This is a genomic window from Vibrio hannami (assembly GCF_029589055.1).
In the GTDB taxonomy this organism is placed as follows: domain Bacteria; phylum Pseudomonadota; class Gammaproteobacteria; order Enterobacterales; family Vibrionaceae; genus Vibrio; species Vibrio hannami.
In genome coordinates this window covers 460,823-518,493 of the sequence record NZ_JARQZP010000007.1, presented here as the reverse complement: position 1 = coordinate 518,493, position 57,671 = coordinate 460,823, and the positions used below count along the sequence as shown (strand labels likewise).

The window sequence follows — 57,671 nt, the reverse complement described above, 5'->3', positions numbered from 1 at the left end:
GCTATATCATTCAACCAGCCTTCAATAACCTTCCAATCTGGAAGTTTAATTCTAAGCAGGCTCAGGCAGGCTTCCATTCGCTCTATATGCAAAGGCCAGTTTTGTATCTTACCATCCACTGTCAGCATGGTGGTAAAGCAACCATCGCCATACTGAAATGAGCGGTCTTTTACCGATATCGAATCTTTCGGCTTTCCATTAACCAAAATCATCATTTGCTTTCCTCGAGCGTTTTACCATTTTGGCAAAGGAAGCTAGGTAATTGTTCCGTAAAACGCCACAAGTACATCCATGTAGGCTCCGACTTTTCTTCCCTGAAAAGTAGGTTTACTCCACAACCACCCAGCTCCCTTAGATACCTTGTAAGTTCTTGGGCTACATAAACCTAATAAAGGATTACCGTGTGTACCCGATGGAATGAACATGCCTGAACAATGAGACATCATCAACACGCATAAATAACATTAGCGGTTCATGGAATCGGGTACATTCGGTGATTCTTTCTGCTCTGAATTACCAGCGTTCAAAACAAAAGCGGCTTAATGCTACGCGCATCAAGCCGCTTGAAAATAATTTTATTAGACTTAGATTCTAAATCCAATCTTTATCATTAAATCTTCTTAAAGATTAGAGAACCGTTAGTACCGCCGAAGCCAAATGAGTTACACAGAGCGTACTCCATGTTTTCCACTTTACGAGCAGTATTTGGAACCAGATCCATATCACAGTCATCATCTGGGTTATCCAGGTTGATTGTTGGCGGAACCATCTGATCAACAAGAGACATAACAGTGATGATAGCTTCAGCAGAACCTGCCGCACCCAGTAGGTGACCAGTCATCGACTTAGTAGAAGAAACCAGTACCTGCTTAGCACCCTCTTCACCAAGTGCACGCTTGATACCTTTCAGTTCAGCGACATCACCCGCAGGCGTTGAAGTACCGTGCGCATTAACGTAACCAATTTGCTCACCGGTTACGCCTGCATCACGCATAGCGGCTTCCATTGCAAGCGCACCACCTGAACCATCTGAGCTTGGAGAAGTCATGTGGTAAGCATCACCACTCATACCAAAGCCAACTAGCTCACAGTAGATTTTCGCGCCACGTGCTTTCGCGTGCTCGTACTCTTCAAGAACCATCACACCCGCACCATCACCAAGAACGAAACCATCACGGTCTTTATCCCAAGGACGAGAAGCCTTTTGTGGCTCATCATTGCGGGTAGACAGCGCTTTAGCCGCACCAAATCCAGCCATACCCAGTGGAGTGGATGCTTTTTCTGCACCACCAGCCACCATAGCTTCTGCATCACCGTATGCAATCATGCGAGCTGCATGGCCGATATTGTGAAGACCAGTCGTACATGCTGTAGAAATAGCAATGTTTGGACCACGTAAGCCTTTCATAATTGATAAGTTACCAGCAATCATATTTACAATGGTTGATGGTACAAAGAATGGGCTAACCTTACGAGGACCTTTGGTCGTTAACGCTGTATGACCGTTTTCAATCAGCTCAAGACCACCAATACCAGAACCAATCGCCACACCAACACGTGCTGCATTTTCTTCTGTTACTTCCAGGCCGGAATCATTTAGTGCCTGAACACCAGCCGCAATGCCGTACTGGATAAATAGATCCATTTTACGAGCATCTTTTTTAGACATGTACTCTTCGCTGTTAAAGTCTTTTACCAGACCAGCAAAACGAGTTGTGAATTCTGACGTATCAAAATGTTCGATATTAACGATACCACTTTGACCTGCTAGCAGGGCTTTCCATGAAGATTCTACTGTGTTGCCTACCGGCGACAACATACCCATGCCAGTGACAACGACGCGACGCTTGGACACGATATTATTCTCCGGGATTGATTTAAGTTGAGAGGATTTAAAGATATTAGGTAAAACTCAGGCGGTCAAGGGTGACCGCCTGGAAGAGAATAATATTACTGAGCGCTGTTTACGTAGTCGATTGCAGCTTGAACAGTAGTGATTTTCTCAGCTTCTTCATCAGGAATCTCAGTGTCGAATTCCTCTTCTAGAGCCATTACTAGCTCAACTGTGTCTAGAGAATCAGCGCCTAGATCGTCAACAAAAGAAGCTTCGTTCTTAACTTCAGCTTCGTCTACACCTAGTTGTTCAACAATGATTTTTTTTACGCGTTCTTCGATGTTGCTCATTTTTTCTTTTCCTTTACAGATTCGCTCTATGCGATAGTTTTCCGTAGTTTATTCAAACTTTTCAAAGTTGCAAGAGAGACCATGCTGGTCAAACCACAATTTTTACGAATTTAACCGAAATTAGATACATTTTTGACTTAAATCATGTGCAAATTTCACACAAAAACTTAAACCATGTACATACCACCATTCACGTGAAGTGTTTCACCAGTGATATAAGCAGCATCCGGAGATGCCAAAAATGCCACTGCTGAAGCAATTTCACGAGGATCGCCTAAACGACCTGCAGGCACTTGAGATAGTGTAGCAGCACGTTGCTCATCGTTCAGCGCTTTTGTCATGTCAGTTTCAATAAAACCAGGTGCAACAGTATTCACTGTAACACCGCGTGAAGCGACTTCACGTGCCATTGACTTAGTAAATCCAATTACACCCGCTTTAGCAGCAGCGTAGTTGGTCTGACCAGCATTGCCCATAGTACCAACAACTGAACCAACATTAATGATACGTCCGTTACGTTTTTTCATCATTCCACGCAATACAGCCTTAGAAAGACGGAAAATAGCCGTAAGGTTAGTATCCATGATATCTGTCCATTCGTCATCTTTCATACGCATCAACAGGTTATCACGGGTGATACCGGCATTGTTTACCAGAATGTCGATAGCACCAAATTCTTCGTTAATTGCTTTCAGCACAGATTCAATAGATTCTGGCTGAGTCACATTAAGAGCCATACCCTTGCCGTTTTCGCCAAGGTATTCGCTGATAGCCGCTGCGCCATTTTCGCTTGTCGCAGTACCAATTACTGTGGCACCGCGTTCAACCAAAAGTTCCGCGATTGAGCGGCCAATTCCACGGCTAGCGCCTGTAACTAGCGCAATTTTGCCTTCTAGAGTCATTTTTATTACCTCAACGATTATTTTGCTGCGTCTAACGTCGCAACATCGTTTACCGCAGCAGCAGTAAGCGTTTTAACAATACGCTTAGTCAAACCAGTAAGTACTTTACCAGGACCAAGTTCAAGCAGCTTTTCTACACCATCTTCGCTCATCTTCTGAACGCCTTCTGTCCAGCGAACCGGGCTGTATAGCTGGCGAACAAGCGCGTCTTTGATCTTCGCAGGATCCGTTTCAGCAATAACGTCAACATTATTGATCACTGGGATTGCAGGCGTATTAAATTCAATAGCTTGCAGAGCTGCTTCTAGTTTTTCTGCCGCAGGTTTCATAAGCGCACAGTGAGAAGGAACAGACACAGGAAGAGGAAGTGCACGTTTCGCACCCGCTTCTTTACATAATGCGCCAGCGCGTTCTACAGCCGCTTTGTTACCAGCAATAACCACCTGACCAGGTGAGTTAAAGTTAACTGGTGATACTACTTCGCCTTGAGCCGCTTCTTCACATGCTTTTGCAATAGCATCATCCGCAAGACCAATGATCGCATACATCGCACCAACGCCAGCAGGTACTGCTTCTTGCATTGCCTGACCACGAAGCTCTACCAGCTTGATCGCTTCTTTAAAGTCGATAACACCCGCGCACACTAGCGCAGAGTACTCACCAAGGCTATGACCAGCCAGATATTCAGGCTGCTCAAGACCAAGCTCCTGCCATACACGCCAGATAGCTACAGAAGATGCTAGCAGCGCAGGCTGAGTGCGAAATGTCTGGTTTAAATCTTCTGCAGGACCATTCTGGATTAACGCCCATAGGTCATAGCCTAGTGCTTCAGATGCTTCTGCAAATGTATTTTTTACAACTTCGTACTGTTCGCCAAGCTCAGACAGCATTCCTACTGCTTGTGAACCCTGGCCCGGAAATACGATAGCAAACTTGCTCATAGTTATTTTTCCTTTAAGCAACTCAACATAAAATATGTATTAAGAAAAAGGATGGTTGAAACCACCCTTTAATTTTGAATCAAATTAAAACTTTACTAGTGCAGAGCCCCAGGTAAACCCTCCACCGAACGCTTCCAGCAGAAGTGTCTGACCTCGCTTGATTCGGCCATCTCGTACAGCTTCATCCAGAGCCGTTGGTACTGTCGCGGCCGACGTATTACCATGACGATCAAGGGTAACAACCACCTGCTCCATTGGCATTGCCAGCTTCTTAGCGGTAGCAGAGATAATACGCATGTTCGCCTGATGCGGAACTAGCCAGTCTAGCTCTGACTTATCCATGCCATTTTCTTTCAAAGTCTCTGTTACCAGACGTGACAACTGAGTCACTGCGACTTTAAATACCTCGTTACCTGCCATGTGTAACCAGCTATTAATATCGTCGTTATGTTCCCATTCACTGTCGATCTCTTCACGACGGTTAGGGTATTTCAGGCTCAGCAGATCGCCAAAGCGACCATCTGCATTAATTGTGGTAGACAAAATACCTGGTTCTTCACTTGCACCAACAACAACCGCACCCGCAGCATCACCAAACAGGATGATGGTCGAGCGATCGCTTGGGTCACAAGATTTTGAAAGTGCATCAGAACCTATCACAAGAACGTTTTTGCAATGGCCTGTTTTAATATACTGATCCGCAACAGACAGTGCATATACAAATCCTGAGCACGCTGCCGCCATATCAAATGCAGGACAGTGCTTGATACCAAGATTTGCCTGAACCTGACAGGCTGCAGATGGGAAGGCATGCGAACCACTTGTGGTTGCAACAAGAATCATATCGATATCGTTCTTATCGATTCCCGCCATATCAATAGCGTTGCGAGCTGCTTCTGTTGCCATATCCGCAACAGTTTCATTTTCTGCTGAGATTCGACGCTCTTTTATACCTGTTCGGGTAACGATCCACTCATCGCTTGTATCTACCATTTTCTCCAAATCTGCGTTAGAACGCACCTGAGACGGCAGGTAGCTGCCTGTACCTAGAATTTTACTAAACATGAAGACTAATAGTGCCTCTCGAGTAAGACCGCTTCTAAACGATCACTTATTTGGCTGGGTACCTGTCTTTTGACCTCGTGTACCGCCTCACCTATTGCATTGATAATAGCAGGTATATCAGCGCTTCCGTGACTTTTTATCACGATGCCGCGCAATCCTAACAAACTTGCACCATTATACTGGTCGGGGTTCAGCGTTTTTAGCTCATTAAACAGTTCAGAGAACAGTTTTCTTGCGATCCAGCCTTTTATGTTAGACGCCATCATGTGCTCTTTCAGCTTGGCAATAAATAGATGCGCAACACCTTCGCAGGTTTTAAGACAAACATTGCCAACAAAGCCATCACACACAACCACATCCGCAGCATCGTGAAGAAGCTGATCACCTTCAATGTAGCCAATGAAGTTAACCGATTTAGTTTTGCTGAGCATTTCTGCGCAGCGCTTAACTAAATCATTCCCTTTTATATCTTCTTCACCGATATTTAAGATGGCGACGCGAGGAGGCCGATTCAAGTGTTCTTTGGCTAAAGCACTGCCCATCACGGCAAATTGGAACAAAGTATCCGCATCTACCGACACGTTCGCGCCGAGATCCAGTAGCCAGGTTTTGTTTCTCTGTGCTGTAGGTAGGGCTGAAACCAAAGCTGGTCTTTCTATACCAGGCAACAGTTTTAACCGGAATCGGGATAACGCCATCAATGCGCCGGTATTGCCACCACTGAGACAAGCATCGGCTTCGCCGTCAGAAACAGCGTCAATAGCAATACGCATGGAACTTCCTGCACTATTTCTAAGTGCAAGGGATGGTTTTTCAGAATTTGAAATGACACGATCAGCATGTCGGATTGACAGGCGTTCGCTGGGTAAAGTCTTTAGGTGTGCTAACTGTGTTGTGATCTCACCCTGATCACCAACAAGAATCACTTTTAGCTCTGGGAAATGCGACAATGCCTGCACGGCGGCAGGCACTGTGACGCGAGGACCGAAATCCCCGCCCATTGCATCAAGTGCAACGGTAATATTTTGCAAAAGGCAACCTTACTTGTTGATTACCTTTTTACCACTGGTAGTAACCGTCAGCAGTCACGTTGTGACGCAGGTGAGTTTCACCTGAAGTTGCGTCTACAGAAAGTGCAGCTGAAGTTAGTGCATCGTGTGAACGACGCATACCACGCATTGAGCGTGACTTTTTACTCTTTTGTACGGCCATGGACCCTACTCCTATGTTATTCTTAAAGGCTTATCGCTTTAAGTTTTTTAAAACTTCAAACGGATTCGGCTTCTCTTCCACAATTTCTTCCGGAAGGTCACCAAACACCAAGTTGCTCGAATCAACGCTACAATCCGCTTCATCGTGCATTGCTACTTGAGGTAATCCAAGAATGAACTCGTCTTCAACTAATTGTATGAGATCAACTTCACCGTACTCGTTCAGATCTACCAAATCGTACTCTTCCGGTGCGTCCTGCTCACTTTTCTCACTGTAATAAGGAGTATAAGTAAACTGAACTTCGCACTCATGTGCGAAAACCTCGTTACAACGCTGACACTCTAAATCGACTTCGACGTTAGCTTTACCAGAGATAACGACTAATCGCTGTTCATCAAGCTCAAATGACAATGAGACTTCTGCGTCGCGTTTTACGCCTTCGACCGATTCAGCTACACGCTTCAACAGGCTAACTTGAATAATACCATTATAATCAAGTCGCTTCTGAGCTGCTTTCGCCGGATCAACCGTTCGCGGTATTTTTACCTTTTGCATAGGGCGCGAATATTAGCCTTCAATTCGCTTCGAGTCAAAGGAAAAGGCAAAAAACTTACGCTTTTTTTCCTCTCGAAGTATTATGGTTACCAAGATACCTAAAGCAGAATTTTTCTATGCCAAATCTAAACCTTATTCTTGCCTCAACCTCCCCTTTTAGAAAGTCCATTTTGGAGAAACTAGGCGTTAGTTTTACTGTCGCTCAGCCAGACTTTGATGAAAGTCCATTCAACAAAGAAAAACCAGAACAATTGGTTAAAAGACTAGCGCTAGGCAAAGCAAAAAGCTGCTTTTCCAGTTCTCCGGCAGTGATTATCGGTTCAGATCAGGTTTGTGTTATTGATGGCGAAATTGTTGGCAAACCTCATACAAAAGAAAAGGCTATTGAACAGCTTTCAAAAGCAAGCGGTAAGCAAATTCACTTTTATACTGGAGTTGCTGTTTACAACACCCAAACTGGCAGCGAGCAGGTTGAACTCGATACCTTTACTGTCCATTTCAGAAATCTGACTCATCGGCAGATTGAAAGCTATATAAATAAAGAACAGCCATTAAACTGTGCCGGCAGTTTTAAAAGTGAAGGGCTGGGAATAGCGCTGTTCAACAAGTTAGAAGGGAAAGATCCGAACACACTGATCGGCCTTCCCCTGATCACTTTGATTGATATGCTAGCTAAAGAAGGGATTGAGGTTCTCTAACCGGCCCCCTACCAACTAAGCTTTGCGTAAACCTGAAAGAACCTTTTCCAACTGATTACCCATCGGTGCAGAGATATCCATCTCTTTCTCTGTACCCGGATGAGTAAACTTGATATTCGCGGCATGCAGGAAAAGTCTGTTTAGGCCGAATTTCCCCGTATAAGCATCGAAACGGCGATCACCATATCGGTCATCCCAGGCAATCGGGTGACCAGTATATTGAGTATGCACCCGGATCTGGTGTGTTCTTCCGGTAATCGGACTCGCCTGAATGAGCGTAGCGTCCTTGAACTTCTCAAGTATCTTGAATCGGGTTTCCGATGCTTTACCGTTTGGGTTTACACGAACAATACTGTTCACCTCATTTTTAAGCAGTGGCGCATTGACAGTACGGCAGCTGTTTTTCCACTCGCCCATTACCAAAGCGAAATAATACTTCTGCACCGTTTTTTCTCTGAACTGTGCCTGCAAATGTCGTAGTGCAGAACGTTTTTTGGCGACCAGCAAAATACCCGAAGTATCTCTGTCTATACGATGCACCAACTCCAAAATCTTGCCTGTGGACGCAGAGCACGCAATGCTTCAATAGCACCAAATGACAAACCACTCCCACCGTGTACCGCTGTACCGGAAGGTTTATTAAGGATCAACATGTGGTCATCTTCATAGATGATGCAATGCTCAAGCTCAGCCACTTTGTTTAGCTTAGTATTTGGCACATCAGCCTGTGCAGTTTCTTCCACTTTTACCGGTGGTACCCTTACCAGATCACCCGCCTTAAGCTTATACTCTGCCTTGATGCGTTTTTTATTTACCCGCACCTCTCCTTTACGAATAATTCTGTAAATCAGGCTTTTGGGAACATTTTTAAGCTGATTACGCAAAAAATTATCAATACGCTGCCCAGCCATATCTTCGTCTATTTCTACAAACTGGACTTTGGTTTTTATCTCATTCATTCGCTCTGGCTCAGAAAATCTGTGTGTTCCGGGGTTGTCATGGTGTTTTTCACCAAGCGCGACATTCTAAAAAATATCCGACCGAAAGGGAAACTTAAGTTGTAATTTCCTAATTCAGGCCTACCTGTGAATAAAGTTAGGGATTCAAATTGGACAAAAATAAACCAAATGCAATATTTCCCATATTTTTCAATACAATAAAAACAAGAAAAATCGGTCTGGTTCAATTTTTTATCCTGTTTATAACAAAGCAGATTGCCGTGTTTTCTTCACGCTGCTATAGTTCACGTTTGTAATGGACGGATTGGTTATATTTTACACTTTTTCCGACAATCCAGAGCATAAAAATAATGCAATATGAGTAGACTACTTCATTTTTCGACTGCAGCAGCGGCGTAAGACATTCGGGATGAGGTGTACTTGTCGTTCTACTCATCGTTCACTGATGTTGAGTTATATACCACCCAAGACGTGGATCAGGTATCAAGACTGTAATGTATATCTGATGACTGGAGTGTCCCCGAGCATCCCTTCCAGCCGAGAGGTTGCATCCGTAAACCATGGGATCTGGCACCATCAGTATCGAAGCAAAGCGACAAGTCAGCTGATATAAAAGAAGACAACGAGAATTTCTACAATGAAAAGAATGTTAATTAACGCAACTCAGAAAGAAGAGTTGCGTGTCGCTTTGGTTGACGGCCAGCGACTTTTCGATCTTGATATCGAAAGTCCAGGTCATGAATCAAAGAAGGCCAATATCTATAAAGGCCGCATCACCCGCATCGAACCAAGTCTGGAAGCCGCATTTGTTGATTACGGCGCTGAAAGACACGGTTTCCTTCCTCTAAAAGAAATTGCCCGCGATTACTTCCCTGAAGGTTACACCTATCAAGGCCGCCCTAGCATCAAAGAAGTGCTAACGGAAGGCCAGGAAGTTATTGTACAGGTTGAGAAAGAAGAGCGTGGCAGCAAAGGCGCTGCTCTAACTACTTTCATCTCACTTGCTGGTAGTTATCTTGTTCTTATGCCAAACAATCCTCGTGCTGGCGGTATTTCTCGCCGAATCGAAGGTGATGAGCGTACACAACTTAAAGCAGCACTTAGCACTCTTGACCTGCCGCAAGGCATGGGGCTGATTGTTCGTACTGCTGGTGTAGGTAAAAGTGCTGAAGAACTGGAGTGGGATTTAAACGTACTTCTGAATCATTGGAATGCGATTAAAGAGGCGTCTGATGCGAACCCTGCTCCTTTCCTAATTCATCAGGAAAGTAATGTTATCGTACGTGCGATTCGAGATTACTTGCGTCGCGATATTGGTGAAATCCTTATCGATAGCAACACTATTTTCGAACGTGCACGCCAACACATCCAACTTGTTCGCCCTGACTTCTTAAATCGAGTTAAGAAATACGAAGGTGAAGTGCCACTATTCAGCCACTACCAGATTGAAAGCCAGATTGAATCTGCTTTCCAGCGTGAAGTTCGCTTACCATCTGGTGGCTCGATTGTAATTGACCCAACAGAAGCACTGACTTCTATCGACATCAACTCCGCTCGTGCAACAAAGGGCGGTGATATCGAAGAAACGGCTCTGAATACTAACCTTGAAGCCGCTGACGAAATTGCACGTCAACTACGTCTACGTGACCTTGGTGGCCTTGTTGTAATCGACTTTATCGATATGACACCAGTACGCCACCAGCGTGAAGTTGAGAACCGTCTGCGTGAAGCCGTTCGTATGGACCGCGCTCGCGTTCAGATTGGCCGAATTTCACGTTTCGGACTTCTTGAAATGTCTCGCCAGCGTCTGAGCCCTTCTCTGGCAGAAGCTAGCCACCATATCTGTCCTCGCTGTTCAGGTACTGGTGTTGTGCGTGACAATGAATCTCTGGCACTTTCTGTACTTCGTCTAATTGAAGAAGAAGCACTAAAAGAGAACAGCGCTCAGATACTAGCAATTGTACCTGTTGCTATTGCTTCGTACCTGCTTAACGAGAAACGTCGCTCCATCAATCACATCGAGAAACATCAGGATGTGAAGATCATTATCGTTCCAAATTCAGACATGGAAACTCCTCACTTTGAAGTGATCCGTGTGCGTGAAGGTGAACAACAAGATCTGCTTTCTTACCTGCTTCCTAAGAAACTAGAAGCAATGAAAGAAGCTGAAGAAAAAGATCCATCTGAAGCTGAAATTAAGCCTAAGAAGATTGAAGAGCCTGCACTTAAAGGCTTTGCTGCACCAGCTCAGTCTGCTCCTACTCCTGCTCCAGCACCACAACCAGCTGCTGCACCTGAGAAGAAAGTAGAAGAAACTGAGAACAAGCCAGGTGTTATCACTCGCCTGTTCAAAGCTCTGGGTAGCTTCCTGTTTGGTTCTTCTGACGCTGAAGCGAAGAAGAAAGAAGAGGAAGAAAAACAGAAGCAAGAACAAGAGAAGAAAGATCGCAATAACAATCGAAACCGCCGTGACAGAAATAACCGTCGTCGCAGCGGAAACCGTGATAATCGCGATCCGAACAAGCGTAAACGCCGCCCTGCAAAGGCTGATGAAGCTCAGCAAGAAAAAGCGACTGAAGGTCGTAAAGAGCAACAGAACCGCAAACCTAAGCAGGATAGAAAAGCGAAACCTTCAAAGGTTGCTGAAGAAGGCAAAAAGCTGGCAGCAGATGCTGGTACTGAGAAAGGTGCTGAAGAGAAAACTGCTCAGGTTAAACAACGTCGCCAACGCCGTCAGCTTAAGAAGCAGGTTCGCGTTAAAGATCAGGTTGCAGCAGCAGAGCAAGCAGCAACAACCGAAGCTACGGTTGAAGCTAAAGTTGCAAAAGCTGAAGCAGACAAGCCTAAGCAAAAAGCACCTCAGCAAGGTGAAGAACGTGAAGAAGGCAAACAACGCCGTAATCGCCGTTCTCCTCGTCACCTGAGAGCAAATGGTCAGCGTCGCCGTCGTGGACGTGACCGCAGACCTAACCCATTCCGCCTACGTAAAGGTGGGGTTGCTTCTCCAGAGATGGCAATGGGTAAAGTTATGCCTAGGTACGACCTTCCTAAGCCACCGAAGCGTAAAGAACGTCGTAATAAGAACGAGAAAGTTGAACTGCCTGTACTTGGCGGATTCGCTTGCCCTGAAATGGCAATGGGTAAAGTGATTATCAGTCGCCCTGTTGTTGAGCAAGCTCCGGTAGTTAAACCTGCTGTTAAAGATAATCCGGTACAAGCTGAAGTAGTTGAAACCCCAGTGGTAGAAACTCCAGTAGTGGCAGAGCAGCCTGCTGTACAGGAAACCGCTCCTGTTATGGCTGAGGCTCCTGTTGTTGAGCAAACTGAAGAAGTTACTGAAGCTCAGGCAGTATCCGAAATACCAGCGAAAGCAGAAACTATCGAGAAGAAGGCATTTACTGCACAAGTATCTTCTCCAATGGCGAAAGCACCTGGTCCACAGGAAATCAAAGAGATTGAAGTGATAGCTGCTCCGTTCCGTGAAGAACGCTACCAGCCGAAAGGCGCAGGTAGTCAGGTAGCAACCAATCAGGCATCGTCAGGAATGACAAAACCTGAAGGTTATTAAGCTACTGGCTTTGATTTAAAAATAGAAGAGGCTGCCGAATGGCAGCCTCTTTTTTATATAGTCATTCAAGAATCAAAATGGTCATGGTTCCACAAACCGCTCGAGACATCCCTGTACGCTTAAACAAGGGCGTCCATACCCTTGTATGTTTGTTCCACCACAACCATTCCGATTATGTCGAGACCTAGCGTACAGCAACAATTACCCCGCCTGTAAAGTCCCATACAAAGTTTGATATAAGCCCGGTTCATTAACGAGTTCATGGTGCTGACCAGTCTGAATCACTTTCCCGTCTTCAAGCACATAGATTAGATCTGCCTGTTTTACTGCAGAAAGCCTGTGAGCAACAATCAGTGTTGTTCGCCCTTCTAAGAACTCTGTAAGCGCAGAATGCAAAGCGGCTTCTGTTGAGGTATCCAGAGCCGATGTTGCCTCATCAAGAATAACCAACTCTGGGTTTGCCAATACCATTCTGGCAATAGCAAGCCTTTGCCTCTGACCTCCTGATAGACGTATACCCTGTCTGCCTAGTTCGGTTTCAAGCCCAGAAGGCTGTTCTTCAACAAATGCTTTTAACTGCGCTACTTCCAGAGCATGCCATAGGCGATCATCTGCTATTTCGTCACCAAGCGTAAGGTTCTGCCTTAAACTGTCGTTAAAGATCATCGGTTGTTGCAATACAACCGCCATCTGTTTTCTTAACGCTTCGTAACTCACCTGCTCTATCGGATAACCATTAATTAAGATATCACCACTGTTTTTCTGATAGATGCCAAGCAAAATCTGAATCAGTGTAGACTTCCCTCCCCCAGACGCGCCAACCAGAGCAACCCTTTTGCCTTTTGGAATGTCCAGATTCAAGTTTTCCAACACCTGCTTTTCATCATCATAAGAAAAAGAGACATTACGAAACTCAACATCAATAGCCTGATCCTGATTAAAAGGATTTACCTGAGCAACTGGTCTGAATTCTTCCTCTAAAGCCAGAATATTGTTCAGCCTTGTCATAGCAGCAGACGCACTAAACCAGGCATATTGAATACTCAGTAGTTCCTGAATTGGACCAAGCATAAACCAGAGATAACCAAAAACAGCGATGATCTGCCCTACAGTCAAATCACCCCATAACACCATCACCATGGCTACGGCGCGAAAAATTTCAAAGCCAACGAGGAACAAAGAAAACGATAGGCGATTGGCAGCATCCGATTGCCACGCATAACTGTCGGCATCATTTCTTATAAGATCCGCATCGTGTTTTAAACGCTTGAGATATTCCTGTTCCCGGTTAGAAGCTCTTAATTGATATAGCCCATCCAGCGTTTCAACCAAACGTTGCTGAAAACGCTCAAAAGACTGATTTTCATGTTTTTTGAGCGCCTTTACTCGCTGACCCATTTTACGAGACAGATAAATAATTACCGGGTTCAGAAGAATGATAAACAGAGCAAGACGCCAATCAAGCCAGAATAGAACCAGAGCAACTCCAACGGTGCTGAGTAAGCTAACAACAAACTTGCTAAGTGTAGAACCAATAAAGCTATCAATAGTTTCGATATCGGTAACCAGATGCGAAGTTAGCCCACCGCTTCCTCGCTCTTCATACTGGCGCATGCTGATGCGACCAAGCTTATCCAGCAGTTGCTTGCGCAGATAACAAGTCAGAGTCTTAGACACCAGCGTGAATTGTCTTGTCTGCAAGATATTCAGAGCCTGACTCGCCAGCCTCATAAAGATAACAAGAAACAGAACCAGACCAATGTACCCCTGATTAGTATGCAGACTCTCGGGTAAAAGCTTACCTAGAAGTTCTAAGCCACCAGCGGGCTGCCCTAGTAGGACTTCATCGACGATCACCGGCATTAACAGCGGAATAGGCACTGCAATCACGGCTGCGAATATCGCAATTAGGTTTGCAAAGATAAGTTTGTTTTTGTGTTTTTTGGCTTCAGTTAACAGCCAACTTCTATTTATTCTTATTTGATTGTTGTTCACATATATCTCACATAAATAAACGCCATAACCTAATAGTAGGCTATGGCGATAAAGTTAGTATGTACCTGAATTATTTAAGGTACCTCTAAGCGACCTAGAATTGGTAATCCAATGATACACCCCAGTTTCTTCCAGGCTGGCTGTAGAAGTCTTTGTTGTCGTCTGCATCCAACCCTCTCACGTCCTGATAAGTCCAGTATTTCTTATCAAACGCGTTAAACAAACCTGCTGATATAGTAAGGTCTGTTACTGGTTTGTAGTACGCCGTAATATCCATTACGCCATAACCAGCACTATCGATCTGTTCTTCGTCAGACCAAGCATCTTTTTTAGCTGCTAGTTTCAATGAAGCTAGTGTTCCGAAGCCTTTCTCAACATTGTCATAGCCCAATCCGATAATAGAAGAAAGAGGTGCTACAGAGTCAAGAGATTTGCCTGTGGCTTGATCTTCACTATCAAGATAGGTAATAGAAAGTCGGGTATATAAACCTTTTGGAGCGTACGACACTGCTTTATCCAATCGCACGGTTGTACTGAACTCCACGCCTGATATATCAACTTCATCCCGGTTTACGATGGTAAATGCATCACGGTCAGGGTCAGGGTCAGGGTCAGGGTCACCATTATCGACATCTTCTGAGTCAATAAAATCACGATATTGAGTAACAAAACCAATGAGTTCTAGATTTGTTGCATCGCCTTGATGGCGGAATCCAATCTCGTAGGACGTACTGGTTTCTGCTTTTAAATCAGGATTTGGGATGTAATCCGCACCAGTATCATACTCGTAATATAGCTGTTCTACAGTAGGCGCTTTGAAACCCTGGCTAATCTGGGCAAAAGTACTTAGCTCACTGTTCAGGTGATAAACCGCACCCACTTTACCTGTCCAGGCATCGTTACTATTTTTGCTGCGAGTCGTTGTGAAACCATCGTCCGAAGACGGATCTGCTTCGAACGAATCGTAGCGAATCCCCGCATTTAACACTAGAGTGTCCTCGAGCAAGAAAGCATTGTCTTGCAAGAATACACCCCATTGCGTCACCTTAGCATCAGGTATAGTTGTCGCACCCGGCTGACTGGTTCCGTTATCATGGTAAATATCTACGTTATCCAGCGAAAAATCTGTGCCTATGTAAGTCAATCCGTAGGTAAGCTCATGACTTGCACTATCAGTAAAGATGACTTTGTTAAACTGACTATCGAACTGAATAGACTCATCTTTCGCCTGGCGTAAGCGAGTTCGGTCGCCGTTGTATCCAACCATTCCCATATAGTCGGTCACAGTTGCAAAGTTTTCATTAGAGGTTTCTGTTGTCTGGAAGTTCAGAGCAACAAACATCTCATCAAAGGCAACATTTGGCTTAGTTAGCTCATAATTAAGGCCATAGCGGGTTCTTACCGTATTATCGGTGCTACGAGAGTTATCATAACCAACCACTGGCATTCCCATGTATTGAGACGTGTAGTTGCTACTTCTTGAATCTTCATCGTAAGTATAGTCATAACGCTCAAACACAAAACCAATTCGGTTTGTGTCATTCAGACGATAATAAACCTTGCCTAGAACGTTATTCAGGTCTTTATCTGCTGGGTTCTCTAATCCACGGTCACTGCCATCAATATCAGCCCCGTCACCATAGGTTTCCAGCTCATGGCCTTGTGCATAAGTACCAATAAGAATGGTTTCCAGGTCACCTCGACGCATCGCCCAGGTTAGCGTATTTTTAAACTGATCATCAGCTGAAAAGTAGCTCGATTTGATACCGAATCTAGACTCCTCACCATCCGTCACTAAAAAGTCCGAAGGATCTTTAGTTTTCATAGAAACCACACCACCCATAGCGTCTGAGCCGTATAGGGTCGAAGATGGCCCTTTGTTGATCTCGATACCCGCTAATGTGTCGACTTCTATTGCATTGGGATAGATAGCCTGAACACTACCTCCTCCTGGATTAAATGGTGCTGTTTGTTGAACCCCATCAACTACCGTTTTCACACGGCCTTCATCCATACCTCGAATATTGAAGCCAGATACACCAAATCGGCCTGAAGTTGTTGCTTCTACACCGGGGGTGTATTGAACTGCATCGTAAAGATCTTTAGAAAGTGTTTTATCCAGATCTTCGGAAGAAACTGATTCAATAGAAGCAGACACATCAGATTTGTTCTGCTCTGTTCTGGTTGCGGAAACCACAACTTCATCAAATGTATAGGATTCTTCCGCTTGAGCCACTGCTGGCAGCATTAATGATGCAGTCAATGCAGTACTCACTGCCGCCGCTAATTTTGTTGTCTTAAACATTATTATTCCATATTTTGGGCGCACGAAGCCTATAGCGGACAGCAAACCTGCCCACTAACTAAGTGCGTTAAGTTGAGTTTTTAGTTAGGAGGCCTGTTTATTGATACTTTTATGGCCTTCATTCAGGTGAACAAATTCAACCATGTCGCTGCCCGATACTTCAAACGCTTTGCCAAACCCTTTAACAAAACGCCCTTGCTCAGGAACAAGTCGATATAGATTGAAATCACCGAGGTTGCTCAAATTACTGACAATCTCACCAAACCGAGTTTCAAGAGCCTGAATAGCGTTTAACCATGGCTCTGAACCACGTTCGATGTGGACTGCCTGAGCATCAAAGCTCAATCTCTTCCGTGCATAGATGCTTTTTGCATCTTGTTCATCTTCAATCATCATGATTGAGATGCTTTTATTATTGTGTAAATTTTGACCGTGCTGAGCGATGTCGCTCACCAGGATATAGTACCCATCCGGCAGGTATACAAACGGACTATAGCTAACGTGTGGTACTCCTGAAGGAGTGATTGTCGCCAGTTGCAGCGTTTTCTGAGTTTCTCTGAACTCTGCCACTTCCGGACCAACTCGGTTTTGAAGTCTCTCTTGTTTTGTATCCATTAACTCAACGTCCCTTTTAACTGATTAAAGTGCTCCACTTGTTCCGGAAATAACTGGCGTTTTTTATCCCTGCCCAGGTATACCTTGAATATACAGCCACCATTTTTGTCATAAAAACCAATATAGTAACTTTCAGCTCCCATGAATGGCTTACTTACAAAAGCAATCTTTTCCACTAAGTCTAGCTTCAAGTGTCCATGAAGCTGACCTTCTTTCCCACCCATAAGGTTGTAATAACCTCTTGCGTTCTTTCCTTTAGGGAACGGAGCTTTGGCTTCGAAAATAGATCCAAAGGAGTGAATAATTGTAGTCACCTTTCCCCAACCTGGTAGTTGAGTCAGAATCGACTCAGCATGCTCTCCTGCTACACGCTTAACCATCTTCTCCGGTAGCGCTAAAGTCACCTCACCCTCACTCATCTCAAGTTGTTTTGCCATTTCCGACAAAGCCTGATGCGGATCATTGGCTACAAAATTCTCAACCAGTTTTGATGTTTCCTCAAAAGAGCGACTTAAATACATTCCTTTTATCTCCTCACGCTGCACGCGTATTTTCTTTATTATCTTCAATTATTTTTATCATTATCTGAGCAAGATTGACTGACCAAAACTGTCCCGCCAGTGTCAGATTTACGTAATCAGAATTTAGCTCGACCAAGCCATTCTTTTGCCATGCTTTAAACAACGGTATAGCCAGTTCGAAAAGGTCATAGCCCAAAGCCTCCAGAAGATACCTTCTGGATATCAATCCCTTATCGAAGCTCCATTTGATAGCTGCACTACTCTCTTTAGATTCAGAACTCTTAAACACCATGCCAACAGGAAACTCCTGCTTTTTAACCGATTCAATGTACGTATCTAGTTTTCGGTGGTGCATCATTTGCAAACCTCCTACATTACCCCCGGCACCCGAACCTAGTGGTAGTACTTCTGCTGTGGTCTTAGCAAGAGAGTTATAAATACTTCGCTCTCGGTTACCTGAGGCCCAATGATTCACACTTAATCGACGCTGGAAGTGTTCTGCCATGAATTTTACGCCCATTTCATACATGGACGCCTTCATTTGGGTATCTGCCGGCATCGGTAATCTACCTTGCTGAACCATCGCTTCCATCGGCAGACCTTTCATCTCAATGAGCTGGTACAGGTCGACACCGTCCGCACCGGATTCTAGATAGCATTGGAGATCATCACGCCATACCTCAAGCGTTTGGTGCGGTAACCCATATAGCAGATCCAATACAATTGGCGCAGCGTTGTAACTGGTGAAGCGAGATAGCCTCTCCTGAACGTACTCACGATCATCGAGACGTTTTGCCGCTCGACGCACTTTGGTATCAAAACTTTGCACCCCAAAGGAAAAGCGATTAAACCCTCCTTCTAATGCACCTTCGAATTTTTCATCATCAAAACGGTTTAATCTGCCTTCAAGTGTTATTTCACAATCAGGAGTTAACGGGAATGACTCCCTAAGTTTTTTCCCTAATATTTTTAGTTGTTTTGCAGAGAGATCTGTCGGCGTACCTCCACCAATATAAACAGCCTGGAACGGAGCTGCCTGGGACCAGTCAAATCTAGACTTCCACTCGATTTCAGCCAAAAGAGCAGAAAAATACTCGTCAATTAGTGAGCTGCTAGAAGCATTCTGGAAAAAGTTGCAATACGTGCATCTAACACGACAAAAGGGGATATGCACATAGAGACAACGCGAACCTGATACTACTTCATTCTCAGTCAAAGCAGAGCACAATACACTCTGGGTACTTTCCGGTGAGACTGGCTTAGTCCATCCACCAGCATGAGCTGAAATTTTACGTTCAAAAGCATAACGAATTGGGTCAGGCGTCGCTTTCCCCACCACCAATTCATCACTCATATTTATGTTCAATTGATTTATCATAATTGTTAACCATTAACCAACAACCCTTACGTACCAATGGATACAGAGTTTACGCAGTTATTACAATTATTGTCAATTGATATTTATTATCATTTGCATTCTCATTAAGTTATGTGCTAAATTCCGAATCATTCCGAACAGTATAAAGATTAATTTCAGCTGGTTTTCTACGAGGTTTACGCATTGAATTTTCCCAGATACATTGTTTTTTCAGCGATATCAATTGCGCTACATGCAATGGTAGTGTCTGCAATGCCAGTACAAAATCCCATCACTATTAGCACTCAAAGACCTGGCGCTTCAGTGAACATCCAGTTCATTTCCAGGCCAGAAATTGAGCCGATATCTAAAGAAATAAAAACAGATAAACCAAAACTTAAGAAAACCATTGAACCACAGCCTAAAAATCAGGAAGTTCCTCAAAAAAAAACAGAACCTACTCGGAAAATAGTTGAGAAAACGAATAAAAAACCTATTCAAAAAAAGGTGGTAAATAAATCACAACCCGTAAGTAAGCCACCTAACAGAGCAGTTAAGAAGAATGTAGAGAAATCAGATCCACAACAAGTAGTAGAAAAGCGTGAGCTTATAAAATTAGTTAAGGACCCTGAGCAAAAAAGCGTAGAAAAAGTATCTGAGTCTACTCTGGTACAGGCACAATCCAGCCAGCCAAAACTGATTAAAAAGCCCAGCTTTACTACAAAACCTTCTCCTATTCGCTATCCGAGAGTAGCCCGAAAGCGTGGGGTTGAAGGAAAAGTTGTTATAGAAATTTGGCTAGATGAATCTGGCCTGCAAACCAGACAAATCATTCACACTTCATCCGGTCATGAACTGCTGGATAAAACCGCTTTAGCTGCAGTAGCTAAGTGGAAATTCAAATCACATCAAGAAGGTGGTCACACAGTAAGCCACCGAGTACGAATACCTGTAAATTTTAAACTGGATTAAAACATGCAAACTTTTTCGGTTATCCACTCTCAGTTAGGCATGATGACCTGGCCACTTACTGCTATGTCACTTTTGGCGATGCTGATCATTTTGGAACGTTGCTTCTATCTGCTCATTAATTCCCGGATCAATAGTCGTAAGTTGATAAATCACCTTAATAGTATCGACCTCAATAACAAACTGGCATTTGATGAACTGCTCAAGCAGCAAAGTAGTCAGAAAAACACGTTGGCACAAGGCGTTATCATGCTGCTCAATCACCGACATTTCGAAAAAGCCCTGAGAGAAGATACTGTGAGCATCTGGCTAGAAAAAAACGCCAACAATACAGCTCCGGGCTTAAATTCCTAACTATTATTGGTGTGATTAGCCCATTAGTTGGGCTTTTAGGTACAGTTCTTGGACTTATTGAGATGTTTAAAGATCTGGCACATACCTCTGGTTCGATTGCCCCATCCGATCTTGCCAGCGGACTTGGCCTTGCAATGTCGACCACAGCTGCGGGATTGTTCATCGCTTTGCCAGCTATTTCAGGATCTCATCTATTACAAATCTGGGCAGATCGCTCTATCGGGAAAATTGAGCATGCGCTAAACCACTGCAACTTATATCTTGAAGGCATCACCCTCGACAGCAAACCGTCGAAGGTTATATGTGCTCGAACATCAAGCGGAGTATGCGAAATTAATGCCGGGGAAACGGCATGATTCGCTCGCGACGCACTCCCCACACATCGGCAAGTTCAGTGATTCCGGATCTAACTCCTCTGCTTGACCTGGTATTTATCGTGATGGTGTTCCTATTACTAACCACCAATATCAGCGTCCACACCATGGACATTAACATACCTCAAACTGAAGACGGAGATGTGCTCTCTTCTCCGGAAAAGGCAGTCATAAGTGTTGCGATTCTGGCAGATAAACCTAGATGGGCGATAGATGGCGACTCATTCAATAACTGGGAAGCCTTCTCCTCAAATCTTATCCAAAGGGTAAAAGCTAACCCGAAAAAAACGTTGGTTATTGCTGCAGATAAAAAAGCGGATGTGGAGTCTATGCTTAAACTCCTCGCTTTTTTGCAGAGTAACAATATCAGCGCAACTAATATCATAATGGAAGACAGTACTTCATGAAAAAAATAACATTCATATTGCCTCTTTTACTCGCAACCTTATCGGTTCAGGCTAAAGAACGAATTATTAGCGCAGGTTCTAGTGTTACTGAACTAATCTACGCTTTGGGAGCAAATGATCAGTTGGTTGCCGTAGATAGTACAAGTAAAGCTTTGGTCACGCAGGATGAACTACCGCTTGTTGGGTATCACCGGCAACTGTCACCAGAGGGGTTACTGGCTCTTCAGCCTTCAGTGATAATCGGTTCAGATGAGATGGGCCCAGAGGCCACACTTTCCGTTCTTAAAGAGAGCAAGATTGACGTAGTTGTAACCTCATCAGGCGATAAAATTGAAGACCTGTATGCCCGAATTGATAAAGTAGCAAAAGTGACTGGCACTGAACAGAAAGCAGAATCCATTAAGGCTAAGGCTAGAAAACAGATCGAATATCTTCAGGAGCAAAAGCTTTCTGATTCCCCCAATGTGATGTTTCTCTTGATGACCAGTGGCCGACCGCTTAGTGTAGCAGGCGCAGATACTTCAATAGACAAGATCATTCAACTGGCGGGAGGTGAAAACCCGGCTAGCAGTAGCTTCAGTTCATACAAAAGCATCTCTGTAGAATCTATTATCGAAATGAAGCCTGAATACCTGTTGGTTTCACAACGAACATGGGATGCTATGGGAGGCGCGCAAGGAATTGTTAAAAAATACCCTCTTCTAATGGCAACGCCAGCAGGTCATAATGGCAACATTGTCCCTATTCCTGGCACAGCACTGATTGGCGGATTTGGACTGGAGAGCATCAAACTTTCAGGCGAACTAAATCAACGATTCTCAAAAGAATTCAGCACAAATTGATCAAATAAGTAATAAAAATAATGGATTCAAAACCTGTTAAACCAAAATCTCTCGGGCGTGTATCAGTGAAGTTTCTGATACCTTTCGGCCTGACCATGCTGTATTTGGCCATAGTCACATCAGTGGCTATTGGGCCTATGGATATCTCTCTGTCTGATAGCTTTACCGCTATTATTCCTGGCGCTATTTACCCTGATAACGGTCTAGCTCCTCATGTTGAGCTGATCATCCAACAAGTGCGCCTTCCACGTACTCTTTTAGCAGTTGCAATAGGCGCTACACTGGCTTTGTGTGGCGCAGTGATGCAGGGGCTGTTCAGAAACCCATTAGCAGACCCGGGCATTATTGGTGTTTCGGCAGGTGCTTCCTTGGGTGCCGCCTTAGCCATTGTTCTTTTTGGCAGTCTGGCTCAGGAGTATCCTGCTCTTCTTCTGTTTGGAACCGTGCCGCTTTTTGCATTTTTGGGCGGAACCATGACCACTATTATGGTTTACAGACTTGGTACCACCACAAGCGGTACCTCTGTCTCTATGATGCTTCTGGCTGGTGTAGCTATCAGTGCTTTGGCAGGAGCAGGCTTGGGGTTGATGAACTATTTTGCCGATGATCAGGCCTTGAGGGATCTTTCCCTCTGGACAATGGGCTCATTGGCCGGTAGCAACTGGACAGGCATTCTTATGTCATTCATCTGTCTTGGTGTGCTATTTATCCTGTTCTATCGGGACGCAGATAAGCTAAATGCTCTTTTACTAGGGGAGCCTGAAGCAAAGCATATGGGTATTAATGTTCAGGCTCTGAAACGCCGATTGATCTTGTTGACAGCAGCGGGCGTAGGAATCACGGTTTCTCTGGCAGGCATTATAGGATTTATCGGATTAATCGTTCCGCATCTGGGAAGGATGATAAGCGGACCAAACCACAAAACTCTGCTTCCACTTTCTATGATAATCGGCGCACTACTACTGCTGGTAGCGGATATGATTGCCCGAACAGTCGTCGCACCGTTAGATATGCCGGTAGGTATTGTTACCGCACTGATTGGTTCTCCATTCTTTATCTGGTTACTGATAAAACAGAGGGGGAAACTATAATGCAAGTACCTAGTATCTCGCTTAGAAACCTGAATCTGACCCTTGGACAAAAAGTTATCCTCGATGATGTATCCGTTGAGTTTAACTCCGGTGAACTGACTGTTCTTCTTGGCCCAAATGGCGCAGGTAAAAGTAGCCTGCTAAAAATGATCACCAAAGAGTGGAAAGTGAATGGTGAGGTAGACTATTTCGGACAGCCATCCGAACACTGGCAACCTTCCGATATCGCTAAACATCTCGGAGTGTTGCCACAATCAAGCTCGCTTACGTTTAATTTCACCGTTAGGGAAGTTGTCGAACTTGGGGGGCTAACCCTGAACGCCTCGCAGTCACAGATAAGTACCATTGCTGATAAGTATATGGAAGCTAACGACATAACCCACCTCGCTGACCGTGCCTATCCAACGCTATCGGGTGGTGAAAAGCAAAGGGTTCACCTGTCCCGGGTCCTAACTCAGATAGAACAAAGTGGCGAGCAAAAGATCCTATTACTTGATGAACCAACATCTGCTTTGGATCTCTCTCACCAACACAGAACGCTCGCATTAGCAAAGAAGCTTACCGAGTCTGGAGCTTCTGTTATTGCAGTAATCCACGACCTGAACCTGGCGGCTCAATATGCGGACCGGGTATTGATTTTGAATAATGGCAAACTGGTCGCGGATGGCTCTCCATGGGAGACTCTGACGGAAACGATCATCGACAGCGTTTACCACTGGCCAGTAAAAATCATAAGCCACCCGACTGAGTCTCATCCTGTAATTTTGAGCTAATTTATAGCGGGAGATAATATTATTTCTCGCTTTTATTTAATTCTCAGCTCGAATAAAACGGCTTAATATTGAACTCAATCACACTTTTCTGTAGCATGCGCGTCGTTACTGAGCTTCCGATCACACTTGTTTTTAAAGCACTCTGTTAGCCCCCTTTTTAGCTTTATGAACACAGAGGTTGGAATACCTTTTATTTAAGCTAAATAATGAGCCGAAATGTTTGAATTTCCGAAGTTTTCCAATCATTCTGCCAAGAATGACATCTTATCTGGCCTGACAGTTGCGCTAGCACTGGTTCCAGAAGCCGTTGCCTTTGCATTCGTTGCAGGCGTAGACCCTATGGTTGGCCTATATGCTGCCTTTATCGTTGGCCTTGTAACCTCCATCTTTGGTGGTCGACCGGGTATGATCTCTGGTGCAACTGGTGCAATGGCTGTTGTAATGGTTAGCCTTGTAATGGAGCACGGTGTCCAGTATCTATTCGCGGCGGTTATGCTGGCGGGTATTTTCCAGGTGAGTGCCGGAATATTCAAACTGGGTAAATTTATCCGTATGGTTCCACACCCGGTTATGATCGGTTTCGTAAACGGCTTAGCTATTGTTATTTTCCTTGCTCAGTTAGGACAATTTAAAGCTCCGGATATCAACGGTGTACTTACCTGGCTACCAACAGGCCAGATGCTTGTGATGGGCGGATTAATCCTACTAACGATGGCAATCATCCACTTCCTTCCTAAGTTCACCACTGCTGTACCTTCATCGCTGGTTGCGATTGTATCAGTAACACTTCTGGTACAGCTTCTTGGACTGGATACCCGTACTGTAGTTGATTTCCTTCGTACTATGTCTGGTGACGAAGCAGCAACACTGGCAGGTAACCTGCCGACTTTTGCTTTCCCAGCTGTACCTTTCAATCTTGAAACCCTACAGATTATTCTACCTTATGCAGTTATTCTAGCAGCGGTTGGTCTTATCGAATCACTACTGACACTGACAGTTGTAGATGAAATGACAAATACTCGCGGTCAAGCTAACCGTGAATGTGTTGGTCAGGGCTTTGCAAACCTAAGCTGTTCTGTATTCGGCGCTATGGGTGGTTGTGCGATGATTGGTCAGTCTATGATCAACGTAAACTCAGGTGGTCGCGGACGCCTTTCTGGCATCGTTGCTGCTATCGCCCTACTTTGCTTTATCCTGTTCGCATCAAGCCTTATCGAGATGATTCCGCTGGCAGCACTTGTTGGTGTTATGTTTATGGTTGTTATCGGCACCTTCGAATGGGCAACCTTTAAACTGGCACGCCGTGTACCTAAACAAGACTTCTTCGTTATCGTACTTGTAACAGTCGTAACGGTAATGACTGACCTCGCGGTAGCGGTTGTGGTTGGTGTTATTGCATCTGCACTTATGTTTGCATGGCAGCACGCAAAGCACATCTATGCGAGCAGCCAGTTGAATGCTGAAGGTTCGAAAGTATATAAGATTAACGGCCCAATCTTCTTCGGTTCGGCAGCTAACTTCCTTGAGCTATTTGATGCGCCAAACGATCCAGAAGACGTAATCGTAGATTTCGCCAATTCACGCGTAGCAGACCACTCTGCGATTGAAGCAATTGAAACATTGGCTGAACGTTACACAGCTCAGGGCAAGACACTTCATCTTCGCCACCTGAGCCCGGATTGCCGTACATTGCTTGAGAAAGCTGGCAGCCTGGTAGAGATTAACGTGAAAGAAGACCCAAGCTATAAAGTTGCTACCGATGTTTTAGCGGGTTAAACCAACTCGAAACAAAAACATTCCAGCTTAATGAGTTAAAGGCTGCTTCGGATATTCTCCGTAGCAGCCTTTTTAATTTAAGTTTGATCTCACACTTTCAATAACTCCTGGAAAAAAGTTATTATCTCAACCAGATAACGTCGCTAGTTGGTAATTTCGTATGTCTCAAACACCAGTCGTCTCCGATCAAGAGCAAGCTATTCTTAACGCTAAGCGTTATATCGTTGTACATGCACTACAAGCAGGAGTCGACGGAAAGCTCCTTACCAATACTCAGCTGCATGAGATGTACGGTATTGTGGCGGGCACCATTCAGAGGGCACTGACTTCTTTAAAAAACAGTGGCGCGCTGATTACCCGTTCAAAAGGCCATATGGGCCGAGTAATTACCGATATGGATACGGGTTTGTGCTGGAGTATGGCGAAACTAAAGCCAGTACAGCTACTGATGCCAAGTAGCGGCTCGATAGAAATCGACATACTGATAAAAAACATCACCAGTAAACTCAGCCAGCTAAATATTCCTTACTTTATTTCAAATGAGCCAGGTGGCGAAAACCGTATTGCGCAAGTTATAGATGGTAAGTTTGATATCGCTTTGGTTTCTCAGGGTGCATACGAAAATATGCAAAACGAGCTGACCGAGGGACAGGTTAAGATCCTGGAGCCCAACACCTATTACTCCCTGAATCGGCTGGTGATTGTCTCGCGAACTTCAGAAGATGCAGACAAGTGGAAAAATATAGCTATCGATCATAACTCTTCTGACCACACAAGAATTACCGAAGCTGAATTTCCGATGGATAAGGGATACCAGTATACCGAAACAGATTTCCGTCAGATCCCGGCCAGAGTGCTGCGTAAAGAAGTGGATGCAGGGTTGTGGCACATCACTTCTAGCCCAGTTCCGCTTACGCTTTCTGGTTTAAAAGCCTCTCAATTTACTAATGACTCTGCTATAGCGTTACATCAAAGTTTGTCGGCAGCCGCTTTTGTAATTAACCCACATCGACCTGAGTTGGCTTCACTGTTAAAAGAACTGGATGACAAAGAGATTATCAACCAACAAAAAAAGCTTTCGCCGGGGAAGATCCTTACACGAAAGCTTTTGACTGATTTTGGCTAGCAACGTTTACTCTTCCACAAGCTCTGTTGCCTGAACCTCTAGTTGAGGCTTTTCGACATGTACAGGTCTATGTTTGCATACCAAATCATAATAGGCATCGATCTGGTTGAGCTTCTCTTCTTCTTGCCAGCCAAGAAGCTCCTGCATTTCCTGAGCGATCAGCCCAACCTTGTCCAGGCCGCCCTTATTGTCCCAGAAGAACTCAGAGGTACGTCTCACTAGCACATCCTTCAGTGAGCAGGCCGCTTCTTCTTTAACACAATAGTGAATCTCTGCTGCAGTAAGACCACGCTTGGACAGCACCGTACGAAGGCGTTTATCGTTTATCCAGTATTCAGCAACTTTAAACGCGTTGTAGCCATATCTTGATGCCCAGACCAAGGCGATCTTTGTTGGGATGCCTTTGGTTTCAAGCCCTGAAACCACCATATTCTTAGAGTAAGTTTTTTTACTCGTTAATGATTTATCAGGCTCAGACTGCGCACCTGAGATCCCGATTTTACTCGCGCTATAAGGCGCTAGATCGGGAGCCAGATATTTGTACTGATCATGCTTAACCACAGCATCCAGTAACTGCTTAGCCATTACCCGATTACTGGTCAGCTTACCTCCGATGATCGAGAAGATACCCGAATCACTTTGCATAATCTGGTGCTCTCGAGGTGTTTTGCTGTTGTTAAGGTCATCTTTAGGCGCGATAAGCGGACGTAAGCCAGCCCATGAACCAATAACGTGATCTTCCGTAAGCTTGGCTTCCGGCATCAGATGATTTGCTACATTAAGCAGATAACGGATGTCTTCTTTTTCAGGATGAACATCATTCAGATCACCTTCATAGGTCGTATCCGTTGTCCCGATAAATACGCGATCATCCTGAGTAGAAGGAATCGGCCATACCACCCTTCCATCATCCGGCGAACGCATAAAGATCGCTGAATGCAGAGGGAAGTCCTTCTTGCGCAGGACAATGTGAACCCCTTTGGTTGGCCTTAGCACCTTCGAGTCAGGCTTTTCAAAGCGCAGGACGTTATCACTCCATGGCCCGGTTGAGTTTACTACGTAATGGCCCTTAATCACTTGCTCTAGGCCAGTTAGTGTATCTCTGACCTGAACACCATCGCACTTATTATCGCTGTACGTTAAACCTGTCACCTCACAGTGATTAAGCACCTGAGCGCCATGCTCTGCAGCGCTTTTTACCGTATCGATAGTAACTCGGGCGTCATCCGTCGAAACGTCATAGAACATCGCCGCACCGAGCAAACCATCAGCTCTGAACTGAGGCTGCCTTTGAAGCACCTGTTCTTTACTAAGCATTTTGTGACGACGCTTGTTCCAGTTGCCAGATACAAAGTCGTAGAAAGTCAGCCCAAGATTCAGCAACCATTTTTTATCAGGCGTATTGTCATAAAACATATACAAGAATGGCTGCACCTTAGTCAGGTGAGGAGCAAGCCGCAAGGCAAGCTCCCTCTCTCTAACCGACTCCGCTACCAAACCAAACTGATAAGTTTCAAGATAACGCAAACCACCATGAATCAGCTTAGACGAACGACTTGACGTACCAGACGCAAAATCTTCCTTCTCAACCAGAATCACTTTAAGACCCCGAAGGACGGCATCACGGGCAATCGCGGCACCCGTAATACCTCCGCCTACGACAACGAGATCAAACGTCACACCTTCTAGTTGCTGTAAACTTGCTCTTCTCATTACTCTTTACTCCATTCCCGTGAGCGTTCAACGGCCTTCTTCCAGGTTTTATACTGCTGATCGCGAACCGTTTCGTCTGCTTGTGGCGAAAAGACTTTCTTATTTCTGCCAATTGCAAAGGCTTCTTTTTCCGACTTCCACAAACCGACACCTAGTCCAGCCATTAATGCAGCACCAAGGCTAGTTGCTTCTACGTTGCGCGGACGAATAACATCAACACCTAGCTGGTCTGCCTGGAACTGTACCAACAGATCGTTCTTCGAGGCACCACCATCGACAGCAATACTCTTGATGTCATAACCTGAGATTTCCTGCATCGCAGTAACAAAATCACGAACCGAATAAACGATACCCTCTAGAGTTGCACGAACGATATGACCACGAGTGGTGCCCGGAGAAACACCTAAGATAGTGCCGCGAGCGTAAGAATCCCAATATGGTGCCGATAAGCCCGTCAGTGCGGGAACAAAATAGACACCGCCGTTATTATCAACTTTGCCAGCAACTGCTTCTGATTCTGCCGAAGAATCAATGATCTGGAGGCCATCTCGCAGCCACTGAACCGCAGAGCCTGTACAACCTGCATACCCTTCGAGTGCGTAATGGGTCTTACCTTCTTTACGCCATGCAATTTGGCAGACAATGCCGCTTCCGGTATCAATCTTCGGCTCTGTACCGATCAACATATCGAGGAAAGTACCCGTACCATGAGTACACTTGATCATGCCTGGCTCAACACATTCCTGAGAGAACAGAGCAGCATGTTGGTCCGCTATTAAGCCTGAAATTGGTACGCTTCCCCCCATTACCTGCTCATCTGTCAGACCGATATTCGCTGAATCATCAACCACAGTAGGGAATAAAGATAGCGGTAGACCTAAAGCACTCAACCACTCTTCGTACCATTCATCATTAACCAAATCATAAGAACCGGTTACGGACGCGTTAGAAGCACTAATAACATGTTCTTTTCCACCAGTAAGACAGTAAACCAACCAGGAATCGATGGTGCCAAAGGCAAGCTCGCCTGCTTCAGCGCGCTCTTTCATCAATGGAACATTACCCATCATCCACTCTAAGCTCAGGCTAGAGTACACAGGAGCCAGGGCCCAACCCGTGCGGCTATATACCTTCTCACCCCATTCAGCAGAAAGCTCTTCTGCACGAGCGGCGGTTCGAGTGTCCTGCCAGACAATAGCTTTGGTTATAGGTTGACCGCTATTCCTGTCCCACACCACGCTTGTTGCACGCTGATTAGTTATGCCAACACAAGAAATATCGTTCATTCGGATAGACAAGCTATCCAATGCCTGTGTGATCATCTTCTGGGTCACATCCCAAATTTCGTTTGCGTCTTGTTCTACACGATCCGGAGCAGGATGATAGTTTGGAAACTCACTATAAGCCTGAGCAAGAATATGGCTGCGTTGGTTGTAAATAAGTGCTCTTATACCTGTCGTGCCTGCATCAATAACTAAAATATATTTGTCCATAATATTTGTCCCTTATGTGATGGTTATTGAACAGCAACTGAAAGAAAGATAAGTGCTGAGGTAACAGGCCAGATAGCGCTGGCAGGCGGGTCGATATGCGTATCTGCCCGAATAAGCCAGAAGCGTGCAAACAGCTGACCGGTAACCGCGGCGATAAGCCCTGCTAAAGCTCCAATAATTACTAGTGTAGTTTCACTCTCAACCACGCCCATAAACAGTGATACAGCAACTGCGCTTACAAGAGTGATATGGTGAGTCGCTGGAACCAGTACATTCATAGCCAGGAATAACAATGACACAGCAGAGATTGCAAAACCTACCAGGATTACTCCGGGCGCTTCTGGGTATGCTTTTAACAGCTCAAGTGCAGCCCAAGAAGACATAGCGCCAACAAAGATGCCTAACCATGCTGTCATGGCAAATGTATCCTGATAAGCAAGCCACGAATGCTGCTCACACGTCTTAAATCTATCCAGTCCTTTTTTACCTTCACAATGCTGACCTACAATACCGCATTCGCTATACATTAACCGTGCGACAACCGCCGAAATAACAACGGTTAATGCAACTGAATCTGTATTGGCGCCAATTCCATCAATAGATGCGATAACTGACTGAACTACATAACCAAATACACCAAAACCTGCACCAACAAGTAACACACTAGGGCGACTTAAACTTACTAAGGGGGTAACAATATCACGGCCACTTTCTAACCAGCCTTTCTTGGCAGCATAAGCGGCAGCAGCAACACCTGCGGCAAAGGAAATATGCGGACCAAAAAATGGTCCAAGTCCGATTAGATTCAGGAAGCTGGCGTCGCCGCCTCCTACTAGTACTGCAATACCAACTAATATTGCGATTCCGGTAAATACAAATGCAACCAGTCCTCCAAAGGTTGCTCCAAGGAAGCCACCGGCAGCAGCTCCGAATATTCCCATGACACTGATATTGAAGAAATTCTCCATCGTGTTGTCCTCTTTCACGTTATTGGAAATGGCCAACGTCAACCTTTTTTTATTTTATTGGTTATAGCCATAAAAAGTGGTTTCCGAACAGCTCGAGGGTACAGGCTGTCGGAAACCTAAGTTAGATCTAATCCAGACCTAGTTTTCCTGGGTTTAGAATTGAGTTAGGGTCCAGCGCCGCTTTTAGCTTTCTAAGAATTAAATGCGCCTCACCGATAGAACGTCGACTGTATGGAGAGCGAGCTAAACCACCACCATGATGATGAGAAAGTTCAGCACCATGCTTGATACAGACTTCCATCGTGGTGCTCCATATTTTCTTAAGTGTTTCAACTGAAGCTTCATTGCTTTCCTCCTGTCCTAACAGGATGACGTACATTGAAGTACCCTGATTGTAGATATGTGAGAAGTGAGAAATCACCTCATCCGCTAATGGGTCTAACGCCTGCTTCAAGTCTTCCCATAGTGGATGGATAGAATCCCAGTTGTGAGCAATTTCAATGGTTTCCCCAAATCCACCTTTTGATGCCAGCAGATTCTCAACCGTAGAGAAATCGTATCTTCTGTCCATCCAGCCAAGAACGCCTTCTGGACCTATTGCCTGACCTCCATGTTTAGTTGCTATTTGATTAAGAACTCCCTGTTCTGCATCCACCATTGCTGGTAAGCCACGGCTACCCAAAAACAGTACCGGAGTCTCGAATGATTTATCCTGCATTGCATGACGCGCTTCTTCGGTATCGTAAAAACGTACGAGACAAGGCTTAAGGTTTGATGCCGCGATTTCACGCATTAAAGCCAGGCCATCTTTTACCGTAGGAATGGCGTAGGTCATAAACGCTTCTGCTTCCTGAATCGGGAAGATCTTAAGTGTTACTGAAGTGATAACACCCAGTGTGCCTTCAGAGCCTAGGAAGATTTGTCTTAAGTCCGGCCCCATTGCGGCGCGAGGGTTTGCCTTTAACGTCATTTTCTCACCAGTAGCAAGAATCACGTCGTAACCCACAACTAAATCTTCAATACCGCCGTACATTGATGAAAACTGACCAGTTGCCAGTGTTGCCAGCCAACCACCAACCGTAGAGCGGTAAAGTGACTGAGGAGAATGCCCCATTGTCCAGCCTTGTTTTTTCAACAGCTCTTCTAGGTCACCACCATTAAAGCTACAGGTTGCCGTTACGGTCATGTTTGCTTCGTTGACAGAATAGCTACTTGGAATTTCGGAAATATCCAACACAATACCGCCTTTAGTAGGCAAGGGCTGTCCTGTCACTGAAGAAGCAAGTGCGCGAACAGTTACCGGCACTTTCTCCTGGTTTGCCAGATCCAGAACCTTACAAATATCGTCATCATTTTCTGCTCTGACTACGATATCTGCCTTATTTGGATGCTCTCCAATCAAATTAAGCTTTGTCATCAAAGGCCAGGTATCGTGGCTACTTGCCTCCAGGTCCTTCTGTAAAGTAGAAACCTTTTGTTCACCAAGCGCTTCACGTAGCGCTGCTGCTGTTAGTTGATAGTTACTCATAATTCCCTCTTAACTGAATTTTTGATCGCGCCAATTAATAGTAAAAACTGTCTTTTCTCGGTTAATACTCCGTTTTTGGAGTAATCAATATTTTGACTATTGATCTAATATGACGTATTGTCAAAGTAAGATTTTCAAAACGAGAACTAACGCATACATCTGGTTAAAATGTGTACTCCTTTTAGCTAGTGATCATGCTTTAAGAGGGATGGAAGATGCTTACTGAATTGAATGAGGTCTATCGGGATTCAGTACCTGCACAAGAGGCGGTTGGAATCATTAAACGGTGTGTGCATCGTGGATTCTGCAATGCAACCTGTCCGACCTTTATAGAGACAAGTGATCAAAATAATGGCCCCAGAGGAAGGATTTACATCATCCGATCGTTTTTAGAAGGCAAGGTACTGAGTGCCGAAGAAAAACAACATCTGGACTTATGTCTTGCATGCCGAAGCTGCCAAACAACTTGCCCAGCCAGTATTGAATTCGGACGTTTGGTCAATATAGCCAGAGAGATGATCGAAGCAGAAACAACGCGCTCATGGAAAGAGCGGCTACTTCGTTGGTCTATTCGACAGACAATCCCATACCCGGAACGCATCAGCAGAGTTGTCGCGGTTGGGCGCCTGCTATCACCAGTATTACCAGAGCCGCTGGCTAAGAAGATCCCGCAAAAGGAGAAGAGCCGAATAGAGCCTGATACGGACTTAAGAATAAACGCTGCCATTTCCAGCCGGCGAACCGTGCTCATCCTTAAAGGATGCGCTCAGCCTTCGGTTACACCAAACACCAATATAGCAGCGCGCAACGTACTAGCCAGACTCGGTATCTATACACAGGAAATCCCTGGCTGTTGTGGTTCGGTAAATGTAAATCTTGGTGATACAGAAGGTGCAAAAGCTAAGATGAAAAGCAATATTGATAATTGGTGGCCTATGGTGGAAAACGGTATCGAAGCCATTACCTCTTTGTCTTCAAGCTGTGAGTTAATGTTAAGCGAGTATGTGCGATATCTGGCAAACGAACCGGAATATGCAGATAAAGCAGTTAAGTTAAGCGAGATGGTGAAAAATATTGGTGAGATTCTTATAAACGAAGATCTATCACCGTTCGTATCTCAAGCTCCAAAAAGCAAAATAGCTCTTCACACCCCCTGCTCTTTACGTCACGGACTGGAAAAACACGAACTTCCGGAGAAAATACTCAATCAACTCGGGGTAACCATTGCCCAAAGCGAAGATAATCATATTTGTTGTGGTTCAGGCGGAACTTACTCACTTCTCCAGTCAGAAATGAGCCAGAAGTTGCTGCGTAACAAGATTACTGCTCTCAACCTGAACTCTCCCACTCTTATAGCGACATCCAATGCGAGCTGCCAGGCGCACATTTCATCAGAATCAAAGCAGCCAGTTAAGCACTGGATCGAGGTTGTCGATGATATACTCTCAGCTATAAAGCCAGCTTAGTCACATTAATGCCGTAATTTCCGAAGTAGGTGTTCACTCGCTTCTTCGATTAAGTCCAGAACCAATTCAAAACCTTCGTCTCCACCGTAATAAGGATCAGGGATCTCTTCGTAATCAGGATGGTACCGACCAAGAAACAGTTTTACTTTGTGCACATGGTCTGTCGGACACATTGCTCTAAGCTTATCTAGATTGTCTCGATCAGCAGCTAGAATAAGATCAAAGTACTCGAAATCCGCTTCTTTGACTTGCCGGGCTCTCATACCTTCAAAAGAGTAACCTCGTTTCTCTGCCGCCATTCGAGCACGCGGATCGGGGGCATCACCAACATGAAAATCAATAGTACCGGCAGAATCAACTTCCACAGGGATTTTTAATCTTTCAGAGGTTGCCCTTAGTACTGCCTCACCTGTAGGTGAGCGACAAATGTTTCCCATGCAGACTATTAGAATCTTAGCTTTGATCTGATCGGTCATAAGGTTATTACCAAGCATTGAATACTTAGCTTTAATAATAGGTAGACAAGGATTGTTGGGCAAGGTTACGGGTTATTCATCAACATAGCTGCTCATGTCTTTGCGAAACTCGGTTGGCGATACTTTTTTCACCTTTTTAAAGTAACGATTAAAGCTACTAATATTCGAAAAACCCACTTCGTAGGCAATTTGAGTCACAGAACGTTCACTCTCAATGAGTAAACGCGCCGCTTCGTGAACACGTTTATCGCTAAGGTATTCCAGAAACGTTTTACCTGTCGCTTTTTTAAATGCTCTGCAGAAACCGTTCTCGCTTAAGTTGGTGATATTTGCAATTTCACCAAGGTGAACTGGCTGCGCAAAGTTGGCGTCTAACCAATCGATAGCCGCATTTAGCTTGTGAGTTTCAAGGTTAACATCGGTGTAACTATTATTTGGGCTGATCAACTCAATACGCTCTAACTGGCTGATTTCATAGAGAAGATTTAAAAGATTAATAACAGACTTTACGCCATTGGAGTTGCATGTTTCTTCTATTAGCTTTTTGAGCCTGCCTTCTTCATCGACAATTTTCACCCCGTACTTAGACTTCTCAAGCATTTGGCTAATTGTTTTAAACTCAGGTAGCTGGAAAAATTGCTCACCAAAACAGTTGTTGTTGAACTGAATAACCAGAGATCGAGTCCCTTCCGAGTTAGGGTCACACACAAACGAGTGAGGCATGTTTTCGCCTAGCACAAAAATATCGCCCTCTTTGTACTCACTTAGGTGGTCACCAAGGATTAACTTACCACTACTTTTTGATATTAAGACTATTTCATTTTCCACGTGGAAATGATACGGGTGATTAAAACTATCCCCTTCAAACAGGTAAGCAGTAAAAGATCCAGAAGCATAAAGAATGTTTTCACGTATGGCTTTCATAGGCTGTCGTTACGAAAATAGTAGCGTAAATTATTCCAGTTTCGGGTAAGTCCGAACCAGTCTCGGTTATCTTTTTTTCAATGTACAGGTCACTCAGAATAAACTTAGAATTTGATCACGGGCCTTGTTCTCATTTTTCACACAAACCCCATAAATCAACCTTTTTGCAACATTCACATAACACACCAATGTTTCAAATCGCTTGATATATAAACAATAAATATGGTGAATATTATATTTCCACTAAAAAATCGGTAAAAATGTGATCAAGTCCTAATTCTCCATTTTTGGATAATATTAGACCTATCAGCGATAAAATGCGCACAGTTAACTTGAAAGTAACACTCTATTATCAATAGCAACTGGCCCTACACCAGTCCATAAGCGGATCAGATTCAATATGGAAAAGTTATTGAGCTGCTGATGCAACAAAAAAACAATCAAGGAATTGAGGTTTGAAATGAACTGTATCAAGAAACTCTTCACGACCACGATGTTACTGACTGCCGGCACATTTTCTGCCAGCACAATCGCTGACCAAATGAAAATCGGCTACACCACAATGGACCTAGCCAACCCATACTTTATTGCTGTAACTAACGGAGTTAAAGACAAAGCAAAAAGCATGGACGTTAAAGTCACGATCCACGATGCGAAATCTGACCCAGCAAGCCAGATAGCAGCTATCGAAAACTTTGTTGCTCAGGGAATGGACGCTATTGTCGTAAGCCCTATCGATGCAATGGCGGTAGAATCCAGTGTTCAACTAGCACACGACAACAACATCCCTATTATCAACGCGCATCAGGCAATGGAAGGTGCAGACGCGAAGATTGGTCTGATTGAGTTTGAATACGGATATGCAGTAGGCAAACTTGCTGGTGAATACATCACTAAACACATGGGCGGGAAAGCTGATGTCGCTATCCTGGGCCAACCAGAAGTATCTGCACTGGTTGAACGCACAAGCGGTATTAAACAAGGTGTATTAGATTTTGCACCGAACGCAAAAATCGCTGCAGAGCAAGCAGGTTACACTCCAGAAATGGGGGCACGCGCTGCTGAAACTGTTATGCAATCCAAACCATCTGTGCGTGTATTTGTTGGTATGAATGACGCGGGCATCTTAGGTGTGTTTGAAGCACTGAAAGGCATGGGCGTTAACGAAAGCGAGTTCGCTCTGTTCGGCCTGGATGCGACCGAAGCGGCTCAAGAGAAGATTGCTGGTAACACTATGTACAAAGGTACTGTCGACATCGCTCCATATGTAACGGGTGAGATGATTGTTGACGTTGCACTAAAAGTCGCCAAAGAAGGACCTATCGAAGAGATGGTCAAGATTGAGATGTTCCCTCTGTTAGCTTCAGAGTAAGCCCAAGCAGGAGGAGAACCTCCCCTCTCCTCCTGATTTTCAATCTGGATACGTAAGGATAGGTCTATGTCCATCTTGAGTTTAAAGTCTGTTGTCAAAGAGTACCCCGGTGTTCGGGCGCTAGCAGGAGTTAGCTTTGACCTGGAACCTGGAGAAGTCCATGCCATTATGGGTGAAAATGGTGCTGGAAAATCTACTCTGATAAAAACCATCACAGGTGCGATAAAGCCAACAAAAGGCGAAGTAATCTTTGAAGGTAACACCCTGCCTAGTGGTAATCCGAGAGCGGTTATCGATTTGGGTATCTCGGCAATTTATCAGGAGCTAAGTCTGTTCTCTGAGCTTACTGTCGCTGAAAATATTTTTTACGGAAACGAAATGTACAAGGGCATGTTCCTGGATAAAACCACCATGAACCAAAAAGCCCGTGAACTTTTAGACAGTTTAGGTACCGATATTGAACCTGATGTGCAGGTCAAAACACTAAGTATCGGCTTCCAGCAACTTGTCGAACTTGCTAAAGCTGTTTCTAAACAATGCCGCCTTCTTATTATGGATGAGCCTACTGCACCTCTGACAAATCAGGAAGTGAAGTTTATGTACGAAGCCGTTCGCCGATTACAGGCGCAAGGCGTTACCATCATCTACGTTTCTCACCGTTTAAACGAAGTATTCGATCTTTGTGACCGCGTGACCATTCTTCGAGACGGACACTATATTGAAACTCGCAACATTAGCGACGTAACTGAAGACGAGCTAATTCGCTCTATGGTTGGTCGTACCATTACCAACGAATACCCACAACGTAGCCATGACCTTGGCAACCCTTGCTTAAAGGTTAAAGAGTTAAAATCTGAGAAAGTACACGGCGCCAGCTTTGAACTGCGCAAGGGCGAAATCCTGGGCTTAGCCGGATTAGTTGGGGCAGGACGAACTGAAATCGCACGTTTAATTTTCGGTGCAGACCCTATCTCATCTGGTGAAGTAGTTCTGAATGAACAGACACTAAAAATTAATACACCACACGATGCTATTGCAGCGGGTATTGGTTTGCTGCCAGAAGACAGAAAAACCCAGGGTGCTCTGTTGAGAATGTCGATTAGTGATAACGTCAGTTACTCCTGCCTGAGCCGCTTTGCTGTGAAAGGCATTATCCAACCTGCGCTCGAAAGAAAATCAACTCAGGAATTTGTCAAAAAACTTAATGTTAAAACGCCATCCATTGACCAATTAGTCGGCAACCTTTCGGGTGGTAATCAGCAGAAAGTTGTGCTCGCTAAGTGGCTTCTAAATGACTGCTCTGTACTGATTTTCGATGAACCAACCCGTGGTATCGACGTAGGTGCAAAAGCCGAAATCTATGACCTGATGCGCCAAATCACTGAGCGAGGCGCTTCCATCATCATGATTAGCTCTGAGATGCCAGAACTTCTCGGTATGTCTGATCGGGTGCTCGTCGTTCATGAAGGGCACATTGTCAAAGAGCTGCAGCCTGAAGAATACAGTCAGGAAACTGTTCTTAAGTACGCTTCCGGATTTTAATTAAGGGATATGACCATGGAAAATACTCAAAGACCGGGAATGATGAACAGCCCGGACAAAAAACAGCTGATTAATTTGCTGTCTCAATATTGGATTTTTATAGCTTTGCTGGTACTGATTTTTGCGTTCAGCATGCTTTCCGAAAGCTTCTTAACGCAGGTCAACATTCTGAACATCCTGCGTCAGGTATCTATTATTGGTATCTGTGCGGTAGGGATGACCATGATAATCCTGACCGGAGGGATCGACCTTTCAGTTGGCTCTATGATTGGTGTTGCCGGAATGGCATGTGCCCTGATGCTTAAAGCCGGGTTCCCACCAGCATTGGCTGTTGGTCTGACTCTGACCCTTGGTCTGTGTTTTGGTTACTTTACGGGAATGCTGATTAACAAAATCCATATCCCACCACTAATTGCGACGCTGGGTCTAATGACAGGACTTCGTGGTGTTGCTTACATCTTGAATGATGGCTTACCAATTTACGGACTTCCTGATTCGATTAAATTCATTGGTCAGGGTTGGGTTTTCGGTATTCCTTTCCCAGTAATCCTAATGATAGCTGTCTTCATCTTCGGATATATTCTGCTCAACAAGACCGCATTTGGTCGCCATCTTTACGGTACAGGCGGTAATGAAGAGGCATCTCGTCTTTCTGGTGTAAACGTGGAAAACCTGAAAACTAAAGTCTACCTTCTGGGCTTTTTCCTATCGACCTTTGCAGGCATCGTTCTGATGGCTCGTGTGAACAGTGGCCAACCTCGTGGTGGTACTGGATACGAGATGGACATTATCACAGCGGTTGTTCTTGGTGGTGTTTCTATCATGGGTGGTTCGGGTCGTCTCACAGGTGTTATCGCAGGTGTAATGATCATGGGTGTTCTTTCCAACGGCATGATACTTCTGAATATAGACGAATACGTTCAGTGGGTCGTTAAAGGAGCAGTGCTTCTAACCGCTGTTGGTCTGGATCAGCTAACCAGTAAGAAATCGAGCTAACACGCTAACAAAAAAATATTAGTAAACCAATCAAGCTAGCGCCCGTCTCCCCAGAGATTCGGGAGGGGTGCTCGCATGCCTAATTCATTGTGGAGCATATTATGATAGCGCAGGAAATCACCAACTACGGCGTTGCAGCAGACTATATTTCAACGTTGATTCCACCAGCAAAGCCTGGCAAGAAAACCAGAATTGCATACTTCTCAGTTGCCATTGAAATTCATTTTGACTGGGAACTAGCACAAAAAGTAAACCGCGAAGTCGCTCAGCAGGTAAAAGAACTACTTCCCGAAGATCAATACGAACTCATTTGTGCCGATGAACCGTTCCAGGATCATCAAAAATTAAAAGCATTTCTCGATGACGCAGCACATGGCGGTGTAGACGGAATTGTACTTTGCCATGTAGCGTATACCACTGGAGAGATAGCCTCTCAACTTGGTACATGGTTAGCGAAACACAAAACGCCAATCTTCAGCTACGGTATGCCAGAGCCTATGGGCGCTGGGCAGAACCTGTCCGCGAACCGCCTTTGTTCACAAAACTTTGTACTTGGGATTCTGAGTGGCCTTGGTGTTCGATATCAGTGGCTGTTTTCTCCGCAAGGGGATGAGAAGTTTGCTTCTGAATTACAACGATTCGCTCGCGTAAGTCGTGCAATTAGCAACATCAAAGGTCGAAAAGCACTAATCGCCGGAGCAAGCCGTGTACCGGGTTTCTACGATTGTGAAGTACACGAACTATCAGTGCTTGAGAAGTTTGAACTGGGTTTCGACAGAGTCAACCTCATTGATATCACTTCAAAAATGGGCGAGTTCGCACAGGAAGATATAGAAAAAATTAAAGGTCTGATTCTTGATGATCCTGACTGTACTTTCAATAACGTCCCTCTTCCACAAGTTGAAGATACCATCCGTCTTTCGCTGGCTCTGATGAAAGTGGCACGAGACGGCGACTATATCGGTGTTAGCTTCAAAAACTGGCCAGAATTATTCGATCATTTCAACGTTGCTGGTGATGGCGCGATGGCACTAATGAACGATCAGGGAATTGTTGTTTCAGACGAGGCTGACACTGGTGCATTAATCACTATGGTTATTTTTAACGAACTGAGAGATTCGGCAAGTATTCCAATGCTTTCGGACGTATCTTACATGTCTGCTGATGGTTCTCGCTTGGGAGTATGGCACAACGGTTCTGCCGCCACCAGGTTAAGAAAAGAAGGCGCTGGTTTTGAAAGTCGTAAACACGGGATATTGGAAAACTACGATACGGAAACTGCCTGGGGGATGCTGTTTGAATTCTTAGTACAGCCTGGTCCAGTCACTGTCGCTAAATATCAAGCTCCATACATTGATAAGGTTCTTGCCTTTGAAGGTGAGCTTGTTGAGTCTGATATGAAATTCCGCGGTACGTACGGCGAAATAATCCCGGCTGGAGAGTACACTGCCGAGCAGATCGTTGGCACCATTCTGGATAAAGGTTTGGACCACCATTGGATTGTTGGTCGAGGCCATTTCCTTCGCGACGTTGAACTATTCAACTACTGGTTAGGCATTGAAGATATCGAAGTGTGCAATGCTGGTTCTCAGATGGGCGTAGGCCGGAGATAGCCCATGAAAAGTATCGCATGCATAGGGATGGCGGTAGCGGATCTAATCGTTGGCCCCGTAGAGGGGTTCAACTTCACGACCGACGTCACTCTGGTTGACAACGTTAATATAAAAGCGGGGGGCGATGCGGCAAATGTTGCATTAAACCTTGCTGCCCTCGAAACACCTGTGAGCCTGCACACCAAGCTGGGTAAAGATCTTTTCGGACAATGGCTGATTGAGCATTATCATGGCTATGGCATCGATACTCGCTCTATCCACCTCACTACGGAAGAGAGCACAGGCACGGCTATCGCTCTTGTGGATAACAATGGTGAACGAGTATTTCTCTACCGTGGTGGAACAGTCGATACACTGAGTATTGATGACATTCATATTGATAATGTTCTTGCACACGACATGCTCCATTCCAGCGGGTTCTACCTTCTCCCTTCGTTGGAAAAACAAGGTTTACCACAGCTATTTAAGATCGCATATGAACAGGGGTTAGTAACAAGCCTTGATGTTGGCTGGGACTCAACAGGTCAGTGGCTGAAAACTATCCGCCCTATTCTTCCCTACCTAACCTACTTTTTACCAACACTGAATGAAGCCAGAGAAATAACCGGCAAAGACCGAATTGAGGACTGTGCAAATTTCCTTCTCTCGCAGGGCGTTAACAATGTCGTTATCAAAGCTGGAGCCGAAGGGGCGTATGTGCACGACGGCAAACGAGGCTTCATGGTACCTGGAAACAAAGTGTCCAATGTGGTCGATACCACTGGTGCTGGTGATGGGTTTGTCAGCGGGTTCTTAGCCGCTATATCGCGAGGATTAGACATAAAAACAGCAGTTCAAACTGGTAACAACGCCGGAGCAGCGGTTGTCCAGCAGTACGGTTCAACCGGAGCATTAAATAATTATCAACAGATCTGTATTGAGGAAAAGGAATATGAAAGAGCTATCTGAGCTTTTAACTGAGTACTACAAAGTGGTCAATGCCTTGTTGGCTTCAACTTTAATGACATCTGGGACGGACAAGCGATTTGCGCCGTGGCTGAAAAACAAAATAAGCCCGTCATGCTTATGGCTTATACCGCCGTTATCGACGCATTGGGTGTCGACATGGTTTATGCCATGGTTCAAGGGTTGAGAGCCCGCTATTCAACGCCAATCTATCTTCATCTGGACCACTGCGATGATATCGAAGTTTGTATGCAGGCTGTAGATGCTGGTTTTGACTCCGTAATGTACGACGGTTCAGCACTGAGCCTGGAAGCCAATATCGAAGGCAGTAAAAAAGTCGCAGACTATGCTCATGCGAAAGGCGTATTGGTTGAAGTCGAAATCGGGAAAATTCGTGGTCGTGGTTTCGATGAAAATGAGGACTATCTGGCAGCTGTTAACGATGTTGTTGAGCTTGCAAATCAATCTGGAGCAGATCTGGTCGCTGTTGGTGTTGGTACCGCGCACGGTTTCTATGAAGGTGAGCCAGAAATCAGCTTTGATCGCCTGTCAGAGATTTATGACGCAACCGATTCTCCATTGGTTCTACATGGTGGCACTGGTATCAGTGCTGAAGATATTCAAAGAAGTACCACTATGGGTATCACCAAGATAAACGTTGGAACCGCAATTCATACCTCCTACATGCAAACACTGGGTAGAGAGATTCAGGCTGACGGCATGAACGCTTACCCACCGATTACAATGCAACGTGTTCTACCAGAAATAGAGAAAGAAGTTGAGAAGTACCTGAATACCGTTCAGGCGTAGATAACAGATGTTGATTGCCAGCTATTGGCAAAAGGAGATTTTTCATGTCCGCGGAAAAAAGCAGTTACATGGGACAATCAGGCGTTTGGCTAAAAAACGCAGACTCTCGTCTATTTGTTCAGGAGTTTGGAGGAATGACTCCGGAGTTTTCAGCTAAAGCGAGCTTTGGCGGTGAATCTCACTGGGTAAACACTCACTGGAACCCTCACTTTCGCACTCCTTTTTCTGGTCTATTAAATAGTGATAGTGAAGAAGAGGGTCAATACTGGGGAATCGAGCTTATGCGCCAGGCTGCTGGTTGCTTCCCTTGTGGTCCTACTTTCGGTCCTGGCAATGAAGAACTGTTACCTCACGGCGATCTGGCTAGTGGTTTCTGGTCACTGGATTATCTGGACTCTGACCACAACCTGGTTCAGTGGTCACTTGACGGAAGTTATGAATCTTTAAGATACAAAAAATGGGATATGTTAAGTCAGTCAGGTTCCGCTCATATCATGATTTTGGAAGCTGAAAATACCCAATCCCACCCCGTAGACATCAACCTTGCCTGGCATACCACATTAGGTGCTCCTTTCCTTGAAAGAGGCTGCCAGATTGTCACTAACTGCAATCAATTTATCACTCCCCCACTGGGAACTGAGTTTGATGATACCTGCTCAATCGAACCTGGTTCTGAGTTCTGTTCGTTGGAGCAAGCGCCAGGAAGAAATGGAGAAGTTCAAGACCGTTCAACAATGCCAGGATACAACGGTCATTCTGAGTTTATTACAGGCGTTAGCAACGAATACGACTACTTATGGAGCGCATGTGTAAACCCGCATCTGAATTTGGCTTATCTAACCCTGATTCCATTGGATGCCCTGCCAAAGCAAGCAAATGCCGGATTTATGAATTATTGGATGCACAGTGGCGGCAGAAATTTTGCCCCGTGGGCAGATTATCAAGGAGGCGTTGATCGTAACTATGCATTAGGGATGGAGACTTCAATCGGTGCTTCGTGCCTTGGCTTAGACCACAGTAGAAAAAACCGAACACTTATGGGTAAACCTTCCGTGATCGAGCTGCAACCAGGTCAAAAGGTGATGTTCCCATGCATAAATTCATTATTTGAAATCCAAATTATCGACTCTGCTAATGAATATACCGAACAGCAGATCCGACAAGAGGTTAAACAGCAGATACACCAGCTAGACCTTGAATTTAAAGCGTTTTTGGACGCAACGAATCTTAGCTAAATACTCCAAGCTAAACAAATTAGCTAAATAATAAGACCCTCATCAGGAGCGTATAAAATGGAAAACTATACCCTACAAGACAAAACTCATGCCTTTCTCGAAGCGTCTCCACAGAAGTTTTATGTAGACGGTAAATGGAAAACATCCGATGACGTTATCAATGTCGTTGACCCGGCGACATCTCAGGCATTTGCCACTGTATCTCTTGCCCAGGCATCAGATATGGAAGAAGCCGTTGGTAGCGCAGAAGCGGCATTCAAAGGTTGGGGAAAAACCGAACCTACAGTAAGAGCAGGGTTGATTCGCAAATTGGCTAAGCTTATCCGCAGAGATCTTCATGTTCTGGCTGAGCTGGAATCTATGGATGTCGGTAAGCCTATAGGCGAAGCGACCGGCTTTGATATTCCGTTTGCCGCAGAGTGTTTCGACTACTTCGCCAATGTTGCTGAAGATACTGAATATGAAATTGATCTAGGGCTGGAAGTTACCGACAGTCAGACAGTAAAAATCCCTTACGGTGTTGCGGCTTTTGTTTTCCCGTGGAACTTCCCATTCTGTCTCTGTGCATGGGGTATTGCTCCTGCACTGGCAGCAGGTAACACCATTGTGGTTAAGCCTGCTTCTGAAACGCCACTCTCTACGCTATATCTGGCTAAGCTGATGGAAGAAGCCGGATTCCCATCAGGTGTGGTTAATATCCTTCCGGGGACAGGCAGCACTGCGGGTGAAGCCCTGATCAACGATACCCGCCTGAAACTGATGTCGTTTACAGGTTCCACTGCGGTAGGCCGTCATATTGGTGAAGTGTGTGGTCGTAATCTGGTTCCTGCCAAGCTTGAACTCGGTGGTAAAGGTGCGGCTATCGTATGCAGCGATGCAGATGTTGATGCTGCGGTTGAAGGTCTATCCGGAGCTGTTCTGTTTAACGCGGGTCAGGTGTGTTGCACCGCTTCCCGCTGGTATGTACATGAATCCGTTTATGATGAGTTTGTTGCTAAGGCAAAAGCGCACTTTGAATCGATTCAGTTAGGTCGTGGACTGGATGAAGCTTCCCAGATGGGGCCTATGTGTACCCATAAGCAGATGTCAAAAGTACTGGAATGTATTGCGGAAGCGCAGGCAGATGGGGCAGAAGTCGTATGTGGTGGTAAGCGCGCTCTGGAAGGTGACCTGAAAGAGGGCTATTACTTCGAGCCAACCCTTCTGGCTGGTGATGACAGTAATCGTTGGGCTCAGGAAGAAATTTTCGGCCCGGTAGCATTCTTGCTGAAATTCAGCGACGAAGATGAAGTGGTAGAACGAGCTAACCGCAATCTGTACGGCCTCGCTAACAGTGTCTGGACTAAGGATATTCCTAAGGCTAAAGCGATTGCTCGTGAGCTTGTCGGCGGTAATAGCTGGATTAACGCTCACAACGTCTTCGAGTATGGCCTGCATTATGGTGCTTGCAACAAGAGTGGTTGTGGCGGTGGTGTAAACAGCCGTGCAACGTTTGAAGGTTACCTACGCCATCAGTCAATAGCTTCTGTTAGATAAGGCGCCTTTATGATTATCGATCTTTTAAAGCAGCAAGGCGTCGTAAAAGAAGATCGAGCAACAGCAACCCCGCTTACGGGCGGGGTCAGTTGTGAGATATTTCTGGTAGAAGACGGCGAAAAAAAATATGTCGCCAAGCGTGCCCTGGCTAAGCTAAATGTAAAAGAAGACTGGTACGCTAATACCAGTCGTAATATCTACGAACAACGTTATCTGAGATATGTTGGAGAACAGTTCCCTGTATGGGTGCCGGACATCCTTCAAAGCTTTGAGGACCAAAACCTCTTTATCATGGAGTTCTTCCCTGAACGCTTCAAAGACTGGAAAAAGGCACTGATAAAGCAAGAGATAAATCCAGCAGTAGCCCAAGAAATAGGTCTGGCTCTTGGCTCTATTCATAAAATGAGCTGGGGCGATTCAGAGGCAAAAAAATGGTTCGACTCGGATCAAAACTTCCATGAGTTAAGGGTATCACCCTACTTTGAATTTATGCGGGATATTCATCCCGAACTCAAAGAGAGAATAGATCGCCTCTCTTCCAAATTAATGACCAATAAGCAATGTCTAGTTCATGGTGACTTTAGCCCTAAAAACATTCTGGTTTCAGGAAAAGAAATAAAGATTGTCGACTGTGAAGTCGCCTGGTACGGCGATCCTGTCTTTGATATCGGCTTTATGTTGCATCACCTGTTTATTAAATCTATTCACTTCAACAACCCGGAATATTTGGGGCTGGCAAACAGCTTTATGCTCGGCTATCGCAACTCGCTTGGTGAAGATCTTTACCAGCAGATAGAGCAGTCTCACGTGTGTGAAATGACACTAATGCTAATGTTGGCAAGAATCGATGGTAAGTCACCAGTGGAATACCTGAGTAGCGAAGAAAAAGAGCAGATTCGTGAACAGGTCAAGACGTTGTTGCAAAAAGAATTTACAACCTATTCAAGTTTGCTAGAAGGAGTAAGAGGCAATGAAAATTAAAGCAATCGATGCCTATCAAATATTCGACTCAAGAGGTAAACCGACCATAGAGGTTCTGGTTTGTCTTGAGAATGGTATTGAAGGTGTAGGCATGGTTCCATCCGGAGCATCTACCGGCCAGTTTGAGGCACTGGAACTGAGAGATGGCGACCCTGACAAGTTCCTGGGAAAATCTGTATATAAAGCGATAAGTAATATAAAAACCGAACTGGCGGATTTGCTAATTGGTCGCTCAGTCAGCTCCCAAGAAGAGATAGACAAACAGATGTGTGAGCTGGACGGTACAGAGAACAAATCTCGCCTAGGTGCCAACGCAATACTTGGGGTGTCTTTAGCCGTAGCAGATGCCAGAGCTAAGTTACTCGGCCTTCCTCTATACCGTAGCTTATGCGATAACAGTGGTAACTTGCTGCCTTTACCAGAGATTCAACTTGTCGGCGGTGGCGCACATGCCCAATGGCGTACCGATATTCAGGATTTTTTACTTATCATCAACGGTGCAAAAACCTACGAAGAGACGCTAGAGGCAACATATAACGTTTACCATGCAGGTGAGAAAATTCTGAAAGAGCGTGGATTACTTGCCGGCGCTGCAGATGAAGGAGGATTCTGGCCCACATTTGATAATCACACATCAATCTTCGAGTTTGTTGTTGAAGCGATTGAAGCCGCTGGATATAAGCCTGGTGCAGAGGTTTCTATCTCATTGGATATCGCAGCCAGCGACCTTTACAAAGATGGGCGTTACCACCTTCCTTTAGACGGTAAAAGCTATAGCTCGGAAGAGTTTCTTGAGCTGATGCTTAAGTGGTGCCGAGATTACCCCGTACTTTCCATTGAAGACCCATTTGCGGATACCGATTTTGAAGTATGGCAGAAGTTTATGCTCGAGGTTGGAGACAAGGTGCAGGTTATTGGTGATGATCTCTTTACCACCAATATCAAGCGCATTCGTCAGGGCATTGACCAAAAACTGGCTAACAGTGTACTGATTAAGCTTAATCAGATTGGTACTGTGTCAGAAACTATTGAAGCGATTCGTTTAACTCAGGAAGCTGGCTGGTTGCCAGTTGTTTCAGCGCGTTCTGGTGAAACCGAAGATGCCTTTATCAGTCACCTTGCGGTGGCAACCAATGCCGGGCAGCTGAAAGTGGGATCGTTTACCCGAAGCGAAAGGTTAGTTAAGTGGAACGAGGTAATAAGAATCCAGCATAAACTCGGTAGTGATGCTGAGTTTATTGGCGGCGAAATTTATCAGCGTTTAAGTAAGTAACTCCCTATATAGACCTGGTAATTGAACCAGGTCTACCCCTTTTCTACGCAAAAACATTAAGCCCGACGTAAGAGTTTTTGCACACCTTCAATCTTTTGGTTAAGCAGATCTCCAAGTTTCGTAAGATAGTCTTCCATATCCTCAAGAAACTCATCCATATCTTTTTTGAACCCATCCTCTAATACCGCATTTAAGGATAGCTCACAGAATGTCCTTTCAAATTCACCCTGCTCATCATATTTTGATGTGCCGTTAAGAGTGACAGATAACGCTCGATTCGCTTTAGTTCTGACTTTTAACTGAACATTGTCAACATAGCCAAAATCTTTCAGGTTGGGGAAATTCTTTTTCACACATGACAGAGAGTCTGGATAAAGGAACTCCATAAAGTGTCTCCCTATCGCTTCATCTTTATCATACCCGGTCAATTCAAGCCAGGCAGGACTAACATCAATGATCTGACCATTGATGTCCAATGATTGAACCGCTTTGGATTGATTAGCCAAATCCATGCAATGGGTTCTGGTGTTTATAAATGTTTCTCTTTTCGGGGAAGTCATATTTACAAATGCCTTTATAGGCCACCATTCTGCAATCTTGCGCACACATTACCATGACATATGCAACAATGATACGCACTTTAGCAAATCATCTGAGATAGAGCCTCTGTTTCTTTTGAGTCGACTTAGTCTGCACTGAAATTCAACCCCATAATAATTAAATGGTTTTTACTTTTTAATTATTCTTCTATTATGAGGGAAACATGATGACAACAGGGATGAGATAATGACGTCTGAAAAGAATAATGACGAAAGACATAAAGCTCGCCAGCAAAAGGTAAAAGAGAAAGTTGACCAAAAAATCGAGAATGCTCAAGACGAACGAGGTTTACTGTTAGTTATTACCGGTAACGGTAAAGGTAAATCTACTGCTGGTTTCGGAACTATTGCCCGAGCGGTAGGACATGGCCAAAAGTGCGCTGTAGCCCAATTTATCAAAGGCACCTGGGACAACGGTGAGAAAAACCTACTCGAGAAACTGGGAGTTGAATTTCAGGTGATGGCAACAGGCTTTACCTGGGAGACGCAGGACCGAGAAGCCGATACCGCTGCCGCTCAGGTAGTCTGGAAAGAGTGTCAGCGAATGCTCACAGACGAGTCCATCGACGTTGTTTTGTTCGATGAACTAACCTATATGGTGAGCTACGGCTACATCGAGTTAGATGAAGTTCTTGAAGCTTTGCAAAACCGACCGGCAGAACAGTCTGTAATCATTACTGGACGTGGCGCTCACCGTTCTATCGTTGAGCTAGCCGATACCGTTTCAGAAGTAAAAAATGTTAAGCATGCTTTTGAATCCGGACTTAAAGCACGTAAAGGTGTGGACTGGTAACTTACACCGTTTAGCGAGTATATCCTCCGTTCCTCTTCTATACTTTATGTACTCAGATAACGTTGAGAGCACGTTATTGCCTCAACGTTAGTTGAAAACATCAGTGTGTAAAACACGGAGGTTGTTATGACCATTGCAACACGAGTTGAGAACTACCTGAACGACAATCAAATTCCCTTTCAGACAGTTATCCACGAACATAGCCAAAGCTCTTTGCATAGTGCAGTGAAAGCACATGTACCAAAGATGAACATTGCCAAAGGAATTGTGCTCGAAGACCACGAAGGGCGGCATCTTCTCGCTGTGCTTCCAGCCGATTCTAAAATAAGCATCTCAGAACTGAATGTAAAACTACATGCAGATTTTCACTTGCTAAAAGAACAGCAGGTTTACCACCTATTTGAGGATTGTGAACACGGCGCTGTTCCTCCTATCGGTACTCCCTATCATATCTCGATGATTTGCGAAGAGTCTTTGATCGATTTGGAGGAGGTATACCTAGAAGGTGGCGATCATGAAACCTTGATCAAGCTGGATAGAGCAGGATTTCACAAAGCGATGAGTGAAGGAAAATGGTTACATTTCAGTAGTCAGGTTTTCCATTAGTTCCCAGCTTGCAAATAAAGAAAAAGAGTACCGATGCGATATCGGTACTCTTTTTGTATCAGTTCACTAAGCTAAGTAAATAACGTAGAAATTAATTAAATAGCCCTTTTAGCAGCTTATCGGCCAGTTGTTTGGTCTCGCCTTCGTCAGCCTTATCACCGAGCAGCTTCTTCAAGCCGCGCTCGGCTTCTTTCTTGGCTTTCTCTTCCAGCTCTTTTTTCTTCTCACTTTCCAGAGCCTTAAGTAGCTGATCAAACTCTACTTTATACTTAGGTTCGGTCCACTTATTGTAGATTCGAACTGGGATGGTTACATCTCTTAACTCATTGATGTCCTTACCGCCCTGCCCTTTTAGCGAACCCACTATTGAAGCATCAATCAAGAAGTCCATCGTCTCCTGGATGTAATTTGCTTCACCTTTTCCATGAACTCTAAGCAAAGGTGACTGCATTGAAAGATCGTCGGTCTTCGCGACGCCTGCCGCCAGTCTTAATGTCGCAGTCATCGTAGAGAAATCCGTTTTCTGTTCTTGCTTCTCTTCCTCAGAAAGCGTATTGCCCTTAATCTTTGCGTAGTTTGTACGAATGATTTGGGCTACGTTGATGCCATTTACCGCACCATCTGCAAAGTTAATTTTCACTGTGCCTGCAAGGTTCTGCTTGATACCGGTCGGCGTCAAACTCTTACCTTTCAAAGACACGTCAATATTACCTGTGCCTTCCAACATATCGTTATCTGCGACATCTGTTAGCATAGGTTGAACTTTTACGCCTGTAATCTGCTTCTTAACGCTATATGTCGCAGGTACTTTTCTGCCATCAAGGATCGCACTTGCTTTGATTGCACCCTCATACAGATTAGACGTAAACGAAGAAAGAGTTACGACACCACGATCAACACTGAAACTAGCATTAACATTCTGCATTTTGGCGTTATTTACTTTGAAGTTTTCAATGCTAACCTTACCAGCAATATCCAACGTCTTCAGAACAGAGAGGTCTGGCTCAGCTTCTGGTTGGGGCTTAGTTGTGCCAGTTTCCGGTGTAGGTTTCGAGCTAGTGTCATTGGTCTGGTCAGTTGGTTTGTTCTCTGTTGTTGTCGCCTTATCTGCATTTGCACCAAGGAACTCATCAAGATCGATATTTGGACTGTGGATTGCAAAACGAATAGCCGGAATATCAGCAAGTTGAACCGTAGAATTACCGTCTAGTTGAATATCATTAAGTGCAAGGGATTCGATATCCAGACTAACCAGTTGTTTAGTTGCCTGATATCCAAACGCCAGCTTACCATTGATATTCATCGGCGATTGAGGAAGAGCCTCGCCTTCAAACTTGGATTTAAGGGCGATGTTCTCTAAACGAATATGGCTAATCGCTTCGTCCACTAGCAAAGTAGCGTCAAGATACAGATCGATATCCATATCAGCTGCAGTGCCTTTCACAGATACAGCCATTGGATTAACCTGATCAAATGCGAAGGTGTCTAGTGTTACTTTTGCACTTGAGATATCTGTTGTTGGATCTCTAAAGCTGGTGTCCGCTTCAATATTACGCAGTTCATAAGTAGTAAGATCCTGAGCCAATTTAAACTCAGCCTGACCTTTAGCAGCGAATCTCTGCTGATTGTTCTGACCTTTCGCCTCGAAGGTTGCAGTAGTCCACTGATCAAAAGCAAACTCTGAAACGCTAAGCCCTACATCATAAAGCTTGGTGTAAGAACCCGCTTTATCATCGCGAATCTCCAGCAATGCATTGGTCACCGAAACACCCGCAAGGTTGATTGTCCAACTTTGAGTTGGCTCTGAGCCTGTACTTTGTTGCTCTGTACTTTCCGTAGATGGAGTGTTCGCCGGAGCATCTTGCACATTATCTGAGGCTTTTTGATTTGCGCCAGTTAGAGTATCAAGATTGCTTTTACCATCAGCCAGAGTTTCCAGGTATATCTCGGCACCATCAAGGGTCACATTACCGATATACAGTTCATTATCCAGTAGTGGCATAACCGAAACATCAACGGCGATCTGGTCGATTTTCAGAAGGTTATCCGACTTAAATCCCTCTGGATTTTTAAGTTCGGTTTTACCCATAGACAACCCAAGACTTGGGAAGAACTGCCAGCTAATATCGCCTTCGATATTTAGCTCCAGCCCTGTCTGTTTTTTTGTCTGCTCTACAATAAGAGGTTTGAACTGATTTGGATCGACAAAGAGTAGAAGCGCTGCCACTGCAAAAATAATGACAGCTAAGGGAATACCTATGATTAAAAACAGTTTTTTCATTCGTTTCGTCCCTGAGGAAGAATTTATATTTACCTAAGACAAAAGATGGCACATAAAGTGCCATCTTTTCAAATACATATTTTCGTTTTTTTGTATTGCTGTCAGATATACAGCTCTATCGTTATGATTTCAGTAACTTGGCGATATGTGCCTTAAGTACATCAATCGCTATGCGGTTTTTACCACCACGAGGAACGATAATGTCTGCATACTGCTTCGATGGTTCGATAAATTGCATAAACATCGGACGAACAGTCTTCTGATACTGTTTAAGTACCGATTCCATTGTTCTGCCACGCTCTTCCACATCACGCTTAACACGGCGTAAAAGACAGATATCAAGAGGAGTATCCATGAAGATTGATGCATGCATTAAGTCGCGTAGACGAGGATCCGTTAGCAGAAGAATACCTTCAAGAATAATCACTTTCTTTGGCGTGAAAGTTGACGTTGTTTCCGTACGAGTGTGCTCGGTATAACTGTACTCTGGAATCTCTACAGCATTACCATCTAACAGGCTTTGCAAATGCTCACAAAGAAGGTCGTGATCAAGTGCATTTGGGTGGTCATAGTTTGTTTTCACCCTTTCTTCCATACTCAGGTGGCTTTGATCTTTGTAGTAACGGTCTTCCGTAATAACGCCAATCTGGTGATCTCCGACCTTTTCACGAAGCTCGTTGTAAATAGTGCTCGCGATTAAGCTTTTACCCGATGCTGATGCACCTGCGATACCTACAATGACACATTTAGTATTTTCAGACATGATTCGTACTTGGTGATAATTAAATAAACCGCATGATTATATGGGTTTCGACAGGCAGTTGCCAGATATTAGAGCTTAGAGAGAACAGAAAATTCGACTAACTGATAAAAAAGCCAGAGGTTGTATCCACCTCTGGCTACAGAGGTTAAAGCGAAGTAAACGGAATAGCGTCCGGTCTCGCCTTCCCAGACCAGTACATCTTACTGACAATTTGTTCGGCAAGTGATAAGTAGATAGCCGTGTGTTCACTTTCAGGGCGTGCAACAACGGTTGGTTTACCGCTGTCAATATCTTCTCGCATCGTGATATGCAATGGTACCTGTGCAAGAATAGAAGTACCAAACTCTGATGCCATCTTCTGAGCACCATTCACGCCAAAAATATGTTCTTTCTCACCACAATGGCTGCAGATGTGATAGCTCATGTTTTCTACAATGCCGAGCACCGGTGTCTCTACTTTCTCAAACATCGCAAGCCCCTTACGGACATCGGCCAACGCAAGATCCTGGGGAGTAGTTACTATCACCGCACCGGTAACCGGGATCTGTTGTGACAACGTAAGTTGAACGTCGCCAGTGCCAGGTGGCATATCTATTACCAGGTAATCCAACTCTGGCCAGTCGGTTTCATTAAGTAATTGACCCAAGGCTTTTGAGGCCATAGGGCCACGCCAGATAGCGGCTTCACTTTTATCAACCAGGTAACCGATGGAGTTAGTATGAATGCCGTATGACTCAATCGGAATCATAAACTGACCGTCTCGAACATCTGGCGTTTTATCTTCCATTCCCAGCATGATCGGAACAGATGGGCCATAAATATCAGCATCTAGCAGACCAACTTCTGCGCCATGAGCTTTCAGTGCCAGTGCCAGGTTAACGGCCGTTGTGGACTTACCAACACCACCTTTACCGGAAGTAACCGCGATAATGTTTTTCACTTTGGGCAGCTGAGACTGAATTTGAGTCTCCAGCGCTTTTACCTTATAGCTGATATTCAGCTCTCCTGGTTCGTTATCTATTGCTTGTTTTTCAAGCCAGCCAGTGAACTCTTCAGCAAGAGAGAGGGAATAAAAAGGAAATTCTATATTAACGATACTGTTCTTTAGGCACTTCACGATGCCCGGTTGTGCACTCCATCCCTCAATAAGGAGTGGATGTGAAAAACCGGCTAACCAGCGACAAACAGATTCTTGGGACTCAAGTAATGACATTGATTGCTCCTTCAGTAGCCCTGAGTGTGATTATATTTATCTTTGAAATAGGGTAAGGGCTAGTTTGCTCATGCTACCACTACATAAAGTCTCACTAAACCCCAAAAAGATCAGGGAATCATTAATTGCAATCTTGGAGTATCAAGCCTGTTGAGGTAGTATTATCGCCTTGATTTTTTAATACCTATAAACAGCGAATATTAAGTATGGCAACTGATCCGAGAAACCTTACTCCAAGGAAACTACTGGTAACTTGCGCCCTTCCGTACGCTAACGGTTCTATTCACCTTGGTCATATGCTTGAGCATATCCAGGCGGATATCTGGGTTCGTTATCAGCGCCTACGCGGCAACACTGTAAACTTCATCTGTGCTGACGATGCACACGGCACGCCTATCATGCTTAAGGCGCAGCAAATGGGTATTACGCCTGAAGAGATGATTGCAGCTGTTAGCGAAGAGCACCAGAAGGACTTTGCTGGCTTTGATATCAGCTTTGATAACTATCACAGCACACACTCTGAAGAGAACCGTGAACTGGCATCTCATATCTATCTTGAGCTGAAAAAGAACGGCTTTATTTCCAGCCGCACCATCTCTCAGCTGTTTGACCCTGAAAAAGAGATGTTCCTGCCAGACCGTTTCGTAAAAGGTACATGTCCGAAATGTAAGTCAGAAGACCAGTATGGCGACAACTGTGATAACTGCGGTGAAACATACAGCCCAACTGAGCTGATCAACCCTAAATCAGCAGTATCTGGCGCTACACCGGTAATGAAAGACTCGGAGCACTTTTTCTTCGATCTTCCTCAGTTTGAAAGCATGCTGAAAGAGTGGACTCGTTCTGGCTCACTTCAGTCAGAGACTGCAAACAAAATGCAGGAGTGGTTCGAATCTGGTCTGCAACAGTGGGACATCTCTCGTGATGCACCTTATTTTGGTTTTGAGATCCCGGGCGAAAAGAATAAGTTCTTCTACGTTTGGCTGGATGCGCCTGTTGGTTACATGGCTTCATTTAAGAACCTTTGTGACAAGCGTGATGACCTGAACTTTGATGAGTACTGGGCGAAAGACAGCGATGCTGAGCTGTACCACTTCATTGGTAAAGACATCGTATACTTCCACAGCCTGTTCTGGCCTGCAATGCTTGATGGTAGTGGCTTCCGTAAACCAAACAATGTGTTCGTTCACGGCTATGTCACGGTTAACGGTGCGAAAATGTCTAAATCTAAAGGGACATTTATTAAAGCAGCGACTTACCTTGATCACCTGGATCCTGAGTGTCTGCGTTACTACTACGCTGCGAAGCTTAACAGCCGTATCGATGACCTAGACCTGAACCTTGAAGACTTCACTCAGCGTGTAAACGCTGACGTTGTAAACAAGATCGTAAACCTGGCATCTCGTAACGCTGGCTTTATTACTAAGCGTTTCGAAGGCAAACTTTCTGAAGAATTTGCTGAACCAGAGCTTTACAACGAGTTTGTTGCTGCGGCTGATCGCATTGCTGAGCTATACGAAGCTCGCGAGTTTGGTCGTGCCATCCGTGAAATCACGGCTCTAGCCGACAAAGCAAACCAGTATGTTGACGAAAAAGCACCTTGGGTTGTCGCTAAAGAAGAAGGTAAAGAAAAAGAACTTCAGGATATCTGTTCTGTAGGTATTAACCTGTTCCGCGTTCTTATGACTTACTTGAAACCTGTTATGCCTGAGCTGGCTGCACGAACTGAAGCTTTCCTGAACCAAGAGCTAACATGGGAAGGTATGGCTGCACCGCTAACTGGTCACGAAATTACTAAGTTTAAAGCGCTGTTTAACCGCATCGATCCTAAGAAGGTTGAAGCTATGGTTGAAGCATCTAAAGAAGACGCGGCAGCAGAAAAAGCGGCGGCGGAATCTGCAGCAAAAGCTGAAGAGACAGAGCTTTCTAAAGAGCCAATTGCTGACGAAATCGAGTTTGATGACTTCGCAAAAGTTGATCTTCGTGTAGCAAAAATCATTTCTTGTGAAGAAGTACCAAAAGCAAACAAACTCCTTAAGTTTCAGCTAGATATCGGTGAAGAGACTCGTCAGGTATTTGCTGGTATTAAGTCAGCTTACAAACCAGAGGACCTAATCGGTAAACACACTGTAATGGTGGCAAACCTTAAACCTCGTAAGATGAAGTTTGGCATGTCTGAAGGAATGGTTCTGGCTGCTGGCCCGGGTGGTAAAGATCTATGGATTCTTGAGCCACACGAAGGTGCACAGCCAGGTATGAGAATCATGTAATTCTTAACTGATTAAACTATTCAATCCCCGCTCATTGTAGCGGGGATTTTTTTACAAACTCTTTTTACTCACACCCTAGTCGTTAAACTGCCCCAACTTAGTGCGTTCTGCACAGTCCCTAGCGTATTTTCAATGCCTTTAGAGCTTATCCAATTGAAATAAAAGTTATTTTTTCTGGCATCCTTCCTGCTTAAAACTTAGATAGTTCAATGTCATAAGCACAAGGAGGCTAGGATGTTTATACTGCTTTCAACTATCGTTTCTGCGTTGATCCTTGGGTTGATGTACCACTATTCTCAGACAAGACAGCTTGATTACAAACGTAAGTACGAACTGGTCGCTAGCTTAAGACAGCTTGTGAACCACTGTCGACAGCACAGAACCCAAACGCATATGGCACTCCTGGGTAATACTGCCGAAAATGATCAAATAAAGTCGATTGAAAAAAATACCCATCAGCTAATAAGAAAAATCGTCGAGGACGCCAGTTTTGACGATAAACCGACCTATCGTATTTTGCAAAAACGTTTCGAAAATCTTTCTGCTGAATGGCACGAAATGAGCGTAAGTAAAAACCAGATGGCACATGGCAAAACGATCAGACACTGCCTTTTTTTAATCGATGAGATTATGCTGGTGTGGTTGTTAGAAAAAGAGCATTCGGATTTAAACGATACCTATAACGATACCTGGCAGTTGGTTATCGATACCCTAGAGTCACTAACACAATTTCGAATAGCCATTCAAAACATCGATACTGAAAGTGATAGTCACCAGTTAAGAATGCAGGCTACCAGGTTAAACCGAAAGCTCAATAAGCTATCTCTGCTTAACCCTATGGTATATAGCGCTCCAATATCTGTTCACGCCAGAACACAACTTACAGCACTATCGAGTGAGTCTGAAACGTCCCGTACACAAGCTGAGTTGTACAAGATATCTTCCGACGTGTCACTGGTTATCTTCTACGCATATGACCAGGTATTAGAGAGTGTCGCCGAAATGTTTTATCAACCACTCCCCAAACTGGTAAAAACAGCCTGAATAAAAAACAATTAGAGCCCGTTACCGGGCTCTAATTGTTGCAATTGACGTCAGTTCGTTCAACGATTAACTATCATCTTCCGTAAAATCGGTAGGCAGCGTTTTCTTCATTTCGTTCCAAATTTCTGCACTCGCCAGACCATACTGTCGAATAACCAGAGGTAACTTTTCACGCTCTCCGGATTCACAAACTGCCAGTAGCTCTTTATAAAAGTCTAATGCCAGCTCTCGAGCTTGAAGATTTGAGAAGTAGTAGTTACCCACTCGATCGTATAGCTTTTTAATTCCATTAAAGATGAGACCGTAAATTTGGTTACCGGAATGGAAAGCTAATCGTTGGAACAACATATAATCATAGAAATTGAAGGTTTTCGCCAACAAATCCGTTTCGCGTTCTTCACCACTCTTTTCGTTGTCTTGTTTGATGCTCTGTTGTAGCTTCTCAGAATATGGCGATTGCTCAATAAAGCTATCCCAGCTATCTGCATTCATCAGGCTTTCACACGATTCGATCACATTCTTGATCGTACGCTCAGAAGTTTCTTTATTGGCTTTAAATGCGTAACGCATGAAAATTGGGCTGATATTAGTACGAGCTGCAAGCAGATCTTCAACAATACCGGTTGCGTTATCAGTATCCAA

49 protein-coding genes and 3 pseudogenes (2 of these 52 running past the window's edge) are annotated in these 57,671 nt (G+C 44.6%); 26 read left to right on the top strand and 26 right to left on the bottom strand.

The window, feature by feature from the left end:
• The 9 genes and pseudogenes from pabC to yceD form a co-directional block, all read right to left on the bottom strand.
• A protein-coding gene (gene pabC / locus P7F88_RS16785) for an aminodeoxychorismate lyase (RefSeq protein WP_277829211.1) crosses the window boundary here: on the bottom strand, positions 1–212 show its 5' end (the start). The gene continues 592 nt to the left of window position 1, outside the view; only the first 212 of its 804 coding nucleotides appear in the window; its start codon is at positions 210–212; its stop codon lies beyond the left edge, outside the window.
• A gap of 398 nt (positions 213–610) precedes the next feature.
• A complete protein-coding gene (fabF, locus tag P7F88_RS16780; protein ID WP_277826526.1) occupies positions 611–1,855 on the bottom strand; it encodes a beta-ketoacyl-ACP synthase II in 1,245 nt (414 codons plus the stop codon).
• Positions 1,856–1,950: 95 nt separating this feature from the next.
• Positions 1,951–2,184, bottom strand: coding sequence for an acyl carrier protein (gene acpP, locus P7F88_RS16775; RefSeq protein WP_004406112.1), 234 nt, complete (start codon positions 2,182–2,184; stop codon positions 1,951–1,953).
• Positions 2,185–2,351: 167 nt separating this feature from the next.
• Entirely contained in the window at positions 2,352–3,086 is a 735-nt protein-coding gene (gene fabG / locus P7F88_RS16770; protein WP_277826524.1) for a 3-oxoacyl-ACP reductase FabG, read from the bottom strand.
• Between the two features lie 17 nt (positions 3,087–3,103).
• On the bottom strand, positions 3,104–4,027 hold the full coding sequence (gene fabD, locus P7F88_RS16765) for an ACP S-malonyltransferase (RefSeq protein WP_277826522.1): 924 nt from the start codon (positions 4,025–4,027) through the stop codon (positions 3,104–3,106).
• 84 nt (positions 4,028–4,111) lie between these two features.
• Positions 4,112–5,092: a beta-ketoacyl-ACP synthase III gene (locus tag P7F88_RS16760; RefSeq protein WP_277826520.1), complete on the bottom strand. Its 981-nt coding sequence runs from the start codon at positions 5,090–5,092 to the stop codon at positions 4,112–4,114.
• Between the two features lie 5 nt (positions 5,093–5,097).
• On the bottom strand, positions 5,098–6,123 hold the full coding sequence (gene plsX / locus P7F88_RS16755) for a phosphate acyltransferase PlsX (RefSeq protein ID WP_277826518.1): 1,026 nt from the start codon (positions 6,121–6,123) through the stop codon (positions 5,098–5,100).
• A gap of 9 nt (positions 6,124–6,132) precedes the next feature.
• Positions 6,133–6,304: pseudogene (rpmF, locus tag P7F88_RS16750) on the bottom strand (50S ribosomal protein L32).
• 30 nt (positions 6,305–6,334) lie between these two features.
• Positions 6,335–6,859, bottom strand: a complete 525-nt coding sequence (gene yceD / locus P7F88_RS16745) for a 23S rRNA accumulation protein YceD (protein ID WP_277826516.1) — start codon at positions 6,857–6,859, stop codon at positions 6,335–6,337.
• Positions 6,860–6,975: 116 nt separating this feature from the next.
• On the opposite strand from yceD, the gene P7F88_RS16740 reads away from it, so the two are divergent.
• Positions 6,976–7,557 (top strand): Maf family protein, encoded by a 582-nt coding sequence (locus P7F88_RS16740; RefSeq protein WP_277826514.1) that lies wholly within the window; start codon positions 6,976–6,978, stop codon positions 7,555–7,557.
• A 15-nt stretch (positions 7,558–7,572) separates the two neighbouring features.
• On the opposite strand, the pseudogene rluC reads toward P7F88_RS16740, so the two are convergent.
• Positions 7,573–8,516: pseudogene (rluC, locus tag P7F88_RS16735) on the bottom strand (23S rRNA pseudouridine(955/2504/2580) synthase RluC).
• A gap of 637 nt (positions 8,517–9,153) precedes the next feature.
• Between rluC and rne the strand changes: the two are divergent.
• On the top strand, positions 9,154–12,084 hold the full coding sequence (gene rne, locus P7F88_RS16730; protein ID WP_277826512.1) for a ribonuclease E: 2,931 nt from the start codon (positions 9,154–9,156) through the stop codon (positions 12,082–12,084).
• Between the two features lie 201 nt (positions 12,085–12,285).
• On the opposite strand, the gene P7F88_RS16725 is transcribed toward rne, so the two are convergent.
• The 5 genes from P7F88_RS16725 to hutW all read right to left on the bottom strand — a co-directional run bounded on the left by P7F88_RS16725 (position 12,286) and on the right by hutW (position 18,898).
• A complete protein-coding gene (locus tag P7F88_RS16725; protein WP_422128119.1) occupies positions 12,286–14,079 on the bottom strand; it encodes an ABC transporter ATP-binding protein in 1,794 nt (597 codons plus the stop codon).
• 94 nt (positions 14,080–14,173) lie between these two features.
• Positions 14,174–16,384 (bottom strand): TonB-dependent hemoglobin/transferrin/lactoferrin family receptor, encoded by a 2,211-nt coding sequence (locus P7F88_RS16720; protein WP_277826510.1) that lies wholly within the window; start codon positions 16,382–16,384, stop codon positions 14,174–14,176.
• A gap of 84 nt (positions 16,385–16,468) precedes the next feature.
• Positions 16,469–16,999, bottom strand: coding sequence for a heme utilization protein HutZ (gene hutZ / locus P7F88_RS16715; protein WP_277826508.1), 531 nt, complete (start codon positions 16,997–16,999; stop codon positions 16,469–16,471).
• Positions 16,999–17,520 (bottom strand): heme utilization cystosolic carrier protein HutX, encoded by a 522-nt coding sequence (hutX, locus tag P7F88_RS16710; RefSeq protein WP_277826506.1) that lies wholly within the window; start codon positions 17,518–17,520, stop codon positions 16,999–17,001. The genes hutZ and hutX overlap by 1 nt, the downstream gene beginning before the upstream one ends.
• 13 nt (positions 17,521–17,533) lie before the next feature.
• Entirely contained in the window at positions 17,534–18,898 is a 1,365-nt protein-coding gene (gene hutW, locus P7F88_RS16705) for a heme anaerobic degradation radical SAM methyltransferase ChuW/HutW (RefSeq protein ID WP_277826504.1), read from the bottom strand.
• 252 nt (positions 18,899–19,150) lie between these two features.
• Here hutW and P7F88_RS16700 point away from each other — a divergent pair, with 252 nt between their 5' ends.
• From P7F88_RS16700 to P7F88_RS16660, 9 genes are all read left to right on the top strand, one after another.
• The gene (locus tag P7F88_RS16700) at positions 19,151–19,849 is read left to right on the top strand and encodes an energy transducer TonB (protein ID WP_277829209.1); all 699 of its coding nucleotides are present in this window, start codon (positions 19,151–19,153) and stop codon (positions 19,847–19,849) included.
• 3 nt (positions 19,850–19,852) lie between these two features.
• Positions 19,853–20,200, top strand: a complete 348-nt coding sequence (locus P7F88_RS16695) for a hypothetical protein (RefSeq protein ID WP_277826502.1) — start codon at positions 19,853–19,855, stop codon at positions 20,198–20,200.
• A complete protein-coding gene (locus P7F88_RS16690) occupies positions 20,152–20,556 on the top strand; it encodes a MotA/TolQ/ExbB proton channel family protein (RefSeq protein ID WP_277829208.1) in 405 nt (134 codons plus the stop codon). Before P7F88_RS16695 ends, P7F88_RS16690 begins: the two co-directional genes overlap by 49 nt.
• On the top strand, positions 20,553–20,981 hold the full coding sequence (locus P7F88_RS16685) for an ExbD/TolR family protein (protein ID WP_277826500.1): 429 nt from the start codon (positions 20,553–20,555) through the stop codon (positions 20,979–20,981). Before P7F88_RS16690 ends, P7F88_RS16685 begins: the two co-directional genes overlap by 4 nt.
• Positions 20,978–21,823, top strand: coding sequence for a heme/hemin ABC transporter substrate-binding protein (locus P7F88_RS16680; RefSeq protein WP_277826498.1), 846 nt, complete (start codon positions 20,978–20,980; stop codon positions 21,821–21,823). The genes P7F88_RS16685 and P7F88_RS16680 overlap by 4 nt, the downstream gene beginning before the upstream one ends.
• Positions 21,824–21,918: 95 nt before the next feature.
• Positions 21,919–22,914: a FecCD family ABC transporter permease gene (locus tag P7F88_RS16675; protein ID WP_277829207.1), complete on the top strand. Its 996-nt coding sequence runs from the start codon at positions 21,919–21,921 to the stop codon at positions 22,912–22,914.
• The gene (locus tag P7F88_RS16670) at positions 22,914–23,687 is read left to right on the top strand and encodes a heme ABC transporter ATP-binding protein (protein ID WP_277826496.1); all 774 of its coding nucleotides are present in this window, start codon (positions 22,914–22,916) and stop codon (positions 23,685–23,687) included. The genes P7F88_RS16675 and P7F88_RS16670 overlap by 1 nt, the downstream gene beginning before the upstream one ends.
• A 216-nt stretch (positions 23,688–23,903) precedes the next feature.
• Positions 23,904–25,463 (top strand): SulP family inorganic anion transporter, encoded by a 1,560-nt coding sequence (locus P7F88_RS16665; protein WP_277826494.1) that lies wholly within the window; start codon positions 23,904–23,906, stop codon positions 25,461–25,463.
• A 160-nt stretch (positions 25,464–25,623) separates the two neighbouring features.
• Positions 25,624–26,589, top strand: a complete 966-nt coding sequence (locus P7F88_RS16660) for a YhfZ family protein (RefSeq protein ID WP_277826492.1) — start codon at positions 25,624–25,626, stop codon at positions 26,587–26,589.
• A 6-nt stretch (positions 26,590–26,595) separates the two neighbouring features.
• Here P7F88_RS16660 and P7F88_RS16655 read toward each other — a convergent pair whose 3' ends face one another.
• From P7F88_RS16655 to P7F88_RS16640, 4 genes are all read right to left on the bottom strand, one after another.
• The gene (locus P7F88_RS16655; protein WP_277826490.1) at positions 26,596–28,302 is read right to left on the bottom strand and encodes a glycerol-3-phosphate dehydrogenase/oxidase; all 1,707 of its coding nucleotides are present in this window, start codon (positions 28,300–28,302) and stop codon (positions 26,596–26,598) included.
• Positions 28,302–29,795, bottom strand: coding sequence for an FGGY family carbohydrate kinase (locus P7F88_RS16650; RefSeq protein WP_277826488.1), 1,494 nt, complete (start codon positions 29,793–29,795; stop codon positions 28,302–28,304). Before P7F88_RS16650 ends, P7F88_RS16655 begins: the two co-directional genes overlap by 1 nt.
• Positions 29,796–29,818: 23 nt before the next feature.
• Positions 29,819–30,763: a DUF7973 family transport facilitator gene (locus P7F88_RS16645; RefSeq protein ID WP_277826486.1), complete on the bottom strand. Its 945-nt coding sequence runs from the start codon at positions 30,761–30,763 to the stop codon at positions 29,819–29,821.
• Positions 30,764–30,890: 127 nt separating this feature from the next.
• The gene (locus P7F88_RS16640) at positions 30,891–32,291 is read right to left on the bottom strand and encodes an FAD-binding oxidoreductase (protein WP_277826484.1); all 1,401 of its coding nucleotides are present in this window, start codon (positions 32,289–32,291) and stop codon (positions 30,891–30,893) included.
• A 215-nt stretch (positions 32,292–32,506) separates the two neighbouring features.
• Here P7F88_RS16640 and glcF point away from each other — a divergent pair, with 215 nt between their 5' ends.
• Entirely contained in the window at positions 32,507–33,757 is a 1,251-nt protein-coding gene (gene glcF, locus P7F88_RS16635) for a glycolate oxidase subunit GlcF (RefSeq protein WP_277826482.1), read from the top strand.
• A gap of 5 nt (positions 33,758–33,762) precedes the next feature.
• On the opposite strand, the gene P7F88_RS16630 is transcribed toward glcF, so the two are convergent.
• Entirely contained in the window at positions 33,763–34,233 is a 471-nt protein-coding gene (locus P7F88_RS16630) for a low molecular weight protein-tyrosine-phosphatase (RefSeq protein ID WP_277826480.1), read from the bottom strand.
• Between the two features lie 72 nt (positions 34,234–34,305).
• Positions 34,306–35,157, bottom strand: a complete 852-nt coding sequence (locus P7F88_RS16625; protein ID WP_277826478.1) for an AraC family transcriptional regulator — start codon at positions 35,155–35,157, stop codon at positions 34,306–34,308.
• Between the two features lie 460 nt (positions 35,158–35,617).
• On the opposite strand from P7F88_RS16625, the gene P7F88_RS16620 reads away from it, so the two are divergent.
• The 10 genes and pseudogenes from P7F88_RS16620 (at position 35,618) to eno (ending at position 47,460) form a co-directional block, all read left to right on the top strand.
• Positions 35,618–36,529: a sugar ABC transporter substrate-binding protein gene (locus tag P7F88_RS16620; protein ID WP_277826477.1), complete on the top strand. Its 912-nt coding sequence runs from the start codon at positions 35,618–35,620 to the stop codon at positions 36,527–36,529.
• 66 nt (positions 36,530–36,595) lie between these two features.
• Positions 36,596–38,071, top strand: a complete 1,476-nt coding sequence (locus tag P7F88_RS16615; RefSeq protein WP_277826475.1) for a sugar ABC transporter ATP-binding protein — start codon at positions 36,596–36,598, stop codon at positions 38,069–38,071.
• Positions 38,072–38,086: 15 nt separating this feature from the next.
• Positions 38,087–39,067: an ABC transporter permease gene (locus P7F88_RS16610; protein ID WP_277826473.1), complete on the top strand. Its 981-nt coding sequence runs from the start codon at positions 38,087–38,089 to the stop codon at positions 39,065–39,067.
• 101 nt (positions 39,068–39,168) lie between these two features.
• Positions 39,169–40,680: an L-fucose/L-arabinose isomerase family protein gene (locus tag P7F88_RS16605; RefSeq protein WP_277826471.1), complete on the top strand. Its 1,512-nt coding sequence runs from the start codon at positions 39,169–39,171 to the stop codon at positions 40,678–40,680.
• 3 nt (positions 40,681–40,683) lie between these two features.
• On the top strand, positions 40,684–41,628 hold the full coding sequence (locus P7F88_RS16600) for a carbohydrate kinase family protein (protein WP_277826469.1): 945 nt from the start codon (positions 40,684–40,686) through the stop codon (positions 41,626–41,628).
• A gap of 36 nt (positions 41,629–41,664) precedes the next feature.
• Positions 41,665–42,435: pseudogene (locus P7F88_RS16595) on the top strand (class II fructose-bisphosphate aldolase); the annotation flags it as partial.
• 44 nt (positions 42,436–42,479) lie between these two features.
• Entirely contained in the window at positions 42,480–43,670 is a 1,191-nt protein-coding gene (locus P7F88_RS16590) for a hypothetical protein (protein ID WP_277826467.1), read from the top strand.
• A gap of 57 nt (positions 43,671–43,727) precedes the next feature.
• Positions 43,728–45,206: an aldehyde dehydrogenase family protein gene (locus P7F88_RS16585; protein ID WP_277826465.1), complete on the top strand. Its 1,479-nt coding sequence runs from the start codon at positions 43,728–43,730 to the stop codon at positions 45,204–45,206.
• Positions 45,207–45,215: 9 nt separating this feature from the next.
• Positions 45,216–46,187: a phosphotransferase family protein gene (locus P7F88_RS16580; RefSeq protein ID WP_277826463.1), complete on the top strand. Its 972-nt coding sequence runs from the start codon at positions 45,216–45,218 to the stop codon at positions 46,185–46,187.
• On the top strand, positions 46,177–47,460 hold the full coding sequence (gene eno / locus P7F88_RS16575; protein ID WP_277826461.1) for a phosphopyruvate hydratase: 1,284 nt from the start codon (positions 46,177–46,179) through the stop codon (positions 47,458–47,460). Before P7F88_RS16580 ends, eno begins: the two co-directional genes overlap by 11 nt.
• Positions 47,461–47,516: 56 nt before the next feature.
• Here the strand turns inward: eno and P7F88_RS16570 are convergent, their stop codons facing one another.
• Positions 47,517–48,020: a PAS domain-containing protein gene (locus tag P7F88_RS16570; RefSeq protein ID WP_277826459.1), complete on the bottom strand. Its 504-nt coding sequence runs from the start codon at positions 48,018–48,020 to the stop codon at positions 47,517–47,519.
• A 226-nt stretch (positions 48,021–48,246) separates the two neighbouring features.
• Here P7F88_RS16570 and cobO point away from each other — a divergent pair, with 226 nt between their 5' ends.
• Together cobO and P7F88_RS16560 are read left to right on the top strand one after the other, a co-directional pair.
• Positions 48,247–48,852 carry a cob(I)yrinic acid a,c-diamide adenosyltransferase gene (gene cobO / locus P7F88_RS16565; protein WP_277826457.1) on the top strand — a complete coding sequence of 202 codons (606 nt, stop codon included), beginning with the start codon at positions 48,247–48,249 and terminating at the stop codon, positions 48,850–48,852.
• Positions 48,853–48,978: 126 nt separating this feature from the next.
• Entirely contained in the window at positions 48,979–49,458 is a 480-nt protein-coding gene (locus tag P7F88_RS16560) for an aminoacyl-tRNA deacylase (RefSeq protein WP_277826455.1), read from the top strand.
• A 91-nt stretch (positions 49,459–49,549) separates the two neighbouring features.
• On the opposite strand, the gene P7F88_RS16555 is transcribed toward P7F88_RS16560, so the two are convergent.
• From P7F88_RS16555 to apbC, 3 genes are all read right to left on the bottom strand, one after another.
• Positions 49,550–51,739, bottom strand: coding sequence for an AsmA family protein (locus tag P7F88_RS16555; protein WP_277826453.1), 2,190 nt, complete (start codon positions 51,737–51,739; stop codon positions 49,550–49,552).
• Between the two features lie 121 nt (positions 51,740–51,860).
• Positions 51,861–52,502 (bottom strand): uridine kinase, encoded by a 642-nt coding sequence (gene udk / locus P7F88_RS16550; RefSeq protein ID WP_277826450.1) that lies wholly within the window; start codon positions 52,500–52,502, stop codon positions 51,861–51,863.
• A 145-nt stretch (positions 52,503–52,647) separates the two neighbouring features.
• Positions 52,648–53,715, bottom strand: a complete 1,068-nt coding sequence (gene apbC, locus P7F88_RS16545) for an iron-sulfur cluster carrier protein ApbC (protein WP_277826448.1) — start codon at positions 53,713–53,715, stop codon at positions 52,648–52,650.
• A 206-nt stretch (positions 53,716–53,921) separates the two neighbouring features.
• Here apbC and metG point away from each other — a divergent pair, with 206 nt between their 5' ends.
• Together metG and P7F88_RS16535 are read left to right on the top strand one after the other, a co-directional pair.
• A complete protein-coding gene (gene metG / locus P7F88_RS16540; RefSeq protein WP_277826446.1) occupies positions 53,922–55,985 on the top strand; it encodes a methionine--tRNA ligase in 2,064 nt (687 codons plus the stop codon).
• 234 nt (positions 55,986–56,219) lie between these two features.
• Positions 56,220–57,029 carry a hypothetical protein gene (locus P7F88_RS16535; RefSeq protein ID WP_277826444.1) on the top strand — a complete coding sequence of 270 codons (810 nt, stop codon included), beginning with the start codon at positions 56,220–56,222 and terminating at the stop codon, positions 57,027–57,029.
• A 66-nt stretch (positions 57,030–57,095) separates the two neighbouring features.
• On the opposite strand, the gene fadR is transcribed toward P7F88_RS16535, so the two are convergent.
• Positions 57,096–57,671 carry the 3' portion of a fatty acid metabolism transcriptional regulator FadR gene (fadR, locus tag P7F88_RS16530; RefSeq protein WP_277826442.1) on the bottom strand. Its footprint extends 264 nt past the window's final position, so only the last 576 of its 840 coding nucleotides appear in the window; its start codon lies beyond the right edge, outside the window; it ends in the stop codon at positions 57,096–57,098.

What these genes read in the sequence shown, in the direction of transcription:
- P7F88_RS16720 (WP_277826510.1), bottom strand. Translation starts at nt 16,384, where the DNA reads ATGTTTAAGACAACAAAATTAGCGGCGGCAGTGAGTACTGCATTGACT.
- P7F88_RS16665 (WP_277826494.1), top strand. Translation starts at nt 23,904, where the DNA reads ATGTTTGAATTTCCGAAGTTTTCCAATCATTCTGCCAAGAATGACATC.
- P7F88_RS16655 (WP_277826490.1), bottom strand. Translation starts at nt 28,302, where the DNA reads ATGAGAAGAGCAAGTTTACAGCAACTAGAAGGTGTGACGTTTGATCTC.
- P7F88_RS16620 (WP_277826477.1), top strand. Translation starts at nt 35,618, where the DNA reads ATGAACTGTATCAAGAAACTCTTCACGACCACGATGTTACTGACTGCC.
- P7F88_RS16740 (WP_277826514.1), top strand. Translation starts at nt 6,976, where the DNA reads ATGCCAAATCTAAACCTTATTCTTGCCTCAACCTCCCCTTTTAGAAAG.
- apbC (WP_277826448.1), bottom strand. Translation starts at nt 53,715, where the DNA reads ATGTCATTACTTGAGTCCCAAGAATCTGTTTGTCGCTGGTTAGCCGGT.
- udk (WP_277826450.1), bottom strand. Translation starts at nt 52,502, where the DNA reads ATGTCTGAAAATACTAAATGTGTCATTGTAGGTATCGCAGGTGCATCA.
- P7F88_RS16670 (WP_277826496.1), top strand. Translation starts at nt 22,914, where the DNA reads ATGCAAGTACCTAGTATCTCGCTTAGAAACCTGAATCTGACCCTTGGA.
- P7F88_RS16600 (WP_277826469.1), top strand. Translation starts at nt 40,684, where the DNA reads ATGAAAAGTATCGCATGCATAGGGATGGCGGTAGCGGATCTAATCGTT.
- glcF (WP_277826482.1), top strand. Translation starts at nt 32,507, where the DNA reads ATGCTTACTGAATTGAATGAGGTCTATCGGGATTCAGTACCTGCACAA.
- P7F88_RS16535 (WP_277826444.1), top strand. Translation starts at nt 56,220, where the DNA reads ATGTTTATACTGCTTTCAACTATCGTTTCTGCGTTGATCCTTGGGTTG.
- fabG (WP_277826524.1), bottom strand. Translation starts at nt 3,086, where the DNA reads ATGACTCTAGAAGGCAAAATTGCGCTAGTTACAGGCGCTAGCCGTGGA.
- P7F88_RS16680 (WP_277826498.1), top strand. Translation starts at nt 20,978, where the DNA reads ATGAAAAAAATAACATTCATATTGCCTCTTTTACTCGCAACCTTATCG.
- fabD (WP_277826522.1), bottom strand. Translation starts at nt 4,027, where the DNA reads ATGAGCAAGTTTGCTATCGTATTTCCGGGCCAGGGTTCACAAGCAGTA.
- P7F88_RS16615 (WP_277826475.1), top strand. Translation starts at nt 36,596, where the DNA reads ATGTCCATCTTGAGTTTAAAGTCTGTTGTCAAAGAGTACCCCGGTGTT.
- P7F88_RS16695 (WP_277826502.1), top strand. Translation starts at nt 19,853, where the DNA reads ATGCAAACTTTTTCGGTTATCCACTCTCAGTTAGGCATGATGACCTGG.
- P7F88_RS16560 (WP_277826455.1), top strand. Translation starts at nt 48,979, where the DNA reads ATGACCATTGCAACACGAGTTGAGAACTACCTGAACGACAATCAAATT.
- hutX (WP_277826506.1), bottom strand. Translation starts at nt 17,520, where the DNA reads ATGTATTTAAGTCGCTCTTTTGAGGAAACATCAAAACTGGTTGAGAAT.
- P7F88_RS16685 (WP_277826500.1), top strand. Translation starts at nt 20,553, where the DNA reads ATGATTCGCTCGCGACGCACTCCCCACACATCGGCAAGTTCAGTGATT.
- rne (WP_277826512.1), top strand. Translation starts at nt 9,154, where the DNA reads ATGAAAAGAATGTTAATTAACGCAACTCAGAAAGAAGAGTTGCGTGTC.
- P7F88_RS16760 (WP_277826520.1), bottom strand. Translation starts at nt 5,092, where the DNA reads ATGTTTAGTAAAATTCTAGGTACAGGCAGCTACCTGCCGTCTCAGGTG.
- P7F88_RS16590 (WP_277826467.1), top strand. Translation starts at nt 42,480, where the DNA reads ATGTCCGCGGAAAAAAGCAGTTACATGGGACAATCAGGCGTTTGGCTA.
- P7F88_RS16700 (WP_277829209.1), top strand. Translation starts at nt 19,151, where the DNA reads ATGCCAGTACAAAATCCCATCACTATTAGCACTCAAAGACCTGGCGCT.
- eno (WP_277826461.1), top strand. Translation starts at nt 46,177, where the DNA reads ATGAAAATTAAAGCAATCGATGCCTATCAAATATTCGACTCAAGAGGT.
- P7F88_RS16555 (WP_277826453.1), bottom strand. Translation starts at nt 51,739, where the DNA reads ATGAAAAAACTGTTTTTAATCATAGGTATTCCCTTAGCTGTCATTATT.
- P7F88_RS16625 (WP_277826478.1), bottom strand. Translation starts at nt 35,157, where the DNA reads ATGAAAGCCATACGTGAAAACATTCTTTATGCTTCTGGATCTTTTACT.
- P7F88_RS16640 (WP_277826484.1), bottom strand. Translation starts at nt 32,291, where the DNA reads ATGAGTAACTATCAACTAACAGCAGCAGCGCTACGTGAAGCGCTTGGT.
- P7F88_RS16660 (WP_277826492.1), top strand. Translation starts at nt 25,624, where the DNA reads ATGTCTCAAACACCAGTCGTCTCCGATCAAGAGCAAGCTATTCTTAAC.
- hutW (WP_277826504.1), bottom strand. Translation starts at nt 18,898, where the DNA reads ATGATAAATCAATTGAACATAAATATGAGTGATGAATTGGTGGTGGGG.
- P7F88_RS16630 (WP_277826480.1), bottom strand. Translation starts at nt 34,233, where the DNA reads ATGACCGATCAGATCAAAGCTAAGATTCTAATAGTCTGCATGGGAAAC.
- metG (WP_277826446.1), top strand. Translation starts at nt 53,922, where the DNA reads ATGGCAACTGATCCGAGAAACCTTACTCCAAGGAAACTACTGGTAACT.
- P7F88_RS16570 (WP_277826459.1), bottom strand. Translation starts at nt 48,020, where the DNA reads ATGACTTCCCCGAAAAGAGAAACATTTATAAACACCAGAACCCATTGC.
- yceD (WP_277826516.1), bottom strand. Translation starts at nt 6,859, where the DNA reads ATGCAAAAGGTAAAAATACCGCGAACGGTTGATCCGGCGAAAGCAGCT.
- P7F88_RS16605 (WP_277826471.1), top strand. Translation starts at nt 39,169, where the DNA reads ATGATAGCGCAGGAAATCACCAACTACGGCGTTGCAGCAGACTATATT.
- cobO (WP_277826457.1), top strand. Translation starts at nt 48,247, where the DNA reads ATGACGTCTGAAAAGAATAATGACGAAAGACATAAAGCTCGCCAGCAA.
- acpP (WP_004406112.1), bottom strand. Translation starts at nt 2,184, where the DNA reads ATGAGCAACATCGAAGAACGCGTAAAAAAAATCATTGTTGAACAACTA.
- P7F88_RS16610 (WP_277826473.1), top strand. Translation starts at nt 38,087, where the DNA reads ATGGAAAATACTCAAAGACCGGGAATGATGAACAGCCCGGACAAAAAA.
- P7F88_RS16650 (WP_277826488.1), bottom strand. Translation starts at nt 29,795, where the DNA reads ATGGACAAATATATTTTAGTTATTGATGCAGGCACGACAGGTATAAGA.
- P7F88_RS16580 (WP_277826463.1), top strand. Translation starts at nt 45,216, where the DNA reads ATGATTATCGATCTTTTAAAGCAGCAAGGCGTCGTAAAAGAAGATCGA.
- P7F88_RS16645 (WP_277826486.1), bottom strand. Translation starts at nt 30,763, where the DNA reads ATGGAGAATTTCTTCAATATCAGTGTCATGGGAATATTCGGAGCTGCT.
- P7F88_RS16585 (WP_277826465.1), top strand. Translation starts at nt 43,728, where the DNA reads ATGGAAAACTATACCCTACAAGACAAAACTCATGCCTTTCTCGAAGCG.
- P7F88_RS16675 (WP_277829207.1), top strand. Translation starts at nt 21,919, where the DNA reads ATGCTGTATTTGGCCATAGTCACATCAGTGGCTATTGGGCCTATGGAT.
- hutZ (WP_277826508.1), bottom strand. Translation starts at nt 16,999, where the DNA reads ATGGATACAAAACAAGAGAGACTTCAAAACCGAGTTGGTCCGGAAGTG.